This window comes from Peribacillus sp. SRI_006, from assembly GCF_057586375.1.
This window is the reverse complement of record NZ_JBYCZT010000025.1, coordinates 1-56,875: the sequence shown is the minus strand read 5'-3', so window position 1 is coordinate 56,875 and position 56,875 is coordinate 1. Positions and strand designations below refer to the sequence as shown.

The 56,875-nt window shown below is 41.4% G+C and carries 59 protein-coding genes and 2 tRNA genes; 58 read left to right on the top strand and 3 right to left on the bottom strand.

Annotation, left to right across the window (positions count from 1 at the left end; all coding sequences use genetic code 11):
* Positions 1–206 precede the first annotated feature (206 nt).
* From AC2YHV_RS26085 to rsmI, 11 genes are all read left to right on the top strand, one after another.
* Positions 207–425: a sigma factor G inhibitor Gin gene (locus AC2YHV_RS26085; protein WP_082609258.1), complete on the top strand. Its 219-nt coding sequence runs from the start codon at positions 207–209 to the stop codon at positions 423–425.
* Positions 426–664: 239 nt separating this feature from the next.
* On the top strand, positions 665–2,119 hold the full coding sequence (locus AC2YHV_RS26080; protein ID WP_487374451.1) for an aminotransferase class I/II-fold pyridoxal phosphate-dependent enzyme: 1,455 nt from the start codon (positions 665–667) through the stop codon (positions 2,117–2,119).
* 39 nt (positions 2,120–2,158) lie between these two features.
* Positions 2,159–2,800: a dTMP kinase gene (gene tmk, locus AC2YHV_RS26075; protein ID WP_487374450.1), complete on the top strand. Its 642-nt coding sequence runs from the start codon at positions 2,159–2,161 to the stop codon at positions 2,798–2,800.
* A gap of 85 nt (positions 2,801–2,885) precedes the next feature.
* Entirely contained in the window at positions 2,886–3,215 is a 330-nt protein-coding gene (locus AC2YHV_RS26070; RefSeq protein WP_034316369.1) for a cyclic-di-AMP receptor, read from the top strand.
* Between the two features lie 24 nt (positions 3,216–3,239).
* The gene (locus AC2YHV_RS26065) at positions 3,240–3,680 is read left to right on the top strand and encodes a YaaR family protein (RefSeq protein WP_487374449.1); all 441 of its coding nucleotides are present in this window, start codon (positions 3,240–3,242) and stop codon (positions 3,678–3,680) included.
* An 8-nt stretch (positions 3,681–3,688) separates the two neighbouring features.
* Positions 3,689–4,693, top strand: a complete 1,005-nt coding sequence (gene holB, locus AC2YHV_RS26060) for a DNA polymerase III subunit delta' (protein ID WP_141236117.1) — start codon at positions 3,689–3,691, stop codon at positions 4,691–4,693.
* A 1-nt stretch (position 4,694) separates the two neighbouring features.
* On the top strand, positions 4,695–5,525 hold the full coding sequence (locus AC2YHV_RS26055) for a PSP1 domain-containing protein (protein ID WP_048689969.1): 831 nt from the start codon (positions 4,695–4,697) through the stop codon (positions 5,523–5,525).
* Positions 5,526–5,539: 14 nt separating this feature from the next.
* A complete protein-coding gene (gene yabA, locus AC2YHV_RS26050; protein WP_034316364.1) occupies positions 5,540–5,914 on the top strand; it encodes a DNA replication initiation control protein YabA in 375 nt (124 codons plus the stop codon).
* A 176-nt stretch (positions 5,915–6,090) separates the two neighbouring features.
* A complete protein-coding gene (locus AC2YHV_RS26045; RefSeq protein ID WP_034316362.1) occupies positions 6,091–6,834 on the top strand; it encodes a tRNA1(Val) (adenine(37)-N6)-methyltransferase in 744 nt (247 codons plus the stop codon).
* Positions 6,821–7,081 (top strand): GIY-YIG nuclease family protein, encoded by a 261-nt coding sequence (locus AC2YHV_RS26040; RefSeq protein ID WP_034316360.1) that lies wholly within the window; start codon positions 6,821–6,823, stop codon positions 7,079–7,081. The genes AC2YHV_RS26045 and AC2YHV_RS26040 overlap by 14 nt, the downstream gene beginning before the upstream one ends.
* Position 7,082: 1 nt before the next feature.
* Positions 7,083–7,964 carry a 16S rRNA (cytidine(1402)-2'-O)-methyltransferase gene (gene rsmI, locus AC2YHV_RS26035; RefSeq protein WP_057276488.1) on the top strand — a complete coding sequence of 294 codons (882 nt, stop codon included), beginning with the start codon at positions 7,083–7,085 and terminating at the stop codon, positions 7,962–7,964.
* 46 nt (positions 7,965–8,010) lie between these two features.
* On the opposite strand, the gene abrB is transcribed toward rsmI, so the two are convergent.
* On the bottom strand, positions 8,011–8,295 hold the full coding sequence (gene abrB / locus AC2YHV_RS26030) for a transition state genes transcriptional regulator AbrB (protein WP_034316356.1): 285 nt from the start codon (positions 8,293–8,295) through the stop codon (positions 8,011–8,013).
* 618 nt (positions 8,296–8,913) lie between these two features.
* On the opposite strand from abrB, the gene metG reads away from it, so the two are divergent.
* The 31 genes from metG to AC2YHV_RS25875 all read left to right on the top strand — a co-directional run bounded on the left by metG (position 8,914) and on the right by AC2YHV_RS25875 (position 38,689).
* Positions 8,914–10,875, top strand: a complete 1,962-nt coding sequence (metG, locus tag AC2YHV_RS26025) for a methionine--tRNA ligase (protein WP_095679967.1) — start codon at positions 8,914–8,916, stop codon at positions 10,873–10,875.
* 209 nt (positions 10,876–11,084) lie between these two features.
* Complete coding sequence (locus tag AC2YHV_RS26020; protein WP_057276490.1) at positions 11,085–11,852, top strand: TatD family hydrolase; 768 nt, start codon at positions 11,085–11,087, stop codon at positions 11,850–11,852.
* A gap of 278 nt (positions 11,853–12,130) precedes the next feature.
* Complete coding sequence (locus tag AC2YHV_RS26015) at positions 12,131–13,285, top strand: G5 and 3D domain-containing protein (protein ID WP_241637883.1); 1,155 nt, start codon at positions 12,131–12,133, stop codon at positions 13,283–13,285.
* 245 nt (positions 13,286–13,530) lie between these two features.
* The gene (gene rnmV / locus AC2YHV_RS26010) at positions 13,531–14,094 is read left to right on the top strand and encodes a ribonuclease M5 (protein ID WP_034316348.1); all 564 of its coding nucleotides are present in this window, start codon (positions 13,531–13,533) and stop codon (positions 14,092–14,094) included.
* Complete coding sequence (gene rsmA / locus AC2YHV_RS26005) at positions 14,087–14,965, top strand: 16S rRNA (adenine(1518)-N(6)/adenine(1519)-N(6))-dimethyltransferase RsmA (RefSeq protein WP_034316346.1); 879 nt, start codon at positions 14,087–14,089, stop codon at positions 14,963–14,965. The genes rnmV and rsmA overlap by 8 nt, the downstream gene beginning before the upstream one ends.
* Positions 14,966–15,166: 201 nt before the next feature.
* Positions 15,167–16,045, top strand: coding sequence for a sporulation peptidase YabG (yabG, locus tag AC2YHV_RS26000; protein ID WP_239859906.1), 879 nt, complete (start codon positions 15,167–15,169; stop codon positions 16,043–16,045).
* A 314-nt stretch (positions 16,046–16,359) separates the two neighbouring features.
* Complete coding sequence (veg, locus tag AC2YHV_RS25995) at positions 16,360–16,611, top strand: biofilm formation stimulator Veg (protein WP_034316343.1); 252 nt, start codon at positions 16,360–16,362, stop codon at positions 16,609–16,611.
* Positions 16,612–16,762: 151 nt separating this feature from the next.
* Positions 16,763–16,939, top strand: coding sequence for a small, acid-soluble spore protein, alpha/beta type (locus tag AC2YHV_RS25990; protein ID WP_034316340.1), 177 nt, complete (start codon positions 16,763–16,765; stop codon positions 16,937–16,939).
* Between the two features lie 323 nt (positions 16,940–17,262).
* On the top strand, positions 17,263–18,132 hold the full coding sequence (ispE, locus tag AC2YHV_RS25985) for a 4-(cytidine 5'-diphospho)-2-C-methyl-D-erythritol kinase (RefSeq protein WP_034316338.1): 870 nt from the start codon (positions 17,263–17,265) through the stop codon (positions 18,130–18,132).
* Positions 18,133–18,193: 61 nt separating this feature from the next.
* Positions 18,194–19,018: a pur operon repressor gene (gene purR, locus AC2YHV_RS25980; RefSeq protein WP_057276492.1), complete on the top strand. Its 825-nt coding sequence runs from the start codon at positions 18,194–18,196 to the stop codon at positions 19,016–19,018.
* A 13-nt stretch (positions 19,019–19,031) separates the two neighbouring features.
* On the top strand, positions 19,032–19,406 hold the full coding sequence (locus tag AC2YHV_RS25975; protein ID WP_034316334.1) for a RidA family protein: 375 nt from the start codon (positions 19,032–19,034) through the stop codon (positions 19,404–19,406).
* Positions 19,407–19,596: 190 nt separating this feature from the next.
* Positions 19,597–19,893 carry a septation regulator SpoVG gene (gene spoVG, locus AC2YHV_RS25970; RefSeq protein WP_034316332.1) on the top strand — a complete coding sequence of 99 codons (297 nt, stop codon included), beginning with the start codon at positions 19,597–19,599 and terminating at the stop codon, positions 19,891–19,893.
* Positions 19,894–20,470: 577 nt separating this feature from the next.
* Entirely contained in the window at positions 20,471–21,844 is a 1,374-nt protein-coding gene (gene glmU, locus AC2YHV_RS25965) for a bifunctional UDP-N-acetylglucosamine diphosphorylase/glucosamine-1-phosphate N-acetyltransferase GlmU (RefSeq protein ID WP_057276494.1), read from the top strand.
* A gap of 15 nt (positions 21,845–21,859) precedes the next feature.
* Positions 21,860–22,813 carry a ribose-phosphate diphosphokinase gene (locus AC2YHV_RS25960; RefSeq protein ID WP_057276495.1) on the top strand — a complete coding sequence of 318 codons (954 nt, stop codon included), beginning with the start codon at positions 21,860–21,862 and terminating at the stop codon, positions 22,811–22,813.
* 314 nt (positions 22,814–23,127) lie between these two features.
* Positions 23,128–24,108: a sulfonate ABC transporter substrate-binding protein gene (locus AC2YHV_RS25955; protein WP_487374448.1), complete on the top strand. Its 981-nt coding sequence runs from the start codon at positions 23,128–23,130 to the stop codon at positions 24,106–24,108.
* 12 nt (positions 24,109–24,120) lie between these two features.
* Positions 24,121–25,287 carry an FMNH2-dependent alkanesulfonate monooxygenase gene (gene ssuD, locus AC2YHV_RS25950; RefSeq protein ID WP_063574555.1) on the top strand — a complete coding sequence of 389 codons (1,167 nt, stop codon included), beginning with the start codon at positions 24,121–24,123 and terminating at the stop codon, positions 25,285–25,287.
* Positions 25,262–26,035, top strand: coding sequence for an aliphatic sulfonate ABC transporter permease SsuC (ssuC, locus tag AC2YHV_RS25945; RefSeq protein WP_082854482.1), 774 nt, complete (start codon positions 25,262–25,264; stop codon positions 26,033–26,035). The genes ssuD and ssuC overlap by 26 nt, the downstream gene beginning before the upstream one ends.
* A gap of 13 nt (positions 26,036–26,048) precedes the next feature.
* Positions 26,049–26,801: an ATP-binding cassette domain-containing protein gene (locus AC2YHV_RS25940; protein ID WP_063574554.1), complete on the top strand. Its 753-nt coding sequence runs from the start codon at positions 26,049–26,051 to the stop codon at positions 26,799–26,801.
* 170 nt (positions 26,802–26,971) lie between these two features.
* A complete protein-coding gene (locus AC2YHV_RS25935) occupies positions 26,972–27,610 on the top strand; it encodes a 50S ribosomal protein L25/general stress protein Ctc (RefSeq protein ID WP_057276499.1) in 639 nt (212 codons plus the stop codon).
* 264 nt (positions 27,611–27,874) lie between these two features.
* Positions 27,875–28,435 (top strand): aminoacyl-tRNA hydrolase, encoded by a 561-nt coding sequence (pth, locus tag AC2YHV_RS25930; protein ID WP_034316321.1) that lies wholly within the window; start codon positions 27,875–27,877, stop codon positions 28,433–28,435.
* A 105-nt stretch (positions 28,436–28,540) separates the two neighbouring features.
* On the top strand, positions 28,541–28,771 hold the full coding sequence (fin, locus tag AC2YHV_RS25925; protein WP_063574553.1) for an anti-sigma-F factor Fin: 231 nt from the start codon (positions 28,541–28,543) through the stop codon (positions 28,769–28,771).
* A gap of 12 nt (positions 28,772–28,783) precedes the next feature.
* Positions 28,784–28,963 carry a hypothetical protein gene (locus AC2YHV_RS25920; RefSeq protein ID WP_063574552.1) on the top strand — a complete coding sequence of 60 codons (180 nt, stop codon included), beginning with the start codon at positions 28,784–28,786 and terminating at the stop codon, positions 28,961–28,963.
* On the top strand, positions 28,926–32,462 hold the full coding sequence (mfd, locus tag AC2YHV_RS25915) for a transcription-repair coupling factor (protein ID WP_106028247.1): 3,537 nt from the start codon (positions 28,926–28,928) through the stop codon (positions 32,460–32,462). The genes AC2YHV_RS25920 and mfd overlap by 38 nt, the downstream gene beginning before the upstream one ends.
* A gap of 187 nt (positions 32,463–32,649) precedes the next feature.
* Entirely contained in the window at positions 32,650–33,186 is a 537-nt protein-coding gene (gene spoVT / locus AC2YHV_RS25910; RefSeq protein ID WP_063235918.1) for a stage V sporulation protein T, read from the top strand.
* 177 nt (positions 33,187–33,363) lie between these two features.
* Positions 33,364–34,986: a putative polysaccharide biosynthesis protein gene (locus AC2YHV_RS25905; RefSeq protein ID WP_063574549.1), complete on the top strand. Its 1,623-nt coding sequence runs from the start codon at positions 33,364–33,366 to the stop codon at positions 34,984–34,986.
* The gene (gene yabN / locus AC2YHV_RS25900) at positions 34,979–36,451 is read left to right on the top strand and encodes a bifunctional methyltransferase/pyrophosphohydrolase YabN (protein ID WP_487374447.1); all 1,473 of its coding nucleotides are present in this window, start codon (positions 34,979–34,981) and stop codon (positions 36,449–36,451) included. Before AC2YHV_RS25905 ends, yabN begins: the two co-directional genes overlap by 8 nt.
* A 23-nt stretch (positions 36,452–36,474) precedes the next feature.
* Positions 36,475–36,738 (top strand): RNA-binding S4 domain-containing protein, encoded by a 264-nt coding sequence (locus tag AC2YHV_RS25895; RefSeq protein ID WP_057276517.1) that lies wholly within the window; start codon positions 36,475–36,477, stop codon positions 36,736–36,738.
* 76 nt (positions 36,739–36,814) lie between these two features.
* The gene (gene yabP / locus AC2YHV_RS25890) at positions 36,815–37,123 is read left to right on the top strand and encodes a sporulation protein YabP (RefSeq protein WP_034316308.1); all 309 of its coding nucleotides are present in this window, start codon (positions 36,815–36,817) and stop codon (positions 37,121–37,123) included.
* Complete coding sequence (gene yabQ / locus AC2YHV_RS25885; protein ID WP_057276506.1) at positions 37,120–37,752, top strand: spore cortex biosynthesis protein YabQ; 633 nt, start codon at positions 37,120–37,122, stop codon at positions 37,750–37,752. Before yabP ends, yabQ begins: the two co-directional genes overlap by 4 nt.
* Before the next feature lie 13 nt (positions 37,753–37,765).
* Positions 37,766–38,152, top strand: coding sequence for an FtsB family cell division protein (locus AC2YHV_RS25880; RefSeq protein WP_034316305.1), 387 nt, complete (start codon positions 37,766–37,768; stop codon positions 38,150–38,152).
* A gap of 81 nt (positions 38,153–38,233) precedes the next feature.
* Complete coding sequence (locus AC2YHV_RS25875) at positions 38,234–38,689, top strand: S1 domain-containing RNA-binding protein (RefSeq protein WP_034316303.1); 456 nt, start codon at positions 38,234–38,236, stop codon at positions 38,687–38,689.
* 166 nt (positions 38,690–38,855) lie between these two features.
* Here the strand turns inward: AC2YHV_RS25875 and AC2YHV_RS25870 are convergent.
* A tRNA-Glu gene (locus tag AC2YHV_RS25870) sits at positions 38,856–38,927 on the bottom strand.
* Positions 38,928–38,947: 20 nt separating this feature from the next.
* Positions 38,948–39,021 (bottom strand) — tRNA-Met (locus AC2YHV_RS25865).
* 327 nt (positions 39,022–39,348) lie between these two features.
* Here AC2YHV_RS25865 and spoIIE point away from each other — a divergent pair.
* The 16 genes from spoIIE to lysS all read left to right on the top strand — a co-directional run bounded on the left by spoIIE (position 39,349) and on the right by lysS (position 56,548).
* Positions 39,349–41,823 carry a stage II sporulation protein E gene (gene spoIIE, locus AC2YHV_RS25860; protein ID WP_034316302.1) on the top strand — a complete coding sequence of 825 codons (2,475 nt, stop codon included), beginning with the start codon at positions 39,349–39,351 and terminating at the stop codon, positions 41,821–41,823.
* Positions 41,824–42,014: 191 nt separating this feature from the next.
* Complete coding sequence (locus tag AC2YHV_RS25855; protein WP_034316300.1) at positions 42,015–42,752, top strand: VWA domain-containing protein; 738 nt, start codon at positions 42,015–42,017, stop codon at positions 42,750–42,752.
* The gene (locus tag AC2YHV_RS25850) at positions 42,718–43,716 is read left to right on the top strand and encodes a protein kinase domain-containing protein (protein WP_487374446.1); all 999 of its coding nucleotides are present in this window, start codon (positions 42,718–42,720) and stop codon (positions 43,714–43,716) included. Before AC2YHV_RS25855 ends, AC2YHV_RS25850 begins: the two co-directional genes overlap by 35 nt.
* Before the next feature lie 93 nt (positions 43,717–43,809).
* The gene (tilS, locus tag AC2YHV_RS25845; protein WP_487374445.1) at positions 43,810–45,204 is read left to right on the top strand and encodes a tRNA lysidine(34) synthetase TilS; all 1,395 of its coding nucleotides are present in this window, start codon (positions 43,810–43,812) and stop codon (positions 45,202–45,204) included.
* A gap of 32 nt (positions 45,205–45,236) precedes the next feature.
* A complete protein-coding gene (hpt, locus tag AC2YHV_RS25840) occupies positions 45,237–45,776 on the top strand; it encodes a hypoxanthine phosphoribosyltransferase (protein WP_063577541.1) in 540 nt (179 codons plus the stop codon).
* Positions 45,777–45,893: 117 nt separating this feature from the next.
* A complete protein-coding gene (gene ftsH, locus AC2YHV_RS25835) occupies positions 45,894–47,954 on the top strand; it encodes an ATP-dependent zinc metalloprotease FtsH (protein WP_082854481.1) in 2,061 nt (686 codons plus the stop codon).
* A gap of 166 nt (positions 47,955–48,120) precedes the next feature.
* Complete coding sequence (locus AC2YHV_RS25830) at positions 48,121–48,900, top strand: type III pantothenate kinase (protein WP_034316297.1); 780 nt, start codon at positions 48,121–48,123, stop codon at positions 48,898–48,900.
* Positions 48,901–48,926: 26 nt separating this feature from the next.
* Positions 48,927–49,808, top strand: a complete 882-nt coding sequence (gene hslO, locus AC2YHV_RS25825; protein ID WP_487374444.1) for an Hsp33 family molecular chaperone HslO — start codon at positions 48,927–48,929, stop codon at positions 49,806–49,808.
* Positions 49,809–49,826: 18 nt separating this feature from the next.
* On the top strand, positions 49,827–50,723 hold the full coding sequence (locus AC2YHV_RS25820; protein ID WP_095679959.1) for a peptidyl-prolyl cis-trans isomerase: 897 nt from the start codon (positions 49,827–49,829) through the stop codon (positions 50,721–50,723).
* A 130-nt stretch (positions 50,724–50,853) separates the two neighbouring features.
* Positions 50,854–51,780, top strand: coding sequence for a cysteine synthase A (gene cysK, locus AC2YHV_RS25815; protein WP_063574543.1), 927 nt, complete (start codon positions 50,854–50,856; stop codon positions 51,778–51,780).
* A gap of 163 nt (positions 51,781–51,943) precedes the next feature.
* Positions 51,944–52,780 (top strand): dihydropteroate synthase, encoded by an 837-nt coding sequence (gene folP / locus AC2YHV_RS25810; protein WP_095679958.1) that lies wholly within the window; start codon positions 51,944–51,946, stop codon positions 52,778–52,780.
* 3 nt (positions 52,781–52,783) lie between these two features.
* Entirely contained in the window at positions 52,784–53,143 is a 360-nt protein-coding gene (gene folB, locus AC2YHV_RS25805) for a dihydroneopterin aldolase (RefSeq protein WP_034316287.1), read from the top strand.
* Positions 53,144–53,145: 2 nt separating this feature from the next.
* The gene (gene folK, locus AC2YHV_RS25800) at positions 53,146–53,673 is read left to right on the top strand and encodes a 2-amino-4-hydroxy-6-hydroxymethyldihydropteridine diphosphokinase (RefSeq protein ID WP_034316285.1); all 528 of its coding nucleotides are present in this window, start codon (positions 53,146–53,148) and stop codon (positions 53,671–53,673) included.
* Positions 53,625–53,837 (top strand): helix-turn-helix domain-containing protein, encoded by a 213-nt coding sequence (locus AC2YHV_RS25795; RefSeq protein WP_034316283.1) that lies wholly within the window; start codon positions 53,625–53,627, stop codon positions 53,835–53,837. Before folK ends, AC2YHV_RS25795 begins: the two co-directional genes overlap by 49 nt.
* A 24-nt stretch (positions 53,838–53,861) precedes the next feature.
* The gene (gene dusB, locus AC2YHV_RS25790; protein ID WP_034316281.1) at positions 53,862–54,860 is read left to right on the top strand and encodes a tRNA dihydrouridine synthase DusB; all 999 of its coding nucleotides are present in this window, start codon (positions 53,862–53,864) and stop codon (positions 54,858–54,860) included.
* A gap of 188 nt (positions 54,861–55,048) precedes the next feature.
* On the top strand, positions 55,049–56,548 hold the full coding sequence (gene lysS, locus AC2YHV_RS25785; RefSeq protein ID WP_170946992.1) for a lysine--tRNA ligase: 1,500 nt from the start codon (positions 55,049–55,051) through the stop codon (positions 56,546–56,548).
* The last annotated feature ends 327 nt before the right edge of the window (positions 56,549–56,875 follow it).

Genomic DNA, 56,875 nt, shown 5'->3' with positions numbered 1-56,875 from the left:
AAAAAGATCAGCCATCCGGCTGGTCTTTTTTTTGCTTAATGCAAAGAAAAATCATTGGATATAAAGGGATTATCAATTATGGAAACTTTTATGAAGACATACACGTATTGAAATTCTTCATCATACATTGTTAAAAGCATCCCCGGGTTCTCTTAAACTATTTAAATCAATGTATGCGAACAATGGTTTTTGGGGAGAATGCAGGTATGGAGGTGGAGATGTTGGGGACAACAACAACCAAAACAACGGCAGGGGAAACGTGCGCGGTTTGTGAACAAGTAAAAGGGATGGGTATACATCTATATACGACTTTTATTTGTGAGGAATGCGAAAGGGATATGATCGGGACGGATACGAACGATCCCAAGTACCAATATTACTTAAAGAAATTAAGAAAAGTCACTAATCCTGAAATATTATCATGAAAAAATAGTTTGTGGAAAGTTAAAGAATCAGAGATAAAAGAAATGTGTGTTTCTTTAGTCTCTGATTCTTTTTTTGGTACTTTAGAAGAATGCTTGGCAACATGCTCCCATGTTTCTGTAAGTTCCCTCCAAACAGACTGTTCAGAGATGCATAATTGCCTTTCTGTCGACGCAATATGAGATAAAATTATACTTATTTGATAAAATGAAAAAATACTATGATATGAGGGAAGAGAAAAATGAATCAATCACAGACACCATTGTTCGATGCAATGAGTGCTTTTCATAAAAAAAGCTCCATATCCCTGCATGTCCCAGGGCATAAAAATGGACGGGTGTTTAATAAAAAGGGCCAAGCCTTATACAACCCCCTGCTTGGTATTGATGCCACGGAAATAAGCGGCTTAGATGACCTGCATGCTCCAGAGGGGGCCATTCTAAAGTCCGAGCAACTACTCGCTGATCTATATGGGGTAAAGCGGAGTTATTTTCTCGTTAATGGGTCCACAGTAGGCAACATTGCCATGATTCTTGCTGCTTGCCGGGAAGGTGATAAAGTCCTTGTCCAAAGAAACTGCCATAAATCAATTTTACATGGATTGATGTTAGCGAATGTACAACCCATTTTTTTGCAACCGGATTATTATGGGAAATGGGGCATTGCCGGCGGTGTGGGATCAAATTTAATTGAAGAAGCCTTGAGTGTACATCCAGATGCAAAAGCCATCATTATTACCTATCCTAATTATTATGGAATTGGTGAAGACTTGACGGAAATGATAAGACTCGCACATCAAAGGGGGATCCCAGTGCTGGTGGACGAGGCACATGGCGCTCATTTTCAGTTAGGAAGTCCGTTTCCCAAGTCGGCCATTTTGGCAGGGGCAGACGCCGTTGTCCATTCAGCGCATAAAACACTGCCGGCCATGACGATGGGGTCATTTCTTCATGTGAATTCATCCTTAATTGATGTTGACCAAGCATCATTCTATTTACAAATGCTTCAGTCCAGCAGTCCATCTTACCCAATTATGGGTTCGCTCGACTTGGCCAGGGCCTATTTAGCCGCTTATACATCAGAAGATAAAAAATTCCTTATTGAAAAGATATCGGACTTCAGAGGAAAACTGGGTGCCCTGCAGACAGTAAGGGTGTTGGAGGCGCCGCCAGGCACCTTGGCAGACCCGCTAAAAGTAGTCATTCAATCAACAAATGGTTTAAGTGGATTTGAGTTACAGCAACTATGTGAAGCCAAAGGCATTTTTACGGAGTTGGCTGATCCTGATAATTTATTAATGATTTTACCCTTGTTAAAAAGGGGTACCGATTTTCCTTTTCATGAAATCATACAAACTATAAAAAGTGCCACTCAAGACAGAACTGGAAACAAGGAAGCAGATCTTCGGGTCCTCTGGCCTGATGGAAGGTCAATGGCAGGGCTTGAAATGCCCTACTCCGTCATGAAGCATAGCAAAGCAAGACCTGTCCCATTACGGAAAGCAGTCGGAGAGGTATCCGCCGAGATGGTCATTCCTTATCCGCCGGGCATCCCTTTAATTATGTCCGGGGAAATGATTACTCCTGAACATATATCCAATTTGCGGAGACTGCTGGAAATGGGATCAAGGTTTCATGGTGGTTCCTCCCTTTCAAATGGAGAATTAATCGTTTATGAAAGCGGGCAGACAGGTTAAAATGATATACTACATACAAAGAACCTTGGAGGTACATCGATGAAACGTGGTATTTTTATAACAATGGAAGGGCCAGAGGGTGCCGGGAAAACAACCATTACCCAAATGCTTGGCAAGGCTCTGCAACAAGAAGGCTATCAAGTTCTATTAACCCGTGAGCCGGGGGGAGTTCCCATTTCGGAGCAAATTAGGGAAGTGATCCTTAATAAAGATAATACAGCCATGGACTCGAGGACAGAGGCTTTATTATACGCAGCAGCAAGGCGTCAGCATTTAGTGGAAGTGGTCATGCCTGAGCTGGAACGAGGGGGAATTGTCCTCTGTGACCGGTTTATAGATAGCTCGTTAGCCTATCAGGGTCATGCAAGAGGTTTGGATATAGAAGAAGTTTACAATATCAATAAATTTGCAATTGGAGATATGATGCCAGATGCCACGCTCTTTTTTGATATCGACCCGGAAGAGGGATTGAGACGCATCCAGTCCAATGGGGAACGGGAAGTGAACCGGCTGGATCTTGAAGCCCTCGACTTTCATAAAAAAGTTTGTGAAGGGTATCAGTTCATTATAAATAGATGGAAAGAACGTTTCATTATCGTGGATGCTGGCCGGTCAATAGATGAAGTCTTTGAGGAAACGAAAGCCGGCCTATTGGATTTTTTAGCGAGGGCGGGAAACTGATTATATAGGTTTCCATATTATTCAACCAATACTATTTGATATAATGTAGTTAGTAAAAATTCAGAGTAACCGGAGGATGATGAGAATGAAAATGATCATTGCTGTCGTTCAAGACAAGGATAGTCATCGCCTGCTGAATCAATTAGTGGAAAATAATTTCGGAACGACCAAGCTAGCCAGCACTGGCGGGTTTTTAAAATCAGGTAATACGACTTTTATGATTGGAACAGAGGATGAACGTGTTGACCAAGCCATCCAGATCATCAAACAGAATTGTCAGTCACGATCCCAATTAGTTTCACCGGTTTCACCGATGGGCGGGAATGCCGAGTCATATGTACCTTACCCAGTGGAGATTCAAGTGGGCGGTGCGACCATTTTTGTTCTGCCGGTTGAAAACTTTTTACAATTTTAACGGTTAGTTTCAGGGAGGTTCATTATGAAAATCAACCATGATATCCCTATTAAGCCGGATAAATCGCGTCAGGATGCCAAACAATTTCAAACCGGAAATGGAAGGTTTCAACAAATGGTCCAGACACAGGATCAAAAGATGCAAATCCAAACATTAAACCGTTTGATAGGCGATATTGAAGGGGCGGGTCAGCGTTTAGTAAGGGCACGTACTTTTAGGGAATTGGCAAAATATAAAGCATTGGTGAAACGATTTGTTAAAGAAGCGGTTGAATATGGACTGGAACTGAAGCAATCAACGAGCTGGAATGAATATGGACAGAGCCGGCCATTGAAAACCGTGGAAACGATAGATGCAAAATTAGTTGAGTTAAGCGAGGAAATTCTTAATAAAGAGAAAAGTTCGCTTGAAATATTGGAAATGATTGGCGAGATTAAAGGTCTTCTGATTAATTTATATACCTAAGTGAGTTGATGGTTTTGGATAAAACATGGCAGGACATGAGTGAAATTCAGCCGCAGGTAATGACGATGCTGCAAAATAGCATAACGAAGAACAGGGTGGCTCATGCGTATTTATTTGAAGGAGAAAAAGGGACAGGCAAGCAAGAGATAAGCTATGCCTTTGCCAAAAGCTTACTATGTGAAGCCCCGACAGCAGGTTATGAGCCATGCGAACTTTGTCGGAATTGCAAACGGATTTCAAGTGGGAATCATCCAGATGTCCATTTGATAGAAAAAGACGGTCTCTCAATAAAGAAAGAGCAAATCAAGGGGCTTCAGGAAGAATTTTCGAAAAAGAGCGTAGAGGCAGATCGGAAGGTTTATATGATTGCCGATGCTGACAAAATGTCGGTGGGGGCAGCCAACAGTCTATTGAAATTTTTAGAAGAACCTTCGGCTGATACTGTAGCAATATTGATGACCGAACAGCTTCAGAGGATTCTGCCGACTATATTATCAAGGTGCCAAGTGATTTCGTTCAAGCCATTATCTCCGGAGAATGTGAAACGGAAGTTGATAGAACAGGAGTTAGAACCACAGCTGGCCTCAGTTATTGCCCACATCACACAGAATGTGGAAGCTGGAATCGAGCTTAGCCATGATGAATGGTTTGTACAAGCTCAAAAAATAGTGGTAAAATTATATGAAGTGTTAAAACTTAATTCCTTGAAGGCAATGCTGTACCTTCAGACGGATTGGTTCACACACTTTAAAGAAAGAGAACAGGTTGACAGAGGTCTTGATTTGTTACTTCTTATATATAAGGATTTATTATACATTCAGTTGGACAAAAAGGACTTCGTTGTGTTCCAAAATAAACTGAAGGAATTTGAAACTCACGCTCTTCATCTTTCCCCAAGACGCCTTGCTGAACATATGGGTTGCATTTTGGAAGCAAAAAGGAAGCTGATGTCCAACACGAATCCACAGCTGTTGATGGAACAGCTTGTGCTGAATTTGCAGGAGGGATCATGATTTGTATGATGTTGTAGGTGTCCGTTTTAAAAAGGCGGGCAAAATATACTACTTCGATCCGGGTGAATTCGCAATTCCTAAGGACGATTTTGTAATAGTGGAGACTGTCCGCGGTGTTGAATTCGGTAAAGTCGTTACAGCCCGTAAACAAGTAGATGAAAACGATGTTGTCCTGCCATTGAAAAAAGTACTTCGGGTCGCTGATGCAAAAGATAAGCTGATTGTAGACGAGAATAAGGCGGCTGCAGAAGAGGCTTACACTATATGTTGTCAAAAGGTTGTGGAACATAAGCTGGATATGAAGCTGGTTGATGTGTCATATACTTTCGACAGAAATAAAGTCGTGTTTTATTTTACAGCGGATGGTCGCGTGGATTTCCGTGATTTAGTCAAAGATTTAGCTGCCATATTCAGAACTCGCATAGAACTGCGCCAAATCGGGGTAAGGGATGAGGCAAAGATGCTTGGTGGCATCGGACCTTGTGGCAGAATGCTTTGTTGCTCCACATTTCTTGGAGATTTTGAACCGGTTTCCATCAAAATGGCGAAGGATCAGAATTTATCATTAAACCCTACAAAAATCTCAGGTTTATGCGGACGATTGATGTGCTGTCTGAAATATGAAAATGATGAGTATGAAAGTGCGAAGGAAATGCTTCCTGATTTAGGTGAAATGATTAATACGCCTGGTGGCAAAGGCAAGGTAGTGGGGCTTAATATTCTAGAACGCGTACTTCAGATTGAACTAATCGGGCAAGAAAGAGTATTAGAGTATACTCTAGATGAGATTCTAAAAGAGGGAGCCGTTTCTATTCAAGCCACAGATTATTAAGGTGGTGGGAGAGCGTGGATAAGAAAAATATTTTTGATTCGGTGACCAATATGGAAACCCAGATAGGCCAATTATATAAGCAGCTTGGAGAATTGAAGCAGAACTTAGCTGAAATCCTTGAGGAAAATCAGTCGGTCAAGCTGGAAAACGAGCATTTGCGCCATCGGTTGGGCCTTGTGGAAGTCGAAAGTGCGCCTGCTGCAGTTAAGGTCAAACAAAAAGTGAAAAACCGTACTCCAAGTGCGGAAAAGGTTATGGATATCGGGGAAGGCTATGATAACTTAGCCCGTATCTATCAAGAAGGCTTTCATATTTGCAATCTGCATTTTGGCAGTTTACGAAAAGAAGGGGATTGCCTGTTCTGTTTATCTTTTTTAAACAAGAAGTGATAATGGATAATATAAAAGATGTTCCATCTCTTTTACGTGATAGATAGACCGTTTACAATATATAGTGATTCGGGGTCTGACGCATACTATGAGTCAGGCCCCTTTTTGTACGACAGTAACTTAGAAGCATGGTCCCTAAACATGCTTTTTCATACATGATTAGGAGGGTAACAGCAATGGTTGAACTTAATGGAGATGAGCGCCTGGATTATCTTTTGGCTGAGAATTTAAGGATCATCCAGAGCCCATCGGTGTTCTCTTTTTCATTAGATGCCGTTTTATTATCAAGGTTCGTGAATGTACCGATTCAAAAAGGGAAAATCGTCGATCTTTGCTCAGGCAATGGGGTCATACCTTTGCTGCTGAGTACAAGAACAAAAGGGACAATTACCGGTGTTGAAATTCAAGAGCGGTTATATGACATGGCCCAGAGGAGCATGGACTATAATGGCGTGACCTCCCAAATCGAGATGATTCATGGAGATATAAAAGAAATCCCAAAGCAGATAGGGTATAGCAAATATGATGTCGTTACTTGCAATCCACCCTATTTCCCGACGCCATCCATCGAGGAAATTAACAAAAATGAGCACTTTGCAATCGCCCGACATGAAATCATGTGTAATCTTGAGGACGTCATGCGGGTTTCAAGCCAATTGCTGCGTCAAGGTGGGAAAGCTGCATTCGTTCATAGACCGGGCCGTCTTATGGATATCCTGCATTTCATGAGGATGTACAGAATTGAACCGAAGCGACTGCAATTCGTTTATCCTAAGAGTTCAAAAGAAGCGAATACGATTCTTATTGAAGGGATAAAGGACGGCAACCCTGATTTAAAGATTCTTCCCCCGCTTGTTGTATATAATGATCAAAATGAGTATAATCCCGAAATTAGAAGGATTCTATATGGAGAGGAATAAGCATTATTTTTATGTTTTAAAGTGCAGGGACGGCAGTTATTATGCTGGGTATACCAATGATTTGCACCGCAGGATTGATGTTCATAATCAAGGCAGGGGCGCTAAGTATACACGTGGCCGGACACCGGTTGAACTGATTTATCATGAAATATTCGAAACACGGACATTGGCCATGCAGGCTGAATATAAATTTAAGCAATTAACAAGAAAACAAAAGGAAAAGTGGATGGCAAAGGAGGATACATGATATGTGGCAGCAAAAGAGTTTTGAAAAAGAAGGATTGGAGCCGGCTCTATATCTGGTTCCTACACCGATAGGAAACCTTGAGGATATGAGTTTCCGGGCTTTAAGAATCTTAAAGGAAGCGGATGTCATTGCTGCTGAGGACACGCGAAATACGAAGAAATTATGTAACTACTTTGAAATTTCGACACCTATCGTCAGCTATCATGAACATAATAAGGAATATAGCGGGAAGCAAATGCTTGAGAGGCTTCGATCTGGAGAGGTCATCGCATTAGTAAGTGATGCTGGCTTGCCGACGATATCCGACCCGGGATATGAACTGGTCAAAGATGCCATTGCCGAACAGTTTAAAGTCATTCCGTTGCCGGGGGCAAATGCTGCATTAACTGCATTGATCGCATCTGGACTGGTTCCCCAGCCTTTTTACTTCTATGGTTTTTTACAAAGGGGAGCAAAAGAAAAAAAGCAGGAACTGGAAAAGTTAAAAAAAATGGAATCAACTTGGATCGTTTATGAATCGCCACATCGATTGAAAGAAACATTGAAACATATGCATGAAATTTTAGGTGACCGTCGTATAGTATTATGCCGGGAGTTAACCAAGAAATTTGAAGAGTTCATTCGAGGGACTGTGAGTGAGGCCTTGACATGGGCGGTGGAGTCCGAAATTCGCGGTGAGTTCTGTTTAATAATTGAAGGCGGGCAATGGTCGGAGGATGAATCGGAAGAAGCTTGGTGGATGGCCCTAGATATCGTCGGTCATGTTAATCATTATATAGAAACCAAGGAGTTCACTTCAAAGGACGCAATCAAGCAGGTCGCAAAAGATCGCAATATGCAAAAACGCGATGTATATCAAGCTTTTCACATTGATATACAATAATAATAAGCATAAAAAAACTTCCGAAGAACGGAAGTTTTTTTATCATTTATTTAGAAGCAGTGAAGCTTTGTTGAATTTCTTGAATAAGTAATTCTGCACCTTCACGACTAAGAATCAATTTACCATTAGCAAGTGTAAGGTTGTTATCGGAAACTTCACCTGTAACTTGGCAAGTCATGTTTGGTTTGTATTTTTTCAAGATGATGCGCTCATCATCCACATAGATTTCAAGAGCGTCCTTCTCAGCGATACCCAATGTACGACGAAGTTCGATTGGAATAACCACCCGGCCTAACTCATCAACTTTACGAACAATACCTGTAGATTTCATTTAAAAATTTCTCCTCTCAGTTACAATCTAGTACCCTATTTCTATTTTTTTCGCCATTATTCGACAAATTTTTTTATAAATTTATAATACCAGCCATTCCCAAATTCGTCAATGATTTATTTTCATTTTTTTGTAAGAAATAGCAGGGCCCATTTCGTGTGACAAAATGGCTTTTAAAGAGAAAAAATCGGTTATGCCATTAAAAGTAAAGAAATGCAGGATACAAAGAACTGCTCCCTTCACCACATTTCGACAAAGTATGCATATGAAAACATACTTCCCTATTATATGATTAAATATATTTTAGTTTCAAAACAAAAGTTCTGAATTAAGGATAATTTTCTGAAAAAGTTTACGAATATGTGAGTTGTTGCACAAAAAAAGAAATTTAGGTATATTTTGTTGAGGTAAGAGGTAATGCTGACAGAAGGGAAGTACCCTTATTTTTAAGTTGAGTCTATTTATTATTTTTTTATTCTATTAACATGATGATTAGATTAGTGATTATTGTCGCACAGAATTGTATATAGCGTTAAAATAGAGATAATAGCTTAAATATATTCTTATGGCTTGGGCCAGTCCCATAGCCGGTTTTTCAAATGATGAGGAGGGAACGAAGTGCAAGATAAATTAAAAACATTCTATATCACGACACCCATATATTATCCGAGTGGCAATTTACATATAGGGCACGCGTATACGACAGTGGCAGGGGATGCCATGGCTCGTTATAAAAGGATGCGTGGCTTCGATGTCATGTATTTAACAGGAACTGATGAACATGGTCAAAAAATCCAGCGTAAAGCGGCTGAGGAAGGAATCACTCCACAGCAATATGTAGATAATATCGTATCAGGGATTAAAGAACTCTGGGAAAAGCTTGATATTTCATATGATGATTTCATCAGGACGACGGAAGATCGCCATAAAGAGGTCGTAGCCAAGATTTTCAAAAGGTTATTGGACCAGGGTGATATATATTTAGACCAATATGAAGGATTATATTGTACACCTTGCGAATCTTTCTTCACGGAACGTCAAGTCGAAGAGAGCAATGGAAACTGTCCTGATTGCGGTAGGCCTGTTGAAAAGGTGAAAGAGGAATCTTATTTCTTTAAGATGAGTAAATATGCGGATCGGTTACTTAAGTTTTATGAGGAAAACCCGGATTTCATTCAGCCGGAATCCCGCAAAAACGAAATGATCAATAACTTCATCAAGCCTGGATTGGAAGATCTGGCCGTTTCACGTACTACTTTCGATTGGGGCATCAAGGTGCCGGGAGATCCAAAGCATGTCATTTATGTATGGATAGATGCTTTGACCAATTATATAACGGCATTAGGGTATGGAACGGACAATGATTCTAAATACTTGAATTATTGGCCGGCAGATGTACATCTGGTCGGAAAGGAAATCGTTCGTTTCCATACAATTTATTGGCCGATCATGTTAATGGCTCTTGACGTGCCGCTTCCAAAGAAAGTCTTCGCCCACGGATGGCTTCTCATGAAAGATGGTAAAATGTCCAAATCAAAAGGAAATGTAGTGGATCCCGTTACATTGATCGATCGTTACGGTTTGGATTCTTTACGCTACTATTTATTGCGTGAAGTACCATTTGGTTCCGATGGGGTATTTACACCGGAAGGGTTTGTGGAACGGATCAATTTTGACCTGGCCAATGATTTAGGGAATTTATTAAATCGAACAGTTGCAATGGTCAATAAATATTTTGATGGTGTGATTCCAAATTACGAAGGATCCAATGGCGAATTCGAAAAAGCTTTGCTTGAAATGAACCAAGAAACGGTTGGCAAGTATGAGGAAGCAATGGAAAACATGGAATTTTCAGTTGCACTGACATCCATTTGGCAACTCGTGAGCAGAACAAATAAATTCATTGATGAGACCCAGCCATGGACTCTTGCTAAAGATGAATCAAAGAAACAAGACCTTGCCAGTGTCATGGTTCATTTGGCGGAATCATTACGCAGGACGGCAATCCTTTTGAAACCATTCTTGACGCAAACACCGGAAAAGATCTTTGCTCAGCTTAGCATCAAAGATGATGTGTTGAAATCCTGGGACAGTTTAGCGGAGTTCGGTCAAATTCCTGCTGAAACAAAAGTCTTGAAGGGAGACCCGATCTTCCCTCGTTTGGATATGGAAGAGGAAGTTTTATATATTAAAGAACAAATGCAGGGGGATGCCCCTAAGGCCGAGGAAAAAGTGGAAGAGACGATTCCCGAGGTTGATGAAATCACTATTGATGACTTTACAAAAGTGGAGCTGCGTGTTGCTGAGGTAATGGCAGTTGAGCCTGTAAAGAAGGCGGATAAGCTTCTTAAACTTCAGCTTGATTTGGGTTATGAGAAACGGCAAGTCGTATCAGGCATTGCACAGCACTATAAACCAGAAGATTTAGTAGGCAAAAAAGTGATATGTGTCACGAATTTGAAACCTGTTAAACTTCGTGGCGAGCTCTCTCAAGGAATGATTTTGGCGGGAAGCCAGGATGATGTGCTCTCAGTCGCTACAATAGATTCATCGATTCCAAATGGTTCAAAGGTGAAATAAACGGATGAAAACATAAAGGTGTTTCATATGAAACATTTTTATGTTTTTTTCTTTATGCTTTTGGAAAAAGTAACGTAATATAGGTTTAGTTTTTGGTTCTACATTTATTAATTGGGCATACTGCCTCTTTTGTAATCTGTTTGTTACCTAAATGTGAAACATAAAACTTTCATTTTTTTATAAAATAGTGCTAGAAAGGAAGAAAAATAATGTTATTTGACACACATGTACATGTTAATGCGGAACAATTCAACGAGGATCTCGAAGACGTAATAGAAAGAGCTAAGGAAGCAGGGGTCGATAATATGGTAGTCGTTGGTTTTGACCGGCCTACCATTATAAGGGCAATGGAATTAATAGAAACTTATGATTTCATGTATGCCGCAGTCGGATGGCATCCTGTGGATGCTATAGATATGACAGAAGACGACTTACAATGGATCGAGGAATTATCCAATCATCCAAAGGTTGTGGCCATTGGGGAGATGGGCCTGGATTATCATTGGGATAAATCTCCGAAAGATGTTCAAATGGAGGTGTTCAGGAAGCAGATTCGATTGGCCAAAAAGGTGGGGCTGCCCATTATCATCCATAATCGGGAAGCGACCGCGGATATCGTGAACATACTGAAGGAAGAAGAGGCATCAAGGGTTGGGGGCATCATGCATTGCTTTAGCGGAAGTGCAGAAACGGCTATGGAGTGCATCAATATGAATTTTTATATTTCATTGGGAGGCCCTGTGACCTTCAAGAATGCAAAAAAACCTAAGGAAGTGGCAGCAGCCGTACCTTTAGACCGTTTACTGATTGAGACCGATTGTCCATACTTGGCTCCACATCCATATAGAGGGAAGCGTAATGAACCTTCATATGTGAAACTTGTCGCTGAACAAATTGCAGAAATCAAACAGCTTACAATAGAGGAAGTTTCCCAGGCAACAACGGAAAATGCCAAGAAATTATTCGGCATTAACTGACATTTTTTTTTACAATATCTCCCGGGGTTTGCTAGCTAAAATCGATTTTTTTAAGGTTTCAACAAATTTCACTCCAACTATAGGCTTATTATGTCGAGAAGTCGCCCTTTCCTTTTCAATATGGAATATGCATAATAGGTAGTAATTTCCTGAATGAGAAGTGAATGGGTTGACAGCTTGATAACTAAGTCTATATAATCACCGGGAGGAAGGAGGAGTTTTTCATTCTATTAAAAACTATGAAAAACCTTATTCCCAAACCTTTTGGGAAGAAGAGAATGGCAATGGCCATTTGCAGTGCTATTCTTGTTTCTACAGCATTGGGAATACTTATATATCAAGGAACAAAGGATACAGTAACAATCATGCTAGATGGAAAAAAAGAGGTAGTGCGTACACACGCGGCTACTGTAAATGATATGTTGGAAGATTTAGAGATTAAGGTTCAAGCCGCAGATTATGTCCACCCATCAAGAGCCACAAAGGTTGATGATGATTTGGAGGTGGTTTGGAAGCCTGCACAAAAAATCGTCATGGTACAGGATGGTAAGAAGAAGGAAGTCTGGTCCACCGCAGATACGGTAGATGAACTTTTAAAAGACCAAAATCTAAGTGTGAAGGAACAGGATAAGATCACCCCTTCAAAAAGTACGAAGCTGAAAGCGAATATGGAAGTTGCCATAGACAAAGCCTTTTCACTGAAATTAGTGGTGGGTGGAGACGAAAAGCAGGTATGGTCAACTTCGACTACTGTCGCTGACTTTTTAAAGCAACAAGGAGTAAAACTCAATGATTTGGATCGAGTTGAGCCAGAATTAACCGAAAAAGTTAAAGCTGAGAATACGGTAAACGTAGTTCGAATTGAAAAAGTCACCGATGTAGTGGAAGAACCAGTTGACTTTGCTGTCATAACTAAAAAAGATGACTCTTTATCAAAAGGGAAAGAGAAAATTGTCAAAGAAGGAAAAGATGGACTCGTTTCCAAGAAATATGAAGTTGTTAAAGAAAATGGCAAAGAGGTCAAAAGAGAATTACTTTCAGAAAAAGTAGTTAATAAAAAGCAGGATAAAGTTGTAACGGTCGGAACTCGAACGACGGTTGCACAGGCATCACGGGGAGTAACTAACGTTAGTTCTTCAAGTGGAAAGGAAATATACGTATCTTCAACAGCTTATACTGCCAGTTGTAAGGGCTGTTCCGGAGTCACGTCCACAGGAGTAGATCTAAAGAGTAATCCGGGTGCGAAAATCATTGCTGTCGATCCAAGCGTAATTCCCATGGGGTCGAAAGTATATGTAGAGGGATATGGCTATGCTGTAGCAGCTGATAAAGGCGGAGCAATAAAGGGAAATAGGATTGACGTCTTCTTTTCTTCAAAAAACGATGCCTATCGCTGGGGTGTAAAGAGAGTAAAGATTCGCGTATTGGACTAATAAGGTTTCTCTCGCAGGAGATGAATTCGTCTCCTGTTTTTTGCGTTTTATTTTCCATTTGTTGAAAAACCCCATGTAAAACTGTTTTAATAAGATAGACGTCTCACCATTCCATAAGATTTCAATATATGCGTGTAAACTTTCATAAATGATCTTCTTTACCCAAAAAAGTTTTTTACGGGGGACCGGTTACGTTTATCCAAGAGCTAATCAAAGCGCTTGCGCTTTTCTGTATGGAGGAAACCATGAAAAAGATTAAAGAAATTATTATTGTAGAAGGAAAAGACGATACGGTGGCGATAAAAAGGGCTGTTAATGCTGATACAATAGAAACCAACGGATCAGCGGTGAATGAGTCCTGTATTGAACAGGTGAGGCTTGCACAAAAGACACGTGGAGCCATCATTTTCACTGACCCTGATTTTCCAGGTCAAAAAATCAGGAATATCATTTCAGAACAAGTAAAAGGGTGTAAACACGCCTTTTTAACGAAGAAGGAAGCCCTTCCTAAGTCAGGTAGAGGAATTGGTGTGGAACATGCTTCTCCTGAGGCAATTCGTAATGCTTTAAAGGATGCCCAAATAATGGATGAAGAGGCTTCAGAAGAGATTTCACAGCAGGATTTAATAGATGCAGGTTTAATCGGGGGATCCGGTGCCAAGGAACGAAGGGAAAAACTTGGATCTATATTAAAAATCGGGTTTACCAATGGTAAACAGTTATATAAGAGACTAAAAATGTTCCAAATATCAACTGAGGCTTTTGAAAAAGCGATGGTACAGATAATTCAGGAGGAAAAAAATGAATAAGGATATTGCAACCCCTGTCAGAACGAAAGAAATATTAAAGAAGTACGGATTCTCCTTTAAAAAAAGCTTAGGCCAAAACTTTTTAATCGATACGAATATCTTGAAACGTATTGTCGAACATGCCAACTTGACAGAGGAAAGTGGCGCCATCGAAATTGGGCCGGGAATCGGGGCATTGACGGAACAACTGGCGAAAAGCAGCAAAAAGGTTGCGGCCTTTGAGATTGATCAGCGTCTACTGCCCATTTTATCGGATACACTGTCTCCCTATAACAATGTAAACATCATTCACGGGGATGTTCTTAAGGCTGATGTCAAGAAGGTCATCGAGGATGAATTTGCTGGATTCTCGGACTTGATGGTTGTTGCAAACCTGCCATACTATGTCACGACACCGATCATTTTAAAGCTATTGTCCGAGGACTTGCCCATTAGAGGCATCGTGTGCATGCTGCAAAAAGAAGTGGCTGACCGAATTGCCGCAAAACCTGGGACAAAGGAATATGGTTCTTTATCCATTGCCATTCAATATTATACAGAAGCCGAAACAGTGATGATCGTACCAAAAACGGTATTCATGCCTCAGCCTAATGTTGATTCAGCTGTAATCCGCCTTACTAGGCGTGTGAAGCCAATCGTCGAGGTCCTGGATGAGGATTTCTTATTTACTGTGACCCGGGCGTGCTTTGCACAGCGTCGGAAAACGATTTTAAATAACTTGACCAGTCAGATGCCAGATGGTAAATCAAAAAAGGAACACATACTTGCCGCTCTCGAAGCCGCGGAAGTGGATCCTTCCAGACGGGGCGAAACATTGAGCATCAAAGAATTTGGCCGCTTAAGTGATGCGTTATTGCCGAACTTCAAATAAAGAAAATGTGAAAGATTCAAGTCGGAATGGGGTCACTCCCAGCTTCCGGCTTTTTTTGTTTTGAAATTGCTCCATCATGATGGAACATACCCGAAAATGTAACCAATCTCCACCTTTCACCATTCAAGATTGATTCGCATAACTTAAGAATGAAAATAAACTAGGGCGGGCTGAAAATAAGTCTTCTCATGGGGTGGGGCCATGAATATTCAAATAAACGATATTGTTGGTCGGGTTTCTTATAAATGCGACGTGTTGTTCCGGGTAATTGATATCCGCGATATTGACGGAAGGCGTGAAGCTATTCTTTATGGGGAAGATATCCGACTGATTGCAGATGCACCTTTTCAAGATTTAATGATTATTAATGATAATGAAAGAAATGATCGACAAAGGTCGAATGAGGTACTACAAGAACAATCTGACCGCTTATTAACGCAAGATCTAGAGCTGCAACAACAAAAAAACGGCTATCAATCCAGTAATGGCTATCGGTATAGCGGTGAATATTTCCAAATACCAGGGAGGGTGCTCCATGTTGATGGGGATGCATCTTACTTAAGGAAATGCATGGATCTATATCAGAAATTCGGTATTCCGGTCAATGGCATCTATTGCAATGAAAAGGAAATGCCCCAAAGGATCGGGGGGTTGCTGGATCATTATCGGCCAGACATTCTTGTTGTCACCGGTCATGATGCCTATTCAAAATCAAAAGGACCGATGTCCGATATTAATGCCTACCGTCACTCAAAGGATTTTGTACAGACAGTTAGAGAAGCGAGAAGGAGGGTTTCTCATTTAGACCAACTGATTATATTTGCCGGGGCATGTCAGTCGCATTTTGAATCGCTGATCCAAGCGGGTGCAAATTTCGCAAGTTCTCCTTCCCGTGTTAATATACATGCTCTTGATCCGGTATATATCGTCGGAAAGATAAGCTTTACGTCTTTTTCCGATCATATTCATGTATGGGATGTCCTTCGGAATACATTAACGGGAGAGAAGGGGCTGGGGGGAATTGAGACAAAAGGGGTGTTACGGACCGGGTTGCCTTTCAAGCCATTTCAGGAAGAATGAATGAGCTGCATTTTGAAAGAATGCAGCTTGCTTTTGGCAGGGGGAGAATTCGGGTATCCTCACAAAAAAATGGGTTATTTGTGGAGCGATGTTCGTAGGCAATGATTTAATTACGAAAATTCGGCTTAATAAATAATGGAATAGTTCGTTTACATAATTTTTCATTTCCCAGGATATAATAAAATTGTTCGCGATTTTGCCGAATTTCAGATAAAAATATATTGACTACATTTTTAAGTGCTGATATAATTTATTATTTTGTTTGCGTATATTTCTAAATTGTGATATACTTAACTTAGTGAGGTGGACCGAAAATGCCAAAAACTCTAGCTGATATTAAAACTGCACTTGATTCAAACCTGGGTAAAAGATTGCTCTTAAAAGCAAACGGTGGAAGAAGAAAGACTGTAGAACGATTTGGAACTTTGGCGGAAACTTATCCGGCTGTTTTTGTAATTGAGCTCGACCAAGATGAAAATGCGTTTGAAAGAGTATCTTACAGCTATGCGGATGTTTTAACGGAAACCGTAGAACTAACATTTTTAAACAAACAACAAGAGATGTAACTTAGACGAAGCAGCTAACAATTTTGTTTGCTGCTTTTTGTTTTGTATAAAATATCCTGTGAGTCCCAATAAAGGCTTAAAAAGGATGTAATGAAATAGAGTATGTTGCAAACACTAGGCATGTGACGGCATGTGAAAGGGGTTGCTTCGCTTGAGCAGGAAAAAAGGGATTATGTCAAATGATCTTAAAGAGGAATTGGCTAAGGAACTTGGATTTTACGATGTTGTCCAGAAAGAAGGCTGGGGAGGAATCCGGGCCAGGGATGCAGGAAACATGGTAAAACTTGCGATCGAAAAAGCACAACGTCAATTGGTGAACAAAGAGTAATATAAAACACTTAATTGTATCATGCCGTCATGTTGATGGAGGCCGGACTCTTTATACAATGTATAGCTCTATTCATTTTTGCTTACATTGTAGTTAAGGAGTCTGGTTTTTTTATGTATCGGTGAATGCCATATGGATATGTAGCAAGTCTTTTGGGATGCAGGAAGTGGCTGCTCCCCAATGTGCCTACATGTGTCTATTCTCCTCTAAGGGCCAATCTTGGTTTCATTACATTGAAATTACGATGAAAAAACCTTTAGAATATAAACAAATATGATAGAATAGGACAAGAACTTTTAAGAACGTTAAAGTAGGTGGACATATTGAAGCTTATGGAAAAAGCCCCGGCTAAAATTAATTTGGCTTTGGATGTGCTTTTCAAACGGCCTGATGGGTATCATGAGGTGGAAATGATCATGACGACAGTCGACCTTGCCGATAGAATTGAACTAAAAGAAATAACGGGAAATCATATTCAAATTCTATCCCATAATCGATTTGTTCCGGATGATCATCGGAATTTGGCTTATCAAGCTGCATTTATTCTAAAGGAACGTTTTGGGATCAATAAAGGTGTTTCCATAACTATAGAGAAAAATATACCTGTAGCCGCAGGACTTGCTGGTGGCAGCAGTGATGCCGCAGCAACCTTAAGAGGCTTAAATAGACTGTGGAAGCTTGGTCTTTCCATGGATGAACTTGCGGAAATCGGAGCTGAAATTGGCTCGGATGTTTCATTTTGTGTATATGGAGGTACGGCATTGGCCAGAGGGCGCGGGGAAAAAATCACGCATCTTCCTGCACCGCCAAAGTGCTGGGTCATCTTGGCAAAACCGACGATCGGCGTTTCGACTGCCGATATATACAAAAGGCTCCAAACTTCAAAAATGGAGCATCCGGATGTACCTGGAATGATTTCGGCTATTATGGAAAACAATTATCACGATGTATGTGAAGGGTTGGGGAATGTTCTTGAACAAGTGACATTGCAGTTATACCCGGAGGTTGCGAACATTAAAGATCAAATGAAGACATTTGGAGCAGATTCGGTCTTGATGAGCGGAAGCGGTCCGACCGTTTTTGGTTTGGTGGAACATGATTCGCGAATGCAGAGGATTTACAATGGTCTTCGCGGATTTTGTGATCAAGTCTATGCGGTCCGTTTGTTAGGTGATCGAAACAATCTTGAATAGAAACGTACATTAATGGTATAGTTGCTATATAATATTCGGAATTCACAAAGGGGGTGTCTCAATGAAATTTCGTCGCAGCGAGAGGCTAGTCGATATGACCAATTATTTATTAGAACATCCAGGGGAACTTGTTTCGCTGACTTATTTTGCGGAAAGATATAGTTCGGCAAAGTCCTCGATCAGTGAAGATTTGACAATCATCAAAGATACCTTTGAACAACGCGGGATAGGTTCTTTGACAACCGTTCCAGGTGCGGCCGGTGGAGTGAAATATATTGTCTCCATCAAGGAAGAAGAAGTCAATGCCTTCATTGACGGATTATGCGATACGATCGCTAGTCCCGAAAGGCTACTTCCTGGCGGTTATCTATATATGACAGACATCTTAGGACATCCGCAAACCGTGAATAAGGTTGGAAGGATAATCGCCTCAATGTATGCCAAGAAAAATGTCTCAGTCATCATGACAATGGCAACCAAAGGGATATCATTGGCATACGCCGTGGCAAATTATTTGAATGTTCCAGTTGTCATTGTAAGCAGGAATAATAAAGTAACGGAAGGTTCTACAGTGAGCATCAATTATGTTTCAGGCTCTTCAAAGAGGATCCAGACTATGGTACTCTCTAAGAGAAGCTTGGTTGAAGGTTCGAATGTATTGATTGTAGACGATTTCATGAAGGCTGGGGGTACCATTAACGGTATGGTCAGTCTATTGGATGAATTCAAGGCAACAGTTGCCGGAATTGCGGTGCTGGTCGAATCAGAACATACGGAGGAGTGCCTTGTCGAGGACTATGTTTCTTTAATCAAGTTGACACAGGTGGTCGAAAGAGACAAGGAAATCAAGGTCAGCCGTGGGAATTATTTTACGAAAAAGGAATAGGGGGAATCATTTCATGAAAACGATACATACGGATGAAGCACCGGCAGCGATCGGACCATATTCACAAGGCGTGATCGTGGATACGTTATTTTTCAGTTCGGGACAGATCCCGCTTACTGCTTCTGGTGAGATGGTGACAGGGGATGTCAAGGAACAAACACACCAGGTCTTTAAGAATCTCCAAGCTGTATTGAAAGAAGCCGGGGCTTCATTGGAAACTGTCATTAAGGCTACAGTATTCATTAAAAGTATGGACGATTTCGGTTCGATTAATGAAATATACGGAGAATACTTTTCTGCTCACAAACCTGCCCGCTCTTGTGTCGAGGTTGCTCGCCTTCCTAAAGATGCACTAGTGGAAATAGAAGTGGTAGCGCTCGTTAAATAAACGGGCGTTTTTTTATTTTTCAGGGCATTCGTAATGGGTAATTATCCTGCAATATATGGGTGATTTTTAATATTTTTAAAAACTAGGCTGAATTTTCTAAAAAAATTACAGATAATAGAAGGAGTTCACGTTTTTTTGTTGAATATGTACTTTAAGTTTTAACAACAACAAAAAGGGATGGTGAGCTTAAATGGAAGTAACTGACGTAAGATTACGCCGTGTGAATACGGATGGTCGTATGAGAGCTATCGCATCAATTACACTGGATAATGAATTTGTGGTTCATGATATTCGTGTGATCGACGGAAACAATGGTTTATTTGTAGCAATGCCAAGTAAACGAACTCCAGATGGAGAATTCCGGGATATCGCTCATCCAATCAATTCCTCGACACGCGGGAAAATTCAAGAAGCTGTCTTGACAGAATATCATCGATTGGGAGAACTTGAAACTGAATTAGAGGAAGCTGGAGCAGGTGCTTCTTAAAATAACCTTACTTTTAAACTTTAAATTTATAAGTCGTGCATCTAGAGCCTACTTCATAAGTAGTGCTCTTTTTTATTTATTCAAAAACAGATAAGTTTAGAACTTATCCGCTCATCATACAGACATTTGCTTAAATGAATTGTAACACTTACGTGTTATCTAAAGTTTAAGTACCCATCCTTTTTATTTTTAAAACCTTTTTGCTCAACGGAAATTGAAATTTCTGTAAGGGGATCTCTCTAATGACCTGAATCGGTAACCTGATCTCGGAATGGGAGTAAACAACGGGTGCAGTGCTGCCAAATGGCTTGTACATAGGGCATGGCGCGGTCGTGGCGGTGTTTTGGGATAAAGGGGAGGAAACATGTTTCTGTACATTGACCGGGCATATATCATTCATTTCATGATGCCAAATAATGCTCCAAGGTCCAATGCTGGCATTTGTAAGCTGTCGGATAACGGAAATTTTTCACCCGATTGGTTGACAATTATATGTACTTTTAATTGTTACCTTGAAAAGAATCACTATTTGAGATAATATTTTTAGTGGATAAAAAGGTGAAAATGGAGGCCTGTTATGAGTAATCGCTATGCAATAATATTGGCCGCTGGGCAAGGTACTAGGATGAAATCTAAGCTTTATAAGGTTTTGCACCCTGTTTGCGGGAAACCAATGGTACAACATGTTATCGATCAAGTCAATCAACTTCAAATAGAAGATATTGTAACAGTCATCGGCCATGGTGCTGAAAAGGTTCAAGATCAACTTGGTGATTCATGCAAGTATGCCTTACAAGAACAGCAATTAGGTACGGCACATGCTGTAATGCAAGCGGAAAGCGTTTTATCCGCAAAAAGTGGCACGACCCTTGTTATTTGCGGTGATACGCCTCTGATTAAAGCGGAAACAATGAAAGAGCTTATAGCCTTGCATGAGCAAAGTCAGGCTAAAGCAACAATCTTAACAGCATATGCAGATAATCCTGCTGGCTATGGAAGGGTCCTTCGCGGTGAAGGCGGACTTGTAGAAAAAATCGTCGAGCATAAGGATGCTTCGGAAGAAGAAAGATATGTTAAGGAAATAAATACCGGTACATATTGCTTCGACAACCAAGCATTATTCAGCGCGCTGAAAAAGGTTTCGAATGAAAATGTCCAGGGAGAATATTACTTACCGGATGTTATTGAAATCTTAAAAGAAGAAGGCGAAGTGGTGACGGCTTTCCAATCCAGTGAATTCGAGGAGACATTGGGTGTGAATGACCGTGTGGCTTTATCGCAGGCTGAGCAAATTTTACGGAAACGCATCAATGAAAAGCATATGAGGAACGGTGTAACGATCATCGACCCGCTTACAACTTTCATTGAAGCGGATGTGCAAATCGGACAGGATACAGTCATTAACCCTGGGTCATTCATTAAAGGAAAAAGTATTATCGGGCAGGACTGCTTGATTGGCCCGAATACGGAAATCAGTAATTGTGAAATTGGTGATGGAACGGAAGTCCTCCAATCGGTTGTGCACGAAAGCAGTATTGGAAGTTTTGTTAAAATCGGTCCATTCGCACATGTTAGACCTCAATCAGATATTAAGGATTCCGTTAAGATCGGTAATTTTGTCGAAATCAAAAAAACCGTTTTTGGCAAAGGAAGCAAGGCCTCACATTTGAGTTATATTGGTGATGCAGAGGTTGGGGAGAATGTTAATATAGGCTGTGGATCTATTACCGTGAATTACGACGGGAAAAATAAATATTTGACGAAGATTGAAGACAATGTCTTCATAGGCTGCAATTCTAATCTGGTTGCACCTGTGACAGTAGGAGAAGGGGCATATGTAGCTGCTGGTTCAACCATCACGGAAGATGTACCGCAGCAAGCCCTATCCGTTGCCCGGGCTCGTCAAGTTAACAAAGAAGATTATGTCAAGAATTTGAAATTTAATAAATAACCGACGGAGGTCATCATGTCAAATCAGTATTTAGATCCTAATTTAAAAGTATTCTCTTTAAATTCAAACTTCGATTTAGCTCAGGAAATTGCTGCAGCAATCGGTGTTGAACTTGGAAAATGTAGCGTAACAAGTTTCAGTGACGGTGAAGTTCAAATTAATATTGAAGAAAGTATTCGTGGCTGTGACGTATACGTAATCCAATCAACAAGCCAACCAGTCAATGAAAATTTAATGGAACTTTTAATTATGATCGATGCTCTTAAACGTGCTTCAGCTAAAACGATCAATATTGTAATGCCATATTACGGTTATGCCCGCCAAGATCGTAAAGCGCGTGCGCGTGAACCAATTACAGCTAAACTTGTCGCAAATCTTTTAGAAACGGCTGGTGCCCACCGTGTCATCACATTGGATCTTCACGCACCTCAAATTCAAGGTTTCTTCGATATTCTGATCGATCACCTTGTTGCTGTTCCGATTTTAGCTGATTTCTTCAAGGAAAAAGATTTAAGTGATATCGTCATCGTTTCCCCAGATCATGGCGGTGTAACACGTGCCCGTAAAATGGCCGATCGCCTAAAAGCGCCGATCGCCATTATCGATAAGCGCCGTCCAAGACCGAACGTGGCTGAAGTCATGAACATCATTGGTAATATTGAAGGGAAGACAGCAATACTGATTGATGACATCATCGATACTGCAGGAACTATTACACTAGCTGCCAATGCCCTTGTGGAGAATGGTGCTAAAGCAGTGTACGCTTGTTGTACACACCCAGTCCTTTCAGGTCCTGCCATCGAAAGGATTCAAAATTCAACGATCAAGGAATTGGTCGTGACTAACTCGATTGCCCTATCTGAAGATAAGAAAATCGATAAAATCACTGGACTTTCTGTAGCACCTTTGATTGCAGAGGCAATCATTCGCGTGCATGAGGAACAATCAGTCAGTACATTATTCGATTGATAACAAAATAAAAAGAAACACGGCGGGCCTTTCGGGCTCGCCGTGTTTTCGTTTAAAAGTTTCAGAAAATATTTAATTCTTAGTTGACAGATGAGAATAGTAATAATAAAATAACGATACAAAATACAATTTATCTTCATGGAATGAAAACCTGTACGAATGTAATTGCATAATGGTTAACGCCGATCGGACTACCGAAGGCTCCTTTTCATTTACCATTAGAACATTAGGCATCTTTTTGCCCTATTGTCCTATTGGTGAAGGAAAGGAGCCTTTTATTTTTATATAAATAGTTTAAGAAGGGTGTGCAGAATATGAAGAAAAAAAGAAAGATATGGCTCCTGTCCATCTTCAGCATCTTCATGCTGATAGTAAGTGCATGTGGGCAGGAAAAGAACAATTCCACAAGTGCTGACGCAAAAGAATCAGATAAAACCATCCAAATCGGTTATCAAAAATTCGGGACATTAAATATTTTAAAATCAAAAGGCAATCTGGAAACACGTTTAAAAGAAGTGGGGTATACGGTCGATTGGACTGAATTCCCAGCAGGACCTCAGCTGCTTGAAGCCTTGAATGTCGGCAGCATTGATTTTGGGCACACAGGGGAGGCGCCGCCGATATTTGCACAAGCAGCCAATGCACCACTTGTCTACATTGCTAATCAGCCGGCAAACCCATCAGGGGAGGCTATAGTCGTGCAAAAGGATTCACCCATTAAAAATGTGAAAGATTTAAAAGGTAAGAAGGTTGGCTTGAATAAAGGTTCAAATGTTCATTATCTATTGGTCAAAGCGTTAGAAGAAGCAGGTCTTACTCTTGATGACATTCAGCCTGTCTACTTGCCGCCGGCTGATGCGCGAGCGGCTTTTGAAGGAAACCAAATCGACGCCTGGGTAATATGGGATCCATTTTTATCAGCGGCGGAATTGGAGCTTGAAACGAAAACGATCCGGGATGGAGAAGGACTGGTGGCGAATCGTGAATTCTTCTTGGCAACTGATTCATTTGCCGGGAACGAAGAGGCTTTGAAGATCATCAAAGAAGAACTGATAAAAGTTGATAAATGGATTGAAGAAAACCCAAGCGATGTCGCTGAGTTTTTATCTCCGGAAATTGGAATGAGTGTGGAGGCATTGGAAAAAACATTAAATAGAAAAGAATACGGACTTGAGGAGATTTCCAGTACGGTTTTGGATGATCAACAAAATATTGCCGATACATTTTACAATCTTAAATTAATTCCAAGCAAAATTAATGTTCTAGATGCATCTGCAGATGTTAATAAAAATTAAGGGGGAAATAAAATGAAAGTATTTTGGTTTTTGCCATCACATGGGGAAAGTCGCTATTTAGGATCGACAAAGGGAGGGAGAGCGATTACACTTCCTTATTTAAAACAAATTGCACAGGCGGTTGATCATTTGGGATTTGAAGGGGCTTTGCTTCCAACGGGACGATCCTGTGAGGATGCTTGGGTAGTTGGTTCTTCATTGATTTCTGCAACGGAAAGAATGAAATTTTTAGTTGCTATCCGTCCAGGCTTAATGTCGCCAACCTTGGCTGCGCGGATGGCTTCAAGCTTCGACAGGTTGTCGAATGGCCGTCTTTTGATCAATGTTGTAACTGGGGGGGACCCAGTCGAATTGGCAGGTGATGGCGTATTTCTGAATCATAAGGAACGGTATGGGCAAACAGATGAATTCCTTGATATCTGGAGAAAGGAAATGTCCGGGGATAAAGTGGACTTTGAAGGGAAGCACCTAAAGGTTGAGGGCGGGAATATCCTGTTGCCGCCTGTACAAAAACCGTATCCACCACTCTATTTCGGAGGTTCTTCCGACCCGGCCATCGATATATCAGGAAAGCATATAGATGTGTACTTGACTTGGGGTGAGCCCGTGGTGCAAGTGGCTGAGAAAATTGAAAAGGTGCGTAAAAAGGCAGCAGAATATGGACGTGAGGTCAGATTTGGCATACGAATGCATGTCATTGTAAGAGAAACGGAAGAAGAAGCTTGGCAGGCAGCGGACGAACTCATTAAATATGTGGATGATGAAATGATTGAAAATTCACAAAAGATTTTTGAACGATTTGATTCAGTGGGTCAGAAGAGGATGTCGCAACTTCATAAAGGAAGCAGGGATTCACTCGAAATCAGTCCAAACTTATGGGCGGGTGTTGGTCTAGTGCGCGGGGGCGCCGGTACGGCACTAGTAGGGAGTGCAGAAAATGTTGCTGCCAGAATGAAGGAATATGAAGAAATCGGAATAGAATCCTTTGTTTTATCTGGATATCCTCATCTTGAAGAAGCGTATAGAGTTGCGGAATTATTATTCCCCTTACTCCCTGTTGAAAGGCTGCAAGGACCCGTTTCAAAAGCTACGAGCCCATTCGGGGAAATATTGGCTAATGACCACTACCCTACAAAAGGAAGTGAAATTGAAGATGAAGTTAAACAAAAAGTTCAATAGTTTGTACCTCATATCATGGATTGTGCCCATTCTCCTTTTGGTAACTTGGCAGCTGCTGTCCTTGTGGGGAATTTTATCGGATCGGATATTGCCTGCCCCGACTGAAGTGTTTCAAGCAGGTGTCGCTTTATTGGGGACGGGTGAACTTATTGATTATATCGGTATCAGTGCTCAGCGAGCCTTCATCGGCTTTTTAATAGGCGGAATCATTGGTTTTGTACTAGGTTTATTAAATGGATTATCATCCATTGCTGAAACCTTATTCGATACCTCGCTTCAGATGTTGCGTAATATTCCGCATTTAGCTTTAATACCGCTTGTGATTCTATGGTTTGGTATAGAAGAAGAAGCGAAAATCTTCCTTGTCGCTTTAGGGGTTCTATTTCCTATCTATTTAAATACATTTCATGGTGTGAAATCGGTGGATAAGGGATTAATCGAAGCGGCGAGGGTTTATGGGTTAAGTGGTTTTTCTTTATTCTGGAATGTGATTCTCCCTGCGGCCTTTCCATCCATTTTGGTGGGTATCCGCTTCTCCCTTGGAATCATGTGGGTCACTTTAATCGTCGCAGAAACAATATCCGCTAATTCCGGAATTGGTTATATGGCTATGAATGCCCGTGAATTCATGAGGATGGATATTGTTGTTCTTAGTATTCTCTTATATGCCTTATTAGGCAAAATATCGGACGTTGCGGCCAAATTAATTGAAAAAAGATGCTTAAAATGGCATCCGTCATACCAATGAGGAGGTCATTAACATGAAAAATGGAAATTCGTTGGAGTTGCAGGGTGTAAGAAAGGATTTTGGGGAGTTTGAAGTATTAAAGGGGCTGGACCTGACATTTAAAAAGGGAGAATTCATAGCCATTGTCGGTAAGAGTGGATGTGGAAAGAGCACCTTGCTTCGTCTTGTGGCAGGACTGGAAAGGCCGACGGGCGGGCAGATACTGGTGAATGGAAAACCATTGAATGGGCTAAATAAATCATCACGTACGATGTTTCAGGATGGCAGGCTTTTTCCTTGGAAAAAAATCCTTCAAAATATTGGCGTAGGCTTGAAAGGGGATTGGAAATCAAACGCTATGGAATTACTCGAGCAAGTGGGCCTTGCAGATCGAGCAAATGATTGGCCGTCCGTTTTATCTGGGGGGCAAAAACAAAGGGTTGCATTAGCGAGGGCATTGGTGAACCAACCTGACATTCTCCTCTTGGATGAGCCGCTAGGGGCATTGGATGCTTTAACGAGGATTGGCATGCAAAGGCTGATTGAAGAACTATGGAGAAAAAGGGACTTTACTGCCTTACTCGTTACACATGATGTTGAAGAAGCTGTAATGCTTGCCGACCGTGTCATATTAATCGAAGAAGGCAAAGTCGTCATGAATAAGGAAATCAATCTGCCGAGACCGCGGAAAAAGGATAGTATTCAATACTCATCACTAGCAGCCCAAATCCTTGACCGAGTGATGCAAGTTGAGGGGGAAATGGAAAAAAAAGCGATTCACGCTTGAATTAGAGAAAAAGAATGAAAAAAGATTTTGCAGGGAATTCCTAAGTTTACCATATGTTTATCGCCTTCTTGCTCCCGTCGGATTTTACCTTTCATGTTTAATGATTCACCATTTAGGGAAATGTTAAATATAGAGAAACTTGTAATTCATATTAGGAAGGCGGAGGATGTATGAGTAATATATTAGCTGCAAAAGAACGTACGGATTCAAAACACTCTAATTTAAGGAATTTGAGGGAAAGCGGCGAAATCCCAGCGATAGTATATGGCAATAAAAATGACAGTACGGCCATTTCCGTCAATAATATCGAGCTTCAAAAGACAATCAAGGAAATAGGCCGTAATGGGATCATTTCTCTGGACTTGGAAGGTAAGAGTTATGAAGTCATGCTCTCCGATTATCAAAAGGATCCACTAAAAAACTCCATTTATCATGCAGACTTTTTAATTGTGGATATGTCCGCTCAATTACAGGCACAAGTTCGCATCAATCTTGTCGGTGTGTGTAAAGGCGTGAAAGACGGTGGGGTCCTCCAGCAGTCTCTTCATGAAGTGACGGTCACGGCTAAACCTAATGACATTCCTGACTCCATCGATGTTGACGTTACCGAACTTCAGGTAGGGGATACAATCTACATATCGGATATCCAAACGAATAAGCAAGTTACAATCGGCCACGATGGTGAAGAAGTTGTTGCATCTGTTTTGGCTCCTCGCCAGGAAGAGGAAATAAGTACAGGTGAACAGCAGGATGGCGGTATCCCTGAAAATGAAGAAGGCAGGGAAACCAAGGCATCACCAGAGTCATGATGCCGGGATTAAACAAGTGAATCGTGTTATAATAGGCGTAGCTCTTAACGAGTTACGTCTTTTCAATCTCTGGATGCATCCATTTAAATCGGACAGATTTTTTTTCGTAATGGAATCCTTTAATTTGGATTTTACCTAATTAGTTCTCCGGTCGCTTGCAGTCCAGCTTGAAATTAGGGTACTATTTTTCTAAGGTCGATGGATCTTGGAAAAACTTCGTCCCAGTGTAACTCCCTAAATAACCGTAATGACGGAGTGTGAATCATGAAAATTATTGTAGGGTTAGGGAACCCCGGTAAACAATATGAAAAAACCCGGCATAACGTCGGTTTTGAAGTAATAGATGAGTTATCCAGGAGATGGTCGATCCCTCTTGATCAAGCAAAACATAAGGGGATATATGGTTCAGGAATGGTAAAGGGAGAAAAAGTTTTATTGCTTAAACCTTTAACCTATATGAATTTGTCAGGAGAATCCATTTCGGCTGTCATGCATTTCTTTAAGGTGGATATCGCGGATGTGGTCATAATATATGATGACCTTGATTTGCCTCCAGGAAAGCTTCGCCTTCGTCAAAAAGGAAGTGCAGGCGGTCATAATGGGATAAAATCTTCAATTGCCCATTTGGGTACACAGGAATTCAATCGAATCAGAATAGGCATTGGCCGCCCGATTGGCCGCATTCCGGTATCTGACTATGTATTAGGGCGTTTTTCGCCTGAAGAATGGGATCATGTCGGAGCAACGATCGAAAAAAGCGCAGCATCATGTGAAGCCTGGTTGGAAAAACCATTTATACAGGTCATGAACGAATATAACCAATAAGCAGAGAGTAGATATAAGTAAAGAATAATATCTTCCTGTTTCGCTGAATAAAAACCCTCTACTTTTGTACATACTAACACTATTACAAAAATAGGGGGTTACCAAATGGCTCTCCATTATCGATGCCGACATTGCGGAACTAAGCTGGGCTCAATCGAGGCACACTCACTGAGTACGGAGCAGTTAGGTTTTAATCAACTTACCGATGAAGAGCGACAAGAGATGATCGTTTATGATTCTGAAGGGGATATGCATGTAAGGGCGATATGTGAAGATTGCCATGAAACGCTGCAAAGAAACCCTGATTTATATGAAAACGATTATATTATTCATTAGCGGGAGAGGGCTTTGGACAAAATCCAAAGCATTTTTCCGTTTGTCTGGAATACCAGGGCAATAAAAGTTGCCGTTAATAAAGAGGATCTTGGTGATGGCCAAGTTCAAATACAGCAAATGGTTTTTCGCACGTTAAAGAGAGGGGGGAAAGAAAATGAATGGATTGCAGAACTTGTTCTCCAAACAAGATGATGTTCATTCGTTAATAGCCGGCATCGATGAAGGGCTTAAGGAGCAAATCGTCTCTGGTCTCACAGGTTCCTCGAGATCGCTATTGCTGGCTTCCGTATATGAAAAGACGAATAGGCCTATTTTATTGGTTACCCATAATTTATTGCAAGCACAAAAATTCCATGAGGACTTATCAAGTTTCATTCCTGAGGAAGAATTATATATATATCCAGCCAATGAATTGATTGCGGCTGATTTGAGTGTTGCAAGCCCGGAATTAAGGGCCCAACGTGTTGAGGCATTGAATTTTTGGGCAGAGGGAAAGAAAGGGATTGTCATTGCCCCGATTCCTGGGGTGCGTCGTGTGCTTCCTCCAAAGGATATTTGGAAGAGGCATCAGCTTATCTTTAATCTAGGGGAAGACATCGAGCTTGAACCAACGCTTAATAAATTCATTGCCATGGGTTATAACCGGTCTGAAATGGTTGCTTCTCCAGGTGAATTCAGTATCAGGGGCGGTATCATCGATATTTACCCGATTACCGAACCTAATCCAATACGAATTGAATTATTCGATACCGAAATAGATTCAATAAGGACTTTTTCAAGTGAAGATCAGCGATCCATCGAAAAACTCAAGAAAGTGACGATCGGTCCCGTCAGTGAGGCTTTGCTAGAGACGGAGCATATCGAAAGAATCATAACTAGGCTCGAGAGCGGATTAAGTAAAAGCTTGAAGAAACTTAAGGACGAGAAAACCAAGGAACAGCTGGTCCAAACGATCAGTTATGAACTTGAACAGCTGAAAATGGGGGATATACCCGACAAAATCTTTAAATACTTAAGTTTAGCGTATGAAGATCCAGCTAGTTTAATAGATTATTTACCGGTAAATGGTTTGGTTTTCTTAGATGAAATCAGTAGAATCCAGGAAATCAATGATTCTTTGGAAAAGGAAGAGGCTGGTTGGTACACGGACCTTTTAAGTCAGGGACAAATTATCCATGACATTAAATTGGCTCATCCCATGCAGGAATTAATAATGAAATCCAGCAGGCCGTTTGTATACCTTTCATTGTTTTTACGGCATGTACCGCATACGAATCCTCAGAATATCCTGAATTTTGCCAGTAAACAAATGCAAAATTTCCATGGACAGATGAATGTGTTCAAAGCTGAACTGGAACGTTGGAAAAAAGGGAAATATACAGTCGTCATACTTGGACAGGATGAAGAACGGGTAAAAAAGCTGCATTCGGTTTTAGCCGACTATGATATAGAGGCAGCAGAACTGTTTAATGCTGACAGCATCCTTCCAGGTAAAGTACAGATTTTACGCGGCAGCCTGAACAGCGGCTTTGAATTGCCTATGCAAAAATTCAGTATCATCACGGAAACGGAATTGTTTAATAAGAAGTCAAAGAAATCGGTACGGAGACAGAAACTATCGAATGCAGAACGAATCAAGAGTTATTCCGAACTGAAGATCGGTGACTATGTCGTTCATGTTAACCACGGTATCGGTAAATACTTAGGTATTGAAACCCTTACAATAAATGGGGTCCATAAAGATTACCTGAATATTCGTTATCAAGCGGATGACAAATTGTATGTTCCTGTCGACCAAATTGATCTTGTCCAAAAATATGTCGGTTCTGAAGGAAAAGAGCCGAAGCTTTATAAGCTAGGCGGTACGGAATGGAAACGTGTCAAAAGCAAGGTTCAATCATCCGTTGAGAACATTGCCGATGATTTAATCAAGTTATACGCAGAAAGAGAAGCGGCAAAGGGCTATGCCTTTTCACCTGATGGTGATATGCAGAGAGAATTCGAAACATCATTCGCTTATAACGAAACGGAAGACCAATTACGTTCCATAGTCGAAATCAAAAAGGATATGGAACGGGAACGGCCGATGGATCGTTTATTATGCGGCGATGTTGGTTATGGGAAGACAGAGGTGGCGATCCGGGCCGCTTTTAAAGCCATAATGGATGGGAAGCAGGTTGCGTTTCTAGTTCCGACCACAATCCTTGCCCAGCAGCATTATGAAACATTAAGGGAGCGTTTTCAGGATTATCCGATTTCGATTGGCCATATGAGCCGCTTCCGGACTAAAAAGCAGCAAACGGAGACGATAAAAGGATTGAAGGCCGGCACGGTGGATATTGTGGTTGGCACGCATAGGATTTTATCCAAAGATATCGTGTACCGCGATTTGGGATTGCTTATCATTGATGAAGAACAGCGCTTTGGCGTTACACATAAGGAAAAGATCAAACGGTTAAAAACTAATGTGGATGTACTGACTTTGACTGCCACACCGATTCCGAGGACCCTTCATATGTCCATGTTGGGCGTAAGGGATCTGTCCGTCATCGAAACTCCGCCTGAGAACCGGTTTCCGATCCAAACTTATGTCATGGAGTATAATGGCTCATTGGTAACGGAAGCGATAGAACGGGAATTGGCCAGGGGCGGTCAGGTTTATTTCCTTTACAATCGGGTAGAGGATATAGCAAGAAAAGCAGAAGAAATTTCCATGCTTGTGCCCGATGCCCGTGTCACCTTTGCTCATGGGCAAATGACAGAGCAAGAACTGGAAGCCGTCATGTTCGGATTTTTGGAAGGCGAATATGATGTTTTGGTAAGTACAACCATTATAGAAACGGGTGTTGATATCCCGAATGTAAATACGCTTATCGTGAATGAAGCGGATAGAATGGGACTTTCACAGCTCTATCAGCTGCGTGGCCGTGTAGGTCGATCCAATCGGGTGGCATATGCATTCTTCACTTATAGGAAAGATAAAGTGTTGACGGAAGTGGCAGAAAAGCGTCTTCAATCCATTAAGGAATTTACAGAATTGGGTTCAGGGTTCAAAATCGCGATGCGTGATTTATCCATCAGGGGAGCTGGAAACATTCTAGGGGCTCAACAACATGGCTTCATCGATTCGGTTGGTTTTGATCTGTATTCACAAATGCTGAAAGAAGCGGTGGATGCGAAACGTAATGACCAACCAGCTGAAGAGAAGAACACACTGGAAATTGACGTTGAAGTGGATGCTTATATCCCTGATGCCTACATAATGGATGGACATCAGAAAATAGAAATGTATAAAAGGTTCAGAGGTATCGCTTCACTTGAAGAAGTGGAAGAATTACAGGATGAAATGATCGATCGTTTCGGAGAGTATCCAGAAGAGGTTTCCTATTTATTCATGATTGCCGAAATGAAGGTATATGCTGAAAAGGCCGGAATTGAAAGCATTAAACAATTAAAGCAGGAAATCAGCATTCTCCTTAGGGAAAAGGTCAGCAGCGATGTGGATGGACAAAAAGTGTTCGAGCTGGGATCGAAGTATGGCCGTATGGTGGGCTTCGGCATGGACGGCAATCGAATGAAGCTGGTCCTGCACATAAAAGGCGTGGAACAAAGCAAATGGCTCAATATCTTATTTGAGATGGCCAAGGGGTTACAGTATGTAAAAAAAGAGACGCAAGCCACTAAAAACTAGAATTGATGATTGTCCTCTTGAAGAAATTTTTTTAGGTACCATGGTAAAAAAATGCAACAAAAAGAAAAATTTTTTCAAAGTGCATAGAACTTACCATTAGAAAAATACTAAGTACAATAGCTGGTGATGATTTTGTTACAAAATGAGGATTTATCAAATCAATTAGATGAAAGTGAGGCAACATTAGATGAAAGCAACTGGTATCGTTCGCCGAATTGATGATTTAGGAAGAGTCGTCATCCCGAAAGAAATCCGCAGGACCCTCCGTATTCGTGAAGGAGATCCACTGGAAATATTCGTGGATAGAGATGGAGAAGTTATCCTAAAGAAATACTCACCTATCAGTGAATTAGGCGATTTTGCAAGGGAATATGCAGAAGCACTTTATGATAGCCTTGGAAACCCAGTTATGATTTGTGACAGGGATACTTACATTGCAGTGGCAGGCGGCTCCAAAAAAGAATACTTAAATAAAAGCGTTAGTGAACTAGTGGAAAAAATCATGGAAGAAAGAAATCCTGTCCTGGAGTCTCCAAATGGACAAATTTCATTCGTTGATTCCAATGATGAAGAGGTCCAATCTTATACTGCAGCCCCGATCATTGCGAGTGGCGACCCGATTGGTGCCGTCTTGATTTTCTCTAAAGACAGCACCATTGGTGAAGTGGAACAGAAATCGGTTGAAACAGCAGCAAGCTTCCTAGCTAGACAAATGGAACAGTAACCTTGGACATGCATTTATATCTTAAAAGATGGAAAGGGCAGCATTCGCGCTGTCCTTTTTGCACTTTCTAAAAAGAAACGGATATGGAAAATAATTAACAGTATGGATGGGATTGAAAAATAACCATTAGAATTATGCTATAATAACTACCACATATGAGTGAAAAGAGGAAAAAGAATGGCTGAAAAGCCTAATAAAACATCAAATGAACTTTTTCGAGGTGCGCTGATTTTGAGCGCTGCAGCGATTATCGTAAAAGTTTTGAGCGCGGCCTATCGCATACCATATCAGAACATTGCGGGTGACATCGGGTTTTATATCTATCAACAGGTTTATCCCTTCTACGGTGTTGCTTTTACATTATCGACAATCGGCTTTCCGGTAGTCATATCCAAACTTATTGCAGAACGGGAGTCTTCCAAAAATAACTTTGCGGTCAAGGATATATTGGTGACATCATTCGTCGTCTTAAGTTCGATAAGTGTCATGATGTTTGCTGCGCTATTCCTTGGCGCCGATTGGATTGCAGGATGGATGAAGGATCCGCATTTAGCCGGTCTGCTGAGAATCGTTGCCTATTCCTATTTATTAATGCCCATTTCTTCTCTATTAAGAGGCTATTTTCAAGGAATAAACGACATGTTACCGACGGCAAGTTCGCAGGTCGCTGAACAATGCATCCGGGTATTGACGATACTGGTCCTTTCCACAATATTTGTGCATCAGGGCTACTCTGATTATGTTGTCGGCAAGGGGGCGGTGCTCGGTTCGATAACAGGCGGCATTACTGGCCTGGTACTGCTTATTGCTTTCGTTATTTTAAGAGAAGAATGGAAGCTTTTTTTACGAATGAGAATCAAACCGGTGAATTTCATCAAAATTTCCAAAGCCCTGGTTTTCCAAGGGTTGGCCTTTTGCATTACGGGTTTGATCCTTATCTTGTTTCAGTTTGTCGATTCACTGCACCTGTACTCCCTGCTAAGGGAAACGGGGATGGGGGAAAGGGAAGCCAAAGAATGGAAAGGGGTATATGATCGAGGACAGCCTTTGCTTCAGCTAGGTACAGTCGTGGCTAATTCTTTTGCATTGGCGCTAGTACCTGTCATATCCGGATTCGTTCAGAGTAAAAGTCAATTTGAATTATTGAATAAGATCAAATTGGCGCTTCGTGTAAGTGCGACGATTGGGGTCGCTGCTGCGATCGGGCTGGTGGTGACGATGAAGCCTGTCAATCATATGCTGTTCACTGATGTTAAAGGGACGATTACTTTAGCAATTTTCTCTTTATCGATTTTATTCACATCCCTCATAATGGCGGAAGCGGCAGTGATTCAAAGTTTAGGCCATTCGTTCGTGCCGGTGATCATCACGATTGTGGGGGTGGGCAGCAAGTGGGCTTTGAACCTTGTCCTGGTGCCACATTACAAAATCGCGGGGGCAGCCTCGGCAACAGTACTTGCGTATATGATCATGACGGTACTATTTTATGTGGTATTGAGAGTACATATCAAAAAGACATTAATTGAAAAGCGACATGTGCTAATAATCTTGAAGAGTACGGTGTACATGGGTACGGCGGTTGTTTTATTCAATTGTTTATTCGAATGGATGACCTCAGGCGAGAGCCGGTTGTTAGCTACGGTCCAAGCTTTGACCGGTGTAGGGATCGGTGCAGCCGTATTTGTGATGACCGCCATTCGTGCAGGCTTATTTGGTGAAGAAGAACTTTCACTTATACCTGCAGGTTCAAAGCTTAAACGATTAATAATAACGAATAGGAGTATACGAAATCATGAATGAGATTACGATAATAGGCCTTGGTGCTGGGGATTTAGAGCAGCTTCCACTAGGGATTTATAAAAAATTGATTCAAACGGGACAATGCTATGTCAGAACGGCTGATCATCCGGTAATCGGGGATTTGAAAAGGGAAGGAATAAATTTCACGGCGTTTGACGGGATATATGAAAAGCACGACCAATTTGAAGACGTATATGAAGAAATTGCCGAAACATTATTAGACGAGGCCTCGAACCGTTCCGTTTTATACGCAGTTCCGGGGCATCCGATGGTTGCGGAAAAAACAGTACAGCTTTTGCTTGAAAAGGGTCCGGCTCTTGGAATAGCCATTAAGCTCGAAGGCGGGCAAAGTTTCCTTGACCCATTGTTTCAGGCTGTTAGGATCGATCCAATTGAAGGGTTTCAGCTATTGGATGGAACAGATCTTTCACCGGATGATTTACACATTACCCAGCATATGATAATCGGACAGGTGTATGACGCATTCAGTGCATCCGATGTGAAGCTGACTTTGATGGAAAAGCTACCGGATGACTACGAGGTATATATCGTAACTGCGGCAGGCAGCAGTCAGGAAAAAGTGACAAAATGTGCCCTCTTCGAACTCGACCGTCAGATGGAGTTAAGTAACTTGACGAGTGTTTATGTTCCGCCCGTTAAAGATGAAGCTTTACGGTATAGGGAGTTTTCTAAGCTGCGGCGGGTCATCGCAGAACTTAGAGGTCCTGACGGATGTCCGTGGGATAAGAAACAAACTCATGAAAGCTTGAAGAAATATCTAATAGAAGAAGCATATGAGCTGATTGATTCCATCGATGAAGGTGACGATGAGGGTATGGTTGGTGAACTTGGGGATGTCCTGCTTCAGGTGATGCTTCATTCACAAATCGGTGAAGATGAGGGCATGTTCACGATAGATGATGTGATTGAAGGCATTACGGCAAAAATGATTCGGCGCCACCCGCATGTATTCGGAGATGTTGAAGTGAACGGTGAGGAAGATGTATTGGTGAACTGGCAAAAAATCAAAGAAGGTGAAAAGGGGGGCGAATCAAAAGCTCTGAAATCCATACTGGATGGTATTGAGAAATCGCTGCCAAACTTACTTCGGGCCGAAGAGTATCAAAAAAGGGCTGCGAAGGTTGGATTTGATTGGGATGAGGTTTCCGAAGCCTGGAAGAAGGTCAGGGAAGAAGTGCAGGAATTGGAAGAGGAAATATTAAGTCCGAACAGGGATGCCGAAAGAATAAAATCAGAGCTGGGCGACCTCTTTTTTGCGCTTGTCAACATTTCACGTTATTATGACATACAAGCGGAAGAAGCCGTCTACAAAGCAAACCAGAAATTCCACCAGCGTTTTACATATATAGAAGAGTGCATTCAAAGGGCAGACAAAAAATTTGAGGAATATACATTGGAAGAATTGGATTCATATTGGGATGAAGCAAAAGCAAAAGGACTTTAATTAAGGGAGAGATTTGAATGTCGATGAGATTGGATAAATTCCTAAAGGTTTCAAGGTTGATCAAGCGCCGCACACTTGCGAAAGAAGTTGCGGATAAAGGGAGAATCTCGATTAACGGACAACAGGCCAAAGCAAGTTCGAATGTAAAAGATGGCGATGAGCTGACAGTAAGATTCGGTCAAAAGCTTGTTACGGTACGTGTCGATAAAATTCAAGAAACGACGAAAAAAGAAGCGGCTGCAGATATGTATACCATCGTAAAGGAAGAAAAGCTAGCGGAGGAGTAAGGACAGGCTTGGTTCTATTTCCACTCTTACGGACATACACTTGTACAAAATCAGTGGTACTGTGAGGGATGATAAAATGAGCCAATATATTGATCCGAATGCTGGTTACACAAAGGGAACGACCCAAGAGCATGATGTAACGATGAAAGGCCGCCGTTTACTTGATATTACTGGTGTCAAACAAGTCGAAAGCTTTGATAATGAAGAGTTTCTGCTCGAAACGTCAATGGGATTCTTATCTATCCGGGGCCAAAACTTGCAAATGAAGAATTTGGATGTTGATAAAGGCATCGTTTCCATTAAGGGAAAGATTTTCGACCTTGTTTATTTAGATGAGCAATCAGGGGAGAAAGCTAAAGGATTCTTTGGCAAGTTGTTCAAATGACCTTAACGATCCAATTTTATACGTTGCTTGCGATGATAGGCATGGGCAGTGGCTTTGGAGCTGCCCTGGATACGTATAGCCGGTTCCTGAATCGTTCAGAAAGGAAAAGGTGGATTGTATTCATCCATGACTTCCTTTTCTGGATCATTCAGGGTCTCCTTATTTTTTATGTTTTGTTTTTAGTGAATGAGGGAGAGTTTCGCCTCTATTTATTTTTGGCCTTATTATGCGGTTTTTCAGCTTATCAAGCACTTTTCAAAGGATTCTATCAACGTTTTTTGGAGTTTTTGATAATACTTGTGATAAAGTTGGCGAGATTTATAGCGAATTCGGTTCACATGCTGATATTTCTACCGATAAAATGGGTAATAGTATCCATATTGGCCATCATCATCGGGATAGGTAAGTTCGTTTTGGCCTTATTAAAATGGGCGGGGAAAATACTTCTCTTTATTTTGAATATATTCTGGAGACCATTAAAATGGATTCTGACTTATATATGGAATTTATTGCCGGTTTTTGTTACGAAAAACGTCGGGAAGTTTTATAATAAAGGAAAAGGGATTTTATTGAAAATAAAGAATTCTATATTTAGAACGCTAAATGGATGGAGAAATAAAAAGAAATGAGGAGCGATAAAAAATGAGTAGCCTGCGTAAAAGGAAAGTGGCAAAAATAGAAAATCCCTACGTCGCTCAACAAGAGAAAAAAGTACAAACCGTAGAAAAAAAGAAGCGTGGTTTAATGCGTAGATTAACCCTTTACTCAGTTTTCGCCGCTGTCTTTTTGATTTTTGCCGTTTCCACCCTCATAACGCAAAATGTTGCACTGGATGAGAAAGTTCAGCAAAAGCAAGAATTGAAGGGAAAGTTAGCTGAATTGAAAAAAGACGAGACCCTTCTTAAAGAAGAAATCGTAAAGCTTAATGATGACGACTATATAGCAAAAATAGCAAGACGGGATTATTTCTTGTCTGAAAAAGGTGAAATCATTTTTACCCTTCCAAAAGGGAAGGAAGATAGTGACTAATATTGACACTGTTTTTTTACTTTCGTTATAATATAGGGTGAAGAGATTTTTTTAACATTTCTAAGGAGGAACATTTTTTTTATGTCAATCGAAGTAGGCAGCAAGTTACAAGGTAAAGTAACAGGCATAACTAATTTTGGTGCATTTGTAGAGCTACCTCAAGGTTCAACCGGTCTTGTCCATATCAGTGAAGTGGCTGATAACTATGTCAAGGATATCAATGATCATTTAAAAGTGGGCGATACAGTTGAGGTGAAAGTCATCAACGTTAAAGATGGCAAGATTGGCTTGTCCATAAAAAAAGCGATAGACCGTCCTGAAGTTGAGCAAAAACCTGCATACACACCACGTCCGCGCCAAGGTAGAGGGAATGACAGCCGTTCCAAAGACTTCCGCTCGAAAGGCAATGGTTTCCAACCGAAAGAAAACTTTGAGCAAAAAATGGCTAAATTCTTAAAAGATAGCGAAGACCGCTTAACGACCCTAAAACGTAGCACCGAAACGAAACGGGGAGGTCGAGGAGGAAGACGCGGATAAAACTGCTGCTGAAAAATAATAGTTTAGCAACTTTTCCTGTGAAATTATTCATAGTGTAGATAAAGGCAAGCTTGCCGGCTTGTCTTCTTTTATTATAGTACGACATGAAAAAAGCGCCTCTGTACACTTACTGATATAAGTGTGCAGAGGCGCTTTTGGTATTTGATGACCCGTACGGGATTCGAACCCGTGTTACCGCCGTGAAAGGGCGGTGTCTTAACCGCTTGACCAACGGGCCGTAAGTTTCATGATAAAAGATAGCGGCAGAGGGGATCGAACCCCCGACCTCACGGGTATGAACCGTACGCTCTAGCCAGCTGAGCTACGCCGCCATAATGGTAAGTGCTACTGAAGCACAAGTTATATCTTACATTCGTGAGGAAAAAATGTCAACAAAAATATTAAAGTTTGTCGGTTTCCATTTCCTGATTATTTATTCGGGTTATTTTCCGCAAAAATAACCTAAAAACTTTGCTTTTCTTCAAAAAAAAAAGAACACCCGTTTCTGTATTGGAAAAAATGGCACAAAAACCTGTATACAAATGATTATTCAAGAAGAATTTCGTCGAACGTTTTTCTTATCCGCTTATAAAATTCTGACAAAAAAATAGACAAGCCCTCTTTATAATAAAAATCACTAATACGAATGGGGTGTTGAAATGGAAAAAGTGGAAAGACCTATGATGGAACCTCTTGGAGATGTTCAGTTAAAAGAAGCGAAGGCAGGGGCCATCAATTGGATCCAACAACTGCAAATGAAGAGTGAAGACATATTCATAAAAAAAGGTATCTCTTTAGCAATCATCGGTTTTTTATTAGGAAGGGCTTTAATTCTTTCGCAGCTGGCACCATTTGGACTTCCGTTTTTCGCAGCCGTGTTTCTCATGAGACGTGATAGGGCTCCACTGGCTTTATTCGGATTGATTGCAGGTGGGCTGACCGTTCACTATTCGAATAGTTTAGTCATCTTTGCATCGGCGTTCCTGCTCCTGTTATTTCATAAGATCAAGAAGCCCGCCGTGGAAGGACAATTCAAGACGATGTCGATGTACGTCTTCGCTTCACTATTCCTGGTCAACCTGGCCGAGCAATATCTGGTATTTCGAACGATTCAGCTGTACGACTTGATGATGATAGGAGTAGAGGCGGGACTCGCGATGATTTTAACTTTAATCTTCATACAGTCCATCCCGATGCTGACCGTTAGGACAAAGTCCCAGTCATTAAAGACGGAGGAAATTGTCAGCATCATCATCTTGCTTGCTTCGGTGATGACCGGAACCATCGGCTGGATGATATACGATTTATCACTCGACCATATATTCTCGCGATACCTGGTCCTCCTCTTCGGGCTGGCGGGAGGGGCCGCCATAGGCTCCACTGTAGGCGTTGTTACTGGATTGATATTCAGCTTGGCGAGTATTGCCAGTCTATATCAAATGAGCCTTCTCGCATTTTCAGGGCTTCTGGGCGGACTGTTGAAGGAGGGAAGGAAGATAGGGGTTGCCAGCGGCCTCTTGATTGCTACATTACTGATAGGTTTATATGGTGAGGGCACCAATAATATTATGGTGACCCTTTATGAATCACTTATAGCTGTGGCCCTATTTATATTGACACCGTCATCCATCATCAACAAAATAGCGAAACATATACCGGGAACAGTCGAGAATTCTGATGAACAGCAGCAGTATGCCCGAAAAGTGAGGGATGTCACCGCTCAAAGGGTGGAGCAATTCTCACATGTATTTGAGGCGCTCTCTAATAGCTTTTCCCAAGTGGATGAAAGGGGAAGATTGGAGGAAGATGAGAAAGAATTCGACTACTTCTTAAGTAATGTAACGGAAAAGACGTGCCAGCTTTGTTTTAAAAAGGAACAATGCTGGTCCAAGAACTTTAATACAACCTATGACGGCATGCAGGAAATTATGCTTCAATTAAGTGAAAATAATGGTCAGCTCCCCCAAAAAACTTCGAAAGAATGGGGGAAATATTGCAGTCGCGGGCCTCAGGTGATTGGGGCGATATCACAGGAGCTCACTTATTTTGAAGCTAACCAAAAATTAAAAAGGCAGGTGAAGGAAAGTCGGAAGCTAGTGGCGGATCAACTGCGGGGCGTTTCGGCAGTAATGGATGATTTTGCAAAAGAAATACAAAGGGAAAGGAAGAATCATCATGTACATGAAGAATCCATTTTGGAAGCCATCCAGGATTTTGGCCTGCACATAGGCCATGTGGAAATATACAGTCTAGAACAAGGAAATGTTGATATAGAGATGAGTGTCCCATACTGCCAGGGCAGAGGGGAATGTGAAAAGTTGATTGCACCTATGCTTTCAGACATTTTAGGGGAAACGATAGTCGTACATTCAGAAGAGTGTGCAACGTATCCAAGCGGGCAATGTGAGGTGATATTTAGGTCAGCAAAAAAATTCACGGTCGAAACGGGTGTGGCTCATGCTGCCAAGGGGGGAGGGCTTGTATCAGGAGATAGTTTTACGACCATGGAAATTGGCTGCGGCAAATTCGCAATAGCCATCAGTGATGGAATGGGAAATGGGGAAAGGGCCCATTTTGAAAGTACAGAAACATTGAAGCTGCTACAAAAATTTTTACAATCGGGAATAGAAGAAAAAATAGCCATTAAATCCGTAAACTCCGTATTATCTCTACGCACTACCGATGAAATATTTTCGACTCTTGATTTGGCAATGATTGATCTTCAGGACGCAAGGGCTAAGTTTTTAAAAATCTGTTCGATACCGAGTTTCATTAAAAGGGGGGATAGGATAATAAAAATTGAATCAAGTAACCTCCCTATGGGAATCATCCAGGATTTCGATGTTGATGTAGTATCAGAAGAGCTGAAGGCAGGGGATATATTAATCATGATGAGCGATGGAGTGTTCGATGGCCCCTCACATGTCGAAAATATCGAGTTCTGGCTAAAACGAAAAATCAAGGAAATGGAAACTGACGATCCGCAGGAAATCTCTGATTTAATATTGGAAGAGGTCATCCGAACGAAAGGCATCATAGATGATGACATGACAGTGGTAACATCGAAAATTAAGCATAACACACCGAAATGGGCATCCATTCCCGTTTCCCCAAAACGTAAAAAGGCCCAGTAGGGGCCGTTTATATATAAAATAAATAAAACCCAAAATGAGGTGGTGTAAATGGAAGAAGGATAAAAGGTAAAGGGATGAACTCTTTTCAATCATTACGCTCCATGATATGACTTGATGTAATGTCCTTTGCGTATAATTTCCCTTTTTTTAGTCAATTATGGTAACAAATTGATAGGAAGGGAGAGCAAAACATGAAAGCAGGAACATTAAGACAGATTTTGCTTATAACCGACGGATGTTCAAATCATGGTGAGGAGCCGTCTGCCATGGCTGAATTAGCAAGGGAGCAAGGCATAACCATCAATGTCATAGGTGTAATGGAAAATGATGTGATAGATGAAAAGGGACTTAAGGAAATCGAGAAGATTGCTGGTTCAGGAGGTGGCGTAAGTCAAGTAGTCTATTCGCAGCAGTTGTCCCAAACCGTCCAGATGGTGACACAAAAGGCGATGACTCAAACGATACAGGGAGTTATCAATCGCGAACTTCAACAAATACTAGGAGATTCAAAAACGATGGAGGATCTTCCGCCGGATAAACGGGGAGAGGTGATGGAGGTGGTCGATGAGCTTGGGGAAACAAGCAAGCTCGAAGTACTGATTCTTGTTGATACCAGTGCAAGCATGAAACATAAACTGCCTACAGTAAAAGATTCCTTATTAGATCTTTCCCTTAGTATGAATGCAAGGATGGGTGACAGCCGTTTTTCCGTATTCGTATTTCCTGGGAAAAGAAATGACGTTGAAAAGTTGCTGGATTGGACCCCGAACCTCGAAGCCTTGACGGCAACTTTTCCTAAGCTCAGTACAGGGGGACTCACTCCGACAGGTCCAGCCATTCGTGAAGCTTTAACTCATTTCAATAAAAAACGTTCATTGAGGGGATTGTTATCACATGATGATGAACAATACTTTGAGGAATCAATGTAAACTTCTGCCTGGCAGTTTGGTCACTGGAAAATGGAATAAAAACCAGTACAAAATAATTAAGGAATTGGGGTGTGGAGCGAACGGAATCGTTTATTTGGTTGAAAGCGGAAATCGTCATTATGCTTTAAAGCTCAGTGATAATGGGACGTCCATTATTTCGGAGATGAATATCCTAAAATCCTTTTCAAAGGTCCAGGGGTCTACCCTTGGACCTTCCTTTTTGGAAGCGGATGATTTCATGAAAACAGGAAAGCAGCTCCCTTTTTATGTCATGGAATATATCCATGGACACGATTTTTTGCATTTCATTGATAAGAAAGGGTCGTCATGGATTGGAGTCTTGATGCTTCAGCTCTTAACAAGCTTGTCTGCCTTGCATTCCAATGGCTGGGTGTTCGGTGATTTGAAACCCGAGAATTTGATCGTGACATCACCAGCCTATAAGGTACGGTGCGTGGATGTTGGCGGAACCACCTTGATCGGGCGGTCTGTTAAAGAATTCACCGAGTTTTTTGACAGGGGGTACTGGGGACTTGGATCAAGAAAGGCCGATCCGCAATATGACTTGTTCGCTGTAGCAATGATTATAATCAATTCTGCCTATCCCGGACGTTTCCAGAAGAAAGGGGAGGGGTATAAACAGCTTAACGACTTAATTAAGCAGAAAAAGGAATTGCATCCATACAGGAAGATGTTGGATAAGGCGCTCCGTGGACAGTATGACTCAGCCATCCAAATGCGGGAGGATCTGGTAACGGTGCTAAGTAAGCAAAATCATTCGAAGAAAAAGGGCCCGAACCAGACAGCGACGGGTCAGCACCAAACCGTGCAGCCTTCAACAAGGCAAGCAAGAAGGTCCCAAAACCAATCAAAAAAGAAAAGCGGCGGTTTTTTTGAAACGTTTTTACTGGTTGCCATCATATCGATGCTCTATGTTCTTTACATATATGAACAGTTGTTATGATATAGTTAATAGGTGAATGCCATGAAATGGTTGAAACCATTTCATGATTCAATCGTATAAAACTAATGCCTGTCCATAAAGAAGGAAGATTGTATGTTAAAGGAAAAAGTTCTGAGCACCATTTATAGAAACGAATTGATTAAGGAAAACTCGAAGTTGCTAATAGGCGTTTCCGGAGGACCGGACTCGCTGGTGCTTCTCCATATCCTTAAGGAAATTCAACCTCTTTTTCATTACGAGATGATCGTAGCTAGTGTTGACCATATGTTTCGTGGTGAAGAATCCTATGGGGATTATAAATATGTCGAGCATATTTGTGAACGGTGGGGCATTACATTTGAGGGAAAAAGGATCGATGTTCCTGCCTGGATGGAACAGACGGGGGAAAGTTCACAAATAACGTCAAGAAAGCTGCGTTTTGCTTTCTATGAGGAAGTGATGGATAAGCATCAAGCCTCCACGCTTGTCCTGGGGCATCATGGAGATGATCAAATAGAAACGATGCTCATGCGTTTAACAAGAGGCGCGACAGGCAAGGCAAGAGCGGGTATTCCTATAAAGAGACGTTTTCATACAGGGGATCTGATCAGGCCTTTTCTTGAAATCACGAAAAGTCAAATAATCGAATATGCGGGCCTTCATGATATTGAACCAAGGTTTGATCCGAGCAATGAAACGGGTGTCTATGCAAGAAATCGTTTTAGACATGAAGTTCTTCCGTTTTTAAAGAAAGAAAATAGAAAGGTTCATGAGCATTTTCAACGATTCAGTGAAGAGCTATATGAAGATGAAGAGTTTTTTTTGAACCTGGTTTCAAGTAAAATGTCCGATGTTTGGATCCAGCAGGATAAAGATCAAGCGGTTATTCAGATTGGTAAGGTTCTCGCGATGCCTAAACCTTTACAAAGAAGGGCGATTCAACTAATATTAAACTATCTTTATTTGGAGAGACCTTCATCGCTTTCGGCATTACATATTGACCAACTTTTAGTTTTGTTTTTGAATCCTCAACCATCTGCAGAATTGCATCTTCCGGAGGGCCTTATTGCGGAAAAATCATATCAAACTTGCACGTTTAGATTTTTTCGGCAAAAAAGCCGTGAATATTCCCTAAAATTACAAATTCCCGGTGAGACTATTCTTCCGAATGGATATAAGATTAAAGCGCACTATATAAAAGAAGAAATTCCGGTACTTAGGGGAAATCATTCTTTTATTCTTCCCGAATCAGCTGTTCAGTTTCCGCTTACAGTCCGAACCAGGAATGAAGGCGAACGGATGGCCGTCAAGGGATTAGGTGGAACTAAAAAGTTAAAGGATATTTTTATTAATGAAAAGATCCCGATGCTAGAAAGAAATGTGTGGCCGGTCATCATCGATCAAACGGGAACGGCGATTTGGCTGCCCGGTTTAAAGAAGTCGAATGTCGAGCCGGATATAATTTCTGATGAAAAATCTTTAATTTACTTAGAATATAAAAAAGCTTAATTCTTCATGGGGGGCAATTAATTACAATGACCATGCAAAACGACATTGAAAAAGTTTTAATATCAGAGGAAGAACTTCAATTGAAAATAAGGGAATTGGGTGCGCAGCTAGAAGCTGATTACCAAGGTAAGTTCCCATTGGCCATCGGAGTGCTGAAAGGCGCCATGCCATTTATGTCAGATTTACTGAAACGTGTGGATACACATCTTGAAATGGACTTTATGGATGTTTCGAGCTATGGTAACTCCACTGTATCGTCCGGTGAAGTGAAAATCATCAAGGACCTTGATACATCGGTTGAAGGCCGGGATATTTTAATCATCGAAGATATTATCGACAGCGGTTTGACTCTTAGCTATCTTGCGGAACTTTTCCGTTATCGAAAAGCAAAATCAATTAAAATCGTTACCTTATTGGATAAACCAACAGGCAGGAAAGTGGATATCGCTCCGGACTATGCCGGGTTCATCGTTCCGGATGCATTTGTTGTCGGATATGGTCTTGATTTTGCGGAAAAGTATCGTAATCTCCCGTATATTGGCATATTGAAGCCTGAAATTTACTCGAATTAATCGTACAAGTTTGAAAGGGAAGACCAGATAAAAACAGCGGTGTTAAATTATTGTAATTCATTAATTTTATATGATAGTATTTACTATAGTTTGTTTACCCGTGGGAGGAGGTAAGGGATGAATCGGATCTTCCGTAATACCATATTTTATTTACTGATCTTTTTGGTCATCATTGGGATTGTAAGCATTTTTAATAATAACAATGAACCAACGGAGAAAATGACCCAAGATGAATTCTATAAGCATTTGGAGAATGGGGACGTTACTGCACTGACGATGCAGCCCGAAAGCAGTGTATTTGAAATCACAGGAAAGCTCAAAGGTTATGAGGAAAACAAATTCTTTGTGACGTACGTGCCTTTCAGTGAATATTCGCAAAGTCGGATAAATGATGCCGTAACCAAATTGGGTAAGGACATCATCACTGTGGAACCTCCAGAAAAAACAAGTGGCTGGGTGACATTTTTCACTTCCATCATTCCATTTGTAATCATTTTTATCCTCTTCTTCTTTTTACTTAACCAAGCTCAGGGCGGCGGCGGTGGCCGCGTCATGAACTTCGGGAAAAGTAAGGCGAAATTGTATAATGATGATAAGAAAAAAGTTCGCTTCAATGATGTTGCCGGGGCGGATGAAGAAAAGCAGGAACTTGTTGAGGTCGTTGAATTCTTGAAAGATCCTCGCAAATATGCCGAGCTTGGAGCCCGTATTCCTAAAGGGGTACTTTTAGTTGGGCCTCCTGGTACAGGTAAAACTTTACTTGCACGAGCAGTAGCTGGTGAAGCCGGAACTCCTTTCTTCTCAATCAGTGGTTCTGATTTTGTTGAAATGTTTGTGGGTGTCGGTGCATCCCGTGTTCGTGATTTGTTTGAAAATGCTAAGAAGAATGCACCATGTATCATCTTCATCGATGAAATTGATGCAGTCGGTCGTCAACGTGGCGCAGGTCTAGGTGGCGGTCACGATGAACGTGAACAGACATTGAACCAATTACTGGTGGAAATGGACGGTTTCGGTGGTAATGAAGGAATCATCATCATCGCTGCGACTAACCGTGCTGATGTATTGGATCCGGCACTATTGCGTCCGGGACGTTTTGACCGTCAAATAACGGTAGGCCGCCCTGATGTTAAAGGCCGTGAAGAAGTGCTGAAAGTGCATGCACGCAATAAACCATTAGCGGAAACAGTCGATTTGAAAGCGATCGCTCAGCGTACTCCAGGATTTTCTGGTGCAGATCTTGAAAACTTACTGAATGAAGCGGCGCTTGTTGCTGCCCGTCAAGATAAGAAGAAGATCGACATGTCCGATTTGGATGAAGCTTCGGATCGCGTTATCGCCGGACCTGCCAAGAAAAACCGTGTCATTTCCAAAAAGGAAAGAAATATCGTAGCGTGGCATGAAGCAGGCCATACCATTATTGGGCTGGTTCTGGATGATGCCGAGATCGTTCATAAAGTTACGATTGTCCCTCGTGGTCAAGCCGGCGGTTATGCAGTTATGCTGCCGAAAGAAGATCGTTTCTTCATGACGGAACCTGAGCTAAAAGATAAAATCGTAGGACTATTGGGTGGCCGTGTAGCCGAAGAAGTTACATTCGGAGAAGTGAGTACCGGTGCGCATAACGACTTCCAGCGTGCAACGGGCATAGCTCGTAGCATGGTTATGGAATATGGAATGAGCAAGCTCGGACCGCTTCAATTCGGTAATTCTCAAGGTCAGGTCTTCCTAGGCCGCGATTTCAACAATGATCAAAACTATTCAGATGCAATAGCATATGAAATCGATCTTGAAATTCAACGTATCATCAAGGAAGCTTACGAAAGATGTAAGAAAATCCTTACTGAAAATCGTGAAAAACTTGATTTGGTTGCAAAAACCCTGCTTGAAGTGGAAACACTTGATGCGGAACAAATCAAAGGTTTATTCCATAATGGTAAATTGCCAGATCGCGATTATACGGCCCTGAATGGGAATCTAACCACTGATGAGAATGTCAAGGTGAACATCAATAAGAAGAAGGAAGAAAAAGAGGCCCTATTAGATCCATTGGATAAAAGAGGACCTGAGGACCTTGAAATAACGGAGGAAGGATTGAATACTCCTCCAATCAAAGAAGGTGCACCTCAAGATCAGCCGCTTTCCTTCCCGAACGAAGACGACAATAAAAAGTCTTAATCGACTAAATTCAAAAGGGTATTTCCGCCTCGGAAATACCCTTTTCTTAACTCTTAAATTAATTATGATAAAGTTCCTGGGATACCTTCCGAAAAGTGCGACTAATAGCGTGGGAAATAACAGTGTGGTATGATGTTGGAGAATAATTTACCGGAGTGATGAAACGATGATTTTTGTATTGGATGTTGGGAATACGAATACCGTATTAGGCGTATACGATGAAGATATTTTAAAATATCATTGGCGAATTGAGACTAACCGTCACAAGACAGAAGATGAGTATGGAATGATCATAAAGTCTTTGCTGCAACATGAAAGTCTTGCGTTTGATCAATTTGATGGAATCATTATTTCTTCGGTAGTTCCGCCAATTATGTTTGCGCTTGAACGCATGTGCAAAAAATACTTTGGAATTAAACCGCTTATAGTTGGACCTGGAATAAAAACTGGATTGAATATTAAATACGAAAATCCCCGTGAGGTGGGAGCGGACCGAATCGTTAATGCTGTTGCTGGCATTCAGGAATATGGAAGCCCTCTCATTATCGTGGATTTTGGTACGGCAACTACATATTGCTACATAAATGAGGATAAACAATACATGGGCGGAGCCATTGCCCCGGGTATAAATATTTCTACCGAGGCACTTTATTCAAAGGCAGCCAAACTTCCGAGAATAGAAATCAGCCGTCCGGAAGGGATTATTGGGAAAAATACGGTGTCCGCCATGCAGGCTGGCATTTTGTATGGGTATGTTGGGCAGGTAGAAGGAATCGTTAATCGAATTAAAGCGCAAAGTAATCTAGAACCAACGGTAATAGCGACAGGCGGACTGGCTACCTTAATTGCAAATGAGTCTACTGTTATTGACGTTGTGGAGCCATTTTTGACCTTGAAGGGTTTGCAGCTGATTTATAAACGTAATCGTGAGCAAGTGAAGAAGTAACACAAAGCATGAAAGGAGCAATATAAATGAAGGATTATCTAATAAAGGCGTTAGGTTATGAAGGACAGGTTCGTGCATATGCTGTTTCAACAACAGACACCGTAGGAGAAGCTCAGCGACGCCATTATACATGGCCCACTGCTTCGGCTGCCCTTGGACGAGCTATGACGGCAGGCGTTATGATGGGTGGAATGTTAAAAGGTGAAGAAAAGCTGACGATTAAAATCGAGGGCGGTGGTCCGATTGGATCCATCCTGGTCGACAGCAATGCAAAGGGGGAAGTCCGCGGATATGTCACACATCCGCAAACCCACTTTGATTTGAATGAGCAAGGTAAGCTGGATGTCAGGAAAGCGGTGGGTACCGATGGTTTGTTGACTGTTGTGAAAGATATTGGTCTTCGTGATTACTTTTCAGGGCAAGTACCGCTTGTATCTGGAGAACTGGGTGAAGATTTCACTTATTACTTTGTTACTTCCGAACAGGTGCCTTCATCAGTGGGGGTTGGGGTCCTGGTGAATCCGGATAATTCAATCCTTGCAGCGGGCGGATTTATCATTCAGTTGATGCCGGGTACATCCGAAGATACGATTTCGAAAATCGAAAAAAGACTAAGCACGATTACTCCTGTTTCCAAGATGATTCAAAACGGCATGACTCCTGAAGAAATCCTAACCGAAATTTTAGGTGAGGGCAATGTGAATATATTAGAAAAAATGGATGTCCAATTCTCCTGTCAATGTTCAAGGGAAAGAATTGCGACTGCATTGATCAGCCTGGGGCAGGCTGAGATTCGGGATATTATTGATACAGACGGACAAGTGGAGGCGCATTGTCATTTTTGTAATCAGACCTACCAATTCTCTAAGGAAGAACTTGAGGAACTGGAAGCGGAAACCAAAAAATAATGTACGGGGGATAAGGGTTTGCCAAAACACAAGCTTCGGGCGATTATTGCTGGCCTTGCCTTGTTGAACCTATTGACTATCATTATCTTTGTCATAAAACCACTAATCATTTCAAAAACCGTCATTGGGGAAGAAACGGCCGCGAAGGTCGGGTCGAAGGATATTTCCCGGGACGCATGGATGAATGAGCTTGAAAAAAGATATGGGGAAGATGTACTTGAGGAAATGGTCGATAAAGAGGTAGTGAAACAGGCAGCTGAAAAATACAAAGTGAAAATTTCGGATGAAGAGCTAGATCGTGAACTTAAAATGATGAAAACGATGTATGGGACTGCCGGTCAGAACCTTAATAAAAGTAACGATCAATTGAGGCAGGAAATTCAGTCGAGTCTCCTCCTCGAGAAGCTCCTCACCAAGGACGTTTCGGTTTCCAAAACGGCAATGCGGAATTATTATGATAATAATAAGGATATCTATAGAATCCCTACTGCTTTCCATATTTCCCATATTACCACGTCTACAAAAAAGCAGGCAGACCAAGTCATACGTGAACTGGAGAAAGGTGTCTCCTTTGAAGTCTTGGCGATGGAAAAGTCCCTTGATGAATTTACTGCCAATCAAGGGGGCGACATGGGTTATATATCACAGGATAACGAGCAAGTATCCAAGGAATACATTACCGCTGCCGAGAAATTAAAGGTTAAAAAGTGGAGTGATGCAATCCAAACGGAGGATGGCTGGGCCGTTCTCTACCTGCATGAAAGAATAGAGGGCAAGCAATATGAATATGATGAAGTTAAAGACAAGATTCGCCGCCAAATAGCTCTTGAACAGATTCAGGCACCGGTCTCAGGGAAAATTTTCTGGGACGAATTTGATGTAGAATGGTTTTATGGATTGAAGGAAGAAAAGTAGGTCAATGGTTGTGTGAGAAAATTTAGAATATAGTATATAATCATTGACAATGAACTATTAAAACTGGTAACTTTAAAATTATAAAACCAATAAACATACTCGGTATTGAAATGATAAGGGAGTGGAGAAAATGGCACGTATAGCTAATTCTGTAATCGATTTAATTGGACAAACACCTATTGTTAAGTTAAACAAGCTTCAAAATGAAAACAGTGCAGATATTTATTTGAAACTTGAGTATTTTAACCCAGGCAGCAGTGTAAAAGACCGTATCGCCCTTGCGATGATCGAAGCGGCAGAAAAAAATGGTACCCTTAAACCAGGTGATACGATCATTGAACCTACAAGCGGAAATACTGGAATAGGCCTGGCGATGGTAGCTGCGGCAAAGGGCTATAAATCAATTCTGGTTATGCCGGAGACGATGAGCTTGGAACGCCGTAACTTGCTTCGCGCTTATGGCGCAGAATTAGTTCTTACTCCTGGGCCAGAAGGAATGAAGGGTGCAATCGCAAAGGCGACTGAGCTTTCTAAAGAAAAAGGTTACTTCATTCCACAGCAATTCGAAAACGAAGCCAACCCTGAAGTACATCGGAACACTACAGGCCCTGAAATCGTTGAAGCCTTTGGAGATGAAGGCCTGGATGCATTCGTTGCCGGAATCGGTACTGGCGGAACCATTACAGGTGCCGGTGAAGTCCTGCGTGAGAAATTCCCTGACATTAAAATTTACGCTGTTGAACCTGCGGATTCCCCAGTATTATCGGGAGGGACTCCAGGACCTCATAAAATCCAAGGAATCGGAGCAGGCTTCATTCCAACTATATTGAATACAGATCTCTATGACGAAATCATTCAAGTCAATACAGAGGAATCCTTTGATTATGCACGCCGCGCAGCAAAAGAAGAAGGAATCCTTGGCGGAATTTCTTCTGGAGGTGCAATCGCAGCTGCCGTTAAAGTGGCTGACAAACTGGGAAAAGGCAAAAAGGTACTTGCCATCATACCAAGTAATGGTGAACGCTACTTAAGTACGCCATTATATAACTTTGAGTAAGACAAGACACTAAAAATGAGAAGCGAAGTTCCTTAGGGGCTTTGCTTTTCTTTTTGCAGTAATGTTTGCAGAAGTGTTCCGAATCTTCATGGAGCTTGCACTATGCCTGTGTAAATGGGTAAACTCGTATATATAGATTTCTTTAAGTGAAGGAGAACGTTGGATGTCATTAGCTGGAGCGTCAAAAATAAAGTGCGGTTCATTTGATTTGGATTACAGCAATAAAACCTTAATTATGGGGATTTTGAATGTTACGCCGGACTCCTTTTCGGATGGCGGGAAATATAATCGGATAGATGCTGCTTTGAAGCATGCCGAACGGATGGTCAACGATGGAGCGGATATATTGGATGTAGGCGGAGAGTCCACCCGACCTAATTATGAGAGGATATCGGAGGAAGAGGAAATAGAGAGAGTCGCCCCGATTATAGAGGCCATATCCCGTAATATTGAGGTCCCAATATCGGTCGATACGTATAAATCAAGAGTGGCGGAAGCGGCGGTAAAAGCAGGAGCCCATATATTAAATGACATTTGGGGAGGTAAAGCCGATTCCTTGATGCCGAAGGTTGCTGCGGAATATAAGGTGCCGATCATCTTGATGCATAACAGGGGTAATATGGAATATGGACATTTTGTTCGGGATGTACTTCAAGATTTATTCGAAAGCATCATGTTGGTGAAGGATGCAGGTGTCAAGGATGAAAACATCATACTCGATCCAGGAATTGGCTTTGCGAAAGATTTAAAGTTAAATTTAGAAATGATGAGGAATCTTGATAAGCTGGTATCGTTAGGTTATCCAGTTCTGTTAGCCACATCAAGAAAGTCCATGATTGGACATGTTCTGGACCTGCCGCCTAGTGAGCGAATGGAAGGAACGGCCGCCACAATCTGTCATGGCATTCAACAAGGCTGTCAAATGGTTCGCGTACATGATGTGAAGGAAATGGCACGGACTGCAAAGATGATGGATGCTCTATTAGGAAAAGGTGAATGAGATATGGATAAGATATATGTGAATAAAATGGAGTTTTACGGTTATCATGGAGTTTTTCCGGAAGAAACGAAGCTTGGTCAGCGATTTAAAGTGGATTTAATCGTCCAGACTGATTTAGCCAAGGCAGGAAAGAGTGACAACCTTGAAGACTCAATCAACTATGGCGAGTTATATGAAGTGTGTAAAAATGTTGTTGAGGGAGAACCTTTTAAGTTAGTGGAAGCTGTCGCTGAAAAAATCGCCTCTGAACTGCTTAATAAATATTCTTCCATCGAGACATGCACCGTCAAGGTTTATAAACCAGATCCTCCAATAGCAGGTCACTATGATTCGGTTGCTATAGAGATTGTAAGGGGACGCTGATTGTGAGAAATATTGCTTACCTTTCAATAGGGTCGAACTTAGGTGATCGCCTTGAAACATTCCGAAAGGCTTTCCAATTATTGTCTGAAAGCCCGCATATCAAATTGGTGTCATGCTCCTCTTTATATGAAACGGATCCGATAGGATATGAAGACCAGGACTGTTTTTTAAATGCTGTCCTTAAAGTGAAAACCGATTTAGAACCCGAACAATTACTTCACGCTTGTATGAAAATTGAACAGGATTTAGGGAGAAAAAGGGAAATCAGGTGGGGTCCTCGTACTTTAGACCTTGACATTTTGTTATATAATCATGAAAATATTGAGACAGAGATTCTTTCAGTCCCGCACCCTCGTATGCGCGAGAGGGCTTTTGTTATCGTGCCTTTAATGGAAGTGGACCCAGATATATCACTTCCGCAAATGCGTGCACCTTTGAGCGACCTGCTTGAACAGATTTCGGATAAAGAAGGAGTTCGATTATGGAAGGTGAAAAATGGGGAAGGCGTATTCGCGCTTTTCGAAAGTTAAAGGGTTATACCCAGGAAGGGTTTGCGAGGGAGATAGGTGTTTCCGTTTCCTTGCTGGGAGAAGTTGAACGAGGGAACCGTAACCCTTCAGAAGCATTTTTACTGGAAGTGGCGGAAATTCTTCATATTTCCATTGAGGAGCTTCAGCCACCTGAGGATAAATGAAAGAATGTTATAGGGGGTCACAACGTGTTAAGAATAGGCGATATAGAAATGAAGAACCAGGTAGTGCTGGCCCCGATGGCGGGAGTCTGTAACTCGGCATTCCGCTTGACTGTCAAGGAATTTGGTGCTGGTCTTGTTTGTGCGGAGATGGTCAGTGACAAGGGAATCGTTCTTAAAAATGCTAGAACGATGAATATGCTTTATATAGATGAAAGAGAAAAGCCGTTAAGTTTGCAAATCTTTGGCGGTGAGAAGAAATCCTTGGTTGAAGCTGCGCAATTTGTAGATAAAAATACAACAGCTGACATCATTGATATCAACATGGGCTGCCCTGTCCCTAAAATCACTAAATGTGATGCGGGTGCGAAGTGGCTTCTCGATCCAAACAAAATTTATGAGATGGTTTCAGCGGTGGTTGATGCTGTTGAAAAGCCGGTAACGGTAAAAATGCGCATAGGCTGGGATGATGAACACGTTTTTGCGATTCAAAATGCTCAGGCTGTTGAACGCGCAGGTGGTAAAGCTGTTTCCATGCATGGCAGAACACGTGTTCAAATGTATGAAGGAAAAGCTAACTGGGACATCATCCGTGAAGTGAAGAAATCAATTAATATTCCCCTTATCGGTAACGGTGATGTGGAAACTCCACAGGATGCGGAAAGAATGCTGAAGGAAACGGGTGTTGATGGAGTCATGATCGGCCGTGCAGCTCTAGGTAACCCGTGGATGATTTACCGGACTGTAAAATATCTTGAAACCGGTCAACTGATGGATGAGCCTTCAGTTCGTGAAAAGATGGATGTTTGCGTGCTTCATATGGATCGTCTGATTGCGTTGAAAAATGAAAATGTCGCCGTTCGTGAAATGCGTAAGCATGCTTCTTGGTATTTAAAGGGTGTTAAAGGGAATGCTACGGCACGCAAAGGAATTAATGATTGTGAAACAAGGGAAGATGTTGTGAAGCTTCTCTATGGACTTGTTGATGATATTGAAGCGAAGCAACAAAATATCCAAATGGTCTGATGTTTGACATTACCTTCCTATTTTCCTATAATACGCTTATCTTAAACTGCCAGAAATCCTGGCAGTTTTTATATGTACATAAACAATGTTTTATGATAAAAAGCTGTTGAATTCCTTTACTTTATGTAAGAATAAATATGTATGCAAAAGAATTTCTGATTAATTATATAAGGCATTTATTAATAAAGATGGAGATGATTTTCGTGAGTCATGAAGAATTGAATGACCAACTGCAGGTAAGACGCGATAAAATGCAAGCGATGATGGATAATGGACTAGACCCTTTCGGCAGCAGATTCGAGCGCACACATAACACGCAAGAGTTAATCAGTGCTTATGGTGAATTAGAAAAAGAAGATCTTGAAGAAAAAGAAATTGAAGTTACGATAGCTGGCCGTGTCATGACGAAGCGCGGAAAAGGAAAAGCGGGATTTGCCCATATCCAGGATATTAGCGGCCAAATCCAAATCTACGTCCGTTTGGATAACATAGGGGAAGATTCTTACCAAATTTTCAACCAAACGGATCTTGGTGATCTTGTAGGGGTAACTGGCGTTATCTTCAAAACGAAAGTCGGGGAACTTTCCATTAAAGCTAAAGAATATGTGTTCCTTGCTAAAGCGCTTCGCCCGTTGCCTGATAAATTTCATGGCTTGAAGGATGTTGAAGAGCGTTACAGGAAACGCTATGTTGATTTAATTACAAATGAAGAAAGCAAAAATACGTTGATCATGCGCAGTCGCATTGTACAAGCCATGAGAAGGTATTTGGATGATCATGGATACCTTGAAGTGGAGACGCCGCTATTGCACTCTGTTGCTGGTGGAGCAGCTGCACGACCTTTCCTTACTCACCATAATGCTTTGGATATGCCTTTGAATTTAAGGATTGCCATTGAACTTCATCTAAAACGCTTGATCGTTGGCGGATTGGAGAAAGTTTATGAAATTGGCCGGGTTTTCAGAAATGAAGGGGTGTCCACAAGGCATAATCCTGAATTCACATTGATCGAATTGTACGAAGCTTATGCGGATTACCAAGATATCATGAGCTTAACGGAAAACTTGATTGCCCATATAGCTCAAGAAGTTCTTGGGACGACTACCATCCAGTATGGGGAGTATGAGATAGAGTTAAAACCGGAATGGAAACGACTTCACATGGTTGACGCTGTAAAAGAATATACCGGTGTGGACTTCTGGACTGAAATGAGTAAAGAAGAAGCCCAGCAGCTTGCTAAAGAAAATGGGATTGAAGTTAAGGAATCCATGGAGTTCGGCCATATCGTAAATGAATTCTTTGAACAAAAGGTCGAAGATAAGTTAATTCAACCTACATTCATCTATGGGCATCCAGTGGAAATCTCTCCTTTAGCAAAGAAAAATCCGGAAGATTCCCGTTTCACAGATCGTTTTGAGTTATTCATAGTAGGTAGGGAGCACGCAAATGCCTTCACTGAACTTAATGATCCAATTGATCAACGTCAACGCTTTGAAGCTCAATTGAAAGAACGAGAGCAAGGTAATGATGAAGCTCATGAAATGGATGAAGATTTCTTGGAGGCATTAGAATACGGAATGCCGCCGACTGGCGGACTTGGAATTGGTGTTGACCGTTTGGTTATGCTATTGACCAATTCTCCTTCCATACGTGACGTCCTGTTATTCCCTTTAATGAGACATCGCTAAATATAAGCAAAATGGTTTTGATTGCAGGGCCGAATTCGGATGGCTGGGATCATGGGCGTAGCTCCTGATCCTGGTAAGTCCAATTCGGTTTTTGTTTTTTAATTATAATTTCATGCCTTTCAATAGAGTGGATTCTAGGGTTTAAAAGAAAAACAACATTATCTCAAAAAAACTTTATAAAAGGTATTGCACAGTTAACGTAATGGTGTTATATTTATATCTGTCGTTACGAACGAGTTGCAAACAGATTACAAACTTTAAAAAGTTTTAAAAAAGTTGTTGACTTGCAGTAATGAAAATGTTATTATAAATAAGCTGTTCCGAAAG

What these genes read in the sequence shown, in the direction of transcription:
- AC2YHV_RS26080 (WP_487374451.1), top strand. Translation starts at nt 665, where the DNA reads ATGAATCAATCACAGACACCATTGTTCGATGCAATGAGTGCTTTTCAT.
- AC2YHV_RS26015 (WP_241637883.1), top strand. Translation starts at nt 12,131, where the DNA reads ATGGCAATGGCCATTTGCAGTGCTATTCTTGTTTCTACAGCATTGGGA.
- AC2YHV_RS25795 (WP_034316283.1), top strand. Translation starts at nt 53,625, where the DNA reads ATGGAAGGTGAAAAATGGGGAAGGCGTATTCGCGCTTTTCGAAAGTTA.
- yabG (WP_239859906.1), top strand. Translation starts at nt 15,167, where the DNA reads ATGAATATTCAAATAAACGATATTGTTGGTCGGGTTTCTTATAAATGC.
- rnmV (WP_034316348.1), top strand. Translation starts at nt 13,531, where the DNA reads ATGAAAAAGATTAAAGAAATTATTATTGTAGAAGGAAAAGACGATACG.
- hslO (WP_487374444.1), top strand. Translation starts at nt 48,927, where the DNA reads ATGAAGGATTATCTAATAAAGGCGTTAGGTTATGAAGGACAGGTTCGT.
- ssuC (WP_082854482.1), top strand. Translation starts at nt 25,262, where the DNA reads ATGAAGTTAAACAAAAAGTTCAATAGTTTGTACCTCATATCATGGATT.
- tilS (WP_487374445.1), top strand. Translation starts at nt 43,810, where the DNA reads ATGTTAAAGGAAAAAGTTCTGAGCACCATTTATAGAAACGAATTGATT.
- AC2YHV_RS25955 (WP_487374448.1), top strand. Translation starts at nt 23,128, where the DNA reads ATGAAGAAAAAAAGAAAGATATGGCTCCTGTCCATCTTCAGCATCTTC.
- tmk (WP_487374450.1), top strand. Translation starts at nt 2,159, where the DNA reads ATGAAACGTGGTATTTTTATAACAATGGAAGGGCCAGAGGGTGCCGGG.
- lysS (WP_170946992.1), top strand. Translation starts at nt 55,049, where the DNA reads ATGGAGATGATTTTCGTGAGTCATGAAGAATTGAATGACCAACTGCAG.
- spoVG (WP_034316332.1), top strand. Translation starts at nt 19,597, where the DNA reads ATGGAAGTAACTGACGTAAGATTACGCCGTGTGAATACGGATGGTCGT.
- rsmI (WP_057276488.1), top strand. Translation starts at nt 7,083, where the DNA reads ATGTGGCAGCAAAAGAGTTTTGAAAAAGAAGGATTGGAGCCGGCTCTA.
- AC2YHV_RS25905 (WP_063574549.1), top strand. Translation starts at nt 33,364, where the DNA reads ATGGCTGAAAAGCCTAATAAAACATCAAATGAACTTTTTCGAGGTGCG.
- holB (WP_141236117.1), top strand. Translation starts at nt 3,689, where the DNA reads ATGGTTTTGGATAAAACATGGCAGGACATGAGTGAAATTCAGCCGCAG.
- glmU (WP_057276494.1), top strand. Translation starts at nt 20,471, where the DNA reads ATGAGTAATCGCTATGCAATAATATTGGCCGCTGGGCAAGGTACTAGG.
- veg (WP_034316343.1), top strand. Translation starts at nt 16,360, where the DNA reads ATGCCAAAAACTCTAGCTGATATTAAAACTGCACTTGATTCAAACCTG.
- ftsH (WP_082854481.1), top strand. Translation starts at nt 45,894, where the DNA reads ATGAATCGGATCTTCCGTAATACCATATTTTATTTACTGATCTTTTTG.
- yabP (WP_034316308.1), top strand. Translation starts at nt 36,815, where the DNA reads ATGAGCCAATATATTGATCCGAATGCTGGTTACACAAAGGGAACGACC.
- folP (WP_095679958.1), top strand. Translation starts at nt 51,944, where the DNA reads ATGTCATTAGCTGGAGCGTCAAAAATAAAGTGCGGTTCATTTGATTTG.
- AC2YHV_RS26020 (WP_057276490.1), top strand. Translation starts at nt 11,085, where the DNA reads ATGTTATTTGACACACATGTACATGTTAATGCGGAACAATTCAACGAG.
- yabQ (WP_057276506.1), top strand. Translation starts at nt 37,120, where the DNA reads ATGACCTTAACGATCCAATTTTATACGTTGCTTGCGATGATAGGCATG.
- spoIIE (WP_034316302.1), top strand. Translation starts at nt 39,349, where the DNA reads ATGGAAAAAGTGGAAAGACCTATGATGGAACCTCTTGGAGATGTTCAG.
- folB (WP_034316287.1), top strand. Translation starts at nt 52,784, where the DNA reads ATGGATAAGATATATGTGAATAAAATGGAGTTTTACGGTTATCATGGA.
- mfd (WP_106028247.1), top strand. Translation starts at nt 28,926, where the DNA reads ATGAATGGATTGCAGAACTTGTTCTCCAAACAAGATGATGTTCATTCG.
- AC2YHV_RS25830 (WP_034316297.1), top strand. Translation starts at nt 48,121, where the DNA reads ATGATTTTTGTATTGGATGTTGGGAATACGAATACCGTATTAGGCGTA.
- AC2YHV_RS25940 (WP_063574554.1), top strand. Translation starts at nt 26,049, where the DNA reads ATGAAAAATGGAAATTCGTTGGAGTTGCAGGGTGTAAGAAAGGATTTT.
- ssuD (WP_063574555.1), top strand. Translation starts at nt 24,121, where the DNA reads ATGAAAGTATTTTGGTTTTTGCCATCACATGGGGAAAGTCGCTATTTA.
- AC2YHV_RS25895 (WP_057276517.1), top strand. Translation starts at nt 36,475, where the DNA reads ATGAGATTGGATAAATTCCTAAAGGTTTCAAGGTTGATCAAGCGCCGC.
- AC2YHV_RS25880 (WP_034316305.1), top strand. Translation starts at nt 37,766, where the DNA reads ATGAGTAGCCTGCGTAAAAGGAAAGTGGCAAAAATAGAAAATCCCTAC.
- pth (WP_034316321.1), top strand. Translation starts at nt 27,875, where the DNA reads ATGAAAATTATTGTAGGGTTAGGGAACCCCGGTAAACAATATGAAAAA.
- fin (WP_063574553.1), top strand. Translation starts at nt 28,541, where the DNA reads ATGGCTCTCCATTATCGATGCCGACATTGCGGAACTAAGCTGGGCTCA.
- spoVT (WP_063235918.1), top strand. Translation starts at nt 32,650, where the DNA reads ATGAAAGCAACTGGTATCGTTCGCCGAATTGATGATTTAGGAAGAGTC.
- AC2YHV_RS25850 (WP_487374446.1), top strand. Translation starts at nt 42,718, where the DNA reads ATGATGATGAACAATACTTTGAGGAATCAATGTAAACTTCTGCCTGGC.
- AC2YHV_RS26045 (WP_034316362.1), top strand. Translation starts at nt 6,091, where the DNA reads ATGGTTGAACTTAATGGAGATGAGCGCCTGGATTATCTTTTGGCTGAG.
- purR (WP_057276492.1), top strand. Translation starts at nt 18,194, where the DNA reads ATGAAATTTCGTCGCAGCGAGAGGCTAGTCGATATGACCAATTATTTA.
- hpt (WP_063577541.1), top strand. Translation starts at nt 45,237, where the DNA reads ATGCAAAACGACATTGAAAAAGTTTTAATATCAGAGGAAGAACTTCAA.
- AC2YHV_RS25960 (WP_057276495.1), top strand. Translation starts at nt 21,860, where the DNA reads ATGTCAAATCAGTATTTAGATCCTAATTTAAAAGTATTCTCTTTAAAT.
- cysK (WP_063574543.1), top strand. Translation starts at nt 50,854, where the DNA reads ATGGCACGTATAGCTAATTCTGTAATCGATTTAATTGGACAAACACCT.
- abrB (WP_034316356.1), bottom strand. Translation starts at nt 8,295, where the DNA reads ATGAAATCTACAGGTATTGTTCGTAAAGTTGATGAGTTAGGCCGGGTG.
- rsmA (WP_034316346.1), top strand. Translation starts at nt 14,087, where the DNA reads ATGAATAAGGATATTGCAACCCCTGTCAGAACGAAAGAAATATTAAAG.
- AC2YHV_RS26040 (WP_034316360.1), top strand. Translation starts at nt 6,821, where the DNA reads ATGGAGAGGAATAAGCATTATTTTTATGTTTTAAAGTGCAGGGACGGC.
- AC2YHV_RS26070 (WP_034316369.1), top strand. Translation starts at nt 2,886, where the DNA reads ATGAAAATGATCATTGCTGTCGTTCAAGACAAGGATAGTCATCGCCTG.
- AC2YHV_RS25875 (WP_034316303.1), top strand. Translation starts at nt 38,234, where the DNA reads ATGTCAATCGAAGTAGGCAGCAAGTTACAAGGTAAAGTAACAGGCATA.
- AC2YHV_RS25975 (WP_034316334.1), top strand. Translation starts at nt 19,032, where the DNA reads ATGAAAACGATACATACGGATGAAGCACCGGCAGCGATCGGACCATAT.
- AC2YHV_RS26085 (WP_082609258.1), top strand. Translation starts at nt 207, where the DNA reads ATGGAGGTGGAGATGTTGGGGACAACAACAACCAAAACAACGGCAGGG.
- yabN (WP_487374447.1), top strand. Translation starts at nt 34,979, where the DNA reads ATGAATGAGATTACGATAATAGGCCTTGGTGCTGGGGATTTAGAGCAG.
- AC2YHV_RS26065 (WP_487374449.1), top strand. Translation starts at nt 3,240, where the DNA reads ATGAAAATCAACCATGATATCCCTATTAAGCCGGATAAATCGCGTCAG.
- AC2YHV_RS25935 (WP_057276499.1), top strand. Translation starts at nt 26,972, where the DNA reads ATGAGTAATATATTAGCTGCAAAAGAACGTACGGATTCAAAACACTCT.
- AC2YHV_RS25855 (WP_034316300.1), top strand. Translation starts at nt 42,015, where the DNA reads ATGAAAGCAGGAACATTAAGACAGATTTTGCTTATAACCGACGGATGT.